We start from the raw sequence: 57,671 nt of genomic DNA, 5'->3' as shown, positions 1-57,671 counted from the left end.
AATAACCTCGTTGTCCTACTGGTGCATGCTCAGCCACATAAGTCGCGGCACCGCCGTATTCACCACCAAGAGCAAGACCTTGAAGTAAACGAAGAATTAATACTAATAAAGGAGCCATAAATCCAATAGTTTCATAACTCGGGATACAGCCAATCAGGAATGTTGCGCCACCCATTAATAGCAAAGTGACCATGAACGTATATTTACGACCAATTAAATCACCTAATCTTCCGAAGAAAAGTGCTCCAAACGGACGAACTACAAATCCTGCGGCAAATGTTGCCAATGTAGATAAAAAGGCTGCTGTAGGGTTGTCAGAGGGGAAAAATTTTGTTGAAATTACAACGGCTAAACTTCCAAAAATGTAGAAATCATACCATTCGATCATTGTGCCCATTGAAGATGCGGAAATCACTTTCCAAATTCCTTTTGTTGATTTATTACTCATATTTCTTTTTTCTTTTTAAATTAGTTTATAGATAGATTTGTAGTTGTACTATGAATTCCCCTTTTGATCCAGATATATTGGATGGAATAGTATAAACAGGTCTTGTTGAATATTGTGCTGTGATTTTGGCGTGTTGTCCATCTAAGAAAAAGTTGGTTCCAAGATCAAATTGTGTACTGGACTTATCTAAAGCGTCAAAGTTTTTATAGGTAAAAGCTCCAAATGGTTGAACGCGTACTTTAGGTTTATCTACTTTACTTGGCAATAAAATTCCGGCTTGTGTGTACCAAATATTTCCTGATCCAATTGTAGCTTGTGCATTTCCAGGTCCAGCCAATGCTCTGTTTCCTGTGAAGTTTGGGTCAGCAGAACCAATATTCATAATGGCGACATTACGTAAATAGTTTGGACCAAAATCATAATCATAGAAAACACTGTATCCAGTTACGGCCATTTTGTTTTCTTTTTTTCCAACAGGTAAATCAAGGAAAACATCCGCTGCAAAAAGATTGATGTTGTGTTTGTTAATAGTGCTGTTAACCGAAGTTCTGGTAGCATCAGGCGCAGTATAAAAACCAGCACCAATATTGAATACTTTTTTTGTTCCTAAATAGCTTCCTACTTTATATGGGAGTAAATTAGCTTCCTGATCTAAAAATTGATATTCAAAATAACCTGCTTTTGACCATTTTGTATTTCCGCTGTTGTCAACTGCTGCTGCGTTATCAGCTGTAGTTACATCAACAGGTGCTAAGTTTGTAGCGTATGGTTTGTTGTAACTCAAACGGTATTCTAATTTACCATATTTACCTTTAGCAAATAAACCCATTTGTCTGGCAAACTGATCTGAATTTTCAATTAATGGCCAGTTAAATATAGGTGCGTCAATTGTTAAAAAGTTCAATGTAGAGACCATTGTTGCTCTTGATAATCCCATGTAATAATGCAATCCGCCACCAAGAGATAAACTGAACTTTTTGTCTTTTTCAGGTAAAACTAATGCGTATTCATTCCACGCATCGTGAAAAAACAGACCTGGTTTTTTTCCGGCACCGTAACCGCCAGTTCCATAAGTTCCTGCTGCGCCACCATTAATAAATGTTTGATTGTTGATACCAAAGTGCGTCACAATCATGTATCTTTTGGATAATTGAGAGTACGCAAGAAAACGCAAACGTCTGTTTCCAATGTCGGTTCCAGTTGTGGCCGCTTCATTTCCAATCATTGTTCCGGGATTCATTTGGCTGGAACGAAACCATATTTGGTTCCATGCTATAAATCGCATGTATTTTGAACCATCCTCGTTCAAATTGAATTTCATTCCGCTACCATAATCGATGGAGCCTTGTGAAAAAACTTTTTGTGACAATAAGAGTATTGCGGCTATAAAAAATATTTTTTTCATAAATAAAATTTTGGTTATTAAATGGTTGGTTAATAAAGTGCCAAATTCTATTATTTTATTGTGAAAAAAAATTAAGATATATATATGTGTAAAGTAGTATAGTTAATCTTTAAACCGTTCCCATTTTATAAGCATAAATTTGTCTCCGAGTTCCGTTATTATCATGCCTGCTCCCGAAAGTAATTCTTTGTTTTTCACATATTCTACTAGCTCTAAATGATTAAAAATCTTATAGGTAGGGTGGTAATTGGCATGAGAAGCTTTTTTAATGTTAAATGTCTTTACCCAATTGCTGACAGTGACATGAGAAACCCCGAGAATACGCTCAATTTCTCGATAACTCAATCCTTCCAAATATAATTGCAATGCTTTGGTAACATAGTAATCATCTATTTTTTTTCCAATTTTATTGACGGTAAAAAAGTAGTTGCATTTTTTGCATAAATACCTTTGTTTGTTGTTTATTACGCCGCTTTTGGTAATATGATTCCCTTGGCATTTTGGGCAGGTTAAAATCTCCATGTATATAAATTTTGCATAAATATAGTAAATTAGCAATTATTATTATTTGGATTTCGTAAAAAAATATAAAAAAAATTGCGAACCCTTCATTTTTGTTGAAGAATAGGTAAGGGTTTAACAAAATAAAGGCGTTTTGTAAAAATGAGGTTGATGTCTTGAAATAGGACTTCGTCAGATAAAAGAGGTGGGTAACTTATCTTTTGAAGGAGTAAATCTGATTTGGATTAATCCAAAAGTGGTGTGGATTTGAGAAACGTATAAAAACAAAAAACCCGAATATTTTTATTCGGGTTTTGTGGTACCTCCAGGGATCGAACCAGGGACACATGGATTTTCAGTCCATTGCTCTACCATCTGAGCTAAGGTACCTCGCTATTGCGGGTGCAAATATAGGATGATTTTTAGTTTATCCAAAACAATTTTAAAAAAAAATCAATTCGTATCTTCGCAGCATCAAAAAATAAAATATGATTCTAGCTGTTGATGTCGGAAATACAAGAATTAAAGCCGCTGTCTTTGAGGGTAATATGCTCGTGGAAAATTTTGTGTTTGTTAAAAATGAACTGCAAAAAAATATTCAAAATATTTTAAAAAATTTTAAAAAAGTAACTGATTTGGTCGTTTCGTCGGTTGGAGATGTCGAAAAACAATCGTTTTTGGAGTTTGAAAATGATTTAAAAGTTCATTTTATATCCCATGAAGATCCTTTTCCTTTTATTAATTACTATGCTACTCCTAAAACTTTAGGAATCGACAGAATGGTTCTTGCTGCAGGAGCAACGCTTCAGTTTCCTAATCAGAACCGATTGGTTATTGATGCAGGAACTTGTGTTACCTTTGATTTTATAGATGAAAACAATAATTATCTTGGAGGCGCCATAACACCGGGACTGCGACTGCGTTATGAGTCATTGCATAATTATACCGCAAAATTGCCTTTATTAACATTAGAAAATCCGAAAGATTTAATTGGTAAATCAACTTCGGAGTCGATTCATTCCGGTGTAGTCAATGGATTAGTCTATGAGATTGACGGTTTCATCGATGAATATAGCGCACGGTATTCAAATTTTATAATAATTTTAACGGGCGGAGACACAGATTTTTTGGCTAAACGATTAAAAAATACCATATTTGCCAATTCAAATTTTCTTTTAGAAAGTTTGAGTCAAACATTTCAATATAAAAATCAAAAATGATTAAAAAACTTATAGTAAGCGCCTGTTTGCTTTTGTCACTTGTATCCTTTGCACAGGAAGGAACTTCATCACCATACTCTTTCTATGGAATTGGTGATATAAGATTCAAAGGGGCGCTTGAGAATCGTTCTATGGCAGGTGTAGCAGTCGAACAAGACAGTATTCATATTAATTTAGAAAATCCAGCCAGTTATGCAAATCTAAAATTAACTACTTTTTCTTTGGGTGGGACTTATGGAACAAAAAACTTGAAAAGTAATACTGGATCAGCGAGTACGCGCAGAACAACTTTAGATTATTTGGCTGTTGGTTTGCCTTTAGGGAAATTTGGAGTAGGTTTTGGATTGATTCCTTATTCTTCCGTAGGGTATAAAATTGAGTCGTTGTCTGATCAAGATGGTGAAACAAGCAAACGTTTAGCCGGTACCGGTGGTTTGAATAAAGTTTTTTTCGGAGTTGGTTATAAAATAGCCCCTAATTTTAGCATTGGTGCAGATGCGCATTATAATTTTGGTAAAATTGAAACGAATAGTTTAGAGTTTATTACCAATGTTCCAATAGGTACTCGTGAATTGAATTCGGCAGATTTATCTGGTGTGAATTTTAATATTGGAGCAATGTATCAAACTAAAATAAGCAAAAAATTATCGTTATATTCTAGTTTAAATTATACTTTAGAAGGGACTTTGACATCTCAGAATATTAGAAATATAGCGACTGTAATTTATAGTTCAGGATTTGATGTGGTTACTGTAGATGCACTTCCTGATCAAAAAATAGAAAAGGACATAAAATTACCAAGTAGAATATCGTTTGGTGCTGGAATTGGAGAATCGAAAAAATGGCTTGTTGGTGGAAAGATTTCTTATCAAAAAAATTCAGGTCAGGGAAATACTTATAATCAGGCAAGTAACGTAGGTTATGGAAGATATGGCAGCGTTAGTTTAGGGGGATATTACATTCCTAATTATAATTCTTTTTCAAATTATGCTAAAAGAATTGTTTACAGAGGGGGTATTAAATATGAAAAAACAGGGTTGATGATTAATTCTGAATCTATAAATGATATGGGATTAACACTTGGTGTAGGACTTCCTATAACTGGTACTTTTTCAAATGTGAATTTCGGTTTCGAATTAGGAAAAAAAGGAACCACAAATGCAAATCTTATTCAAGAGAATTATGCTAATTTTAGTGTAAGTTTTTCTCTTAATGACAAATGGTTTGAAAAACGAAAATTCAACTAAAACTCGAAAAGAGTAAATATAATCAAATTGCTTTTGCAAGTACAGCGTATGCCTTTACTAAAAAAACATATAATTTTCCCAGTAGTCACAGCTTTTGCTGTGACTCTGTTTTTTGGGTGTGAAAGTAATTTTAAAGAGGTGCAAAAAATAAACTTTTCAGAGTTTGTTCCCAGTGGTGATGCTGATAATGTGAATTTGAAATATACGGATTCGGGATTGATTAAAGCTATTTTAGTGAGCCCTAAAATGTTGGATTTTTCTAGTGTAGATTTTTCGTTTACCGAATTTCCAAAAGGAATTGATGTTACGTTGTATGATAATAAAGCGAAAAAAACATTTATAACCTCAAATTATGCGGTTTCATACACAAAGACAAGTATTATTGATTTACAGGGGAAGGTGAAAATTAAATCGGAAAACGGTCAAACGCTGGAAACGGAACAATTGTATTACGACCAAAAAAACGAATGGTTTTTTACTGAAAAAAAGTTTAAATTTACGGATCTTAAAGGAGCATCAAACGGACAAGGAATCGATTTTAGTAAAGATTTCAAAGTGATTAATTCACAAAGAATAACTGGCGAAATTCAAACAGCCGACTAATTTTATAAAACTATAGCATGAATTACTTAAAATACACACCTTACATTTATCTTGTTTTTGGAGCTTACTTTATATATGATGGAGTTACAAAATTAAATGCAACTGAAGCAACACCTTGGTTGAGTTTTATAATAGCAGGATTAGCAATTTTTATGTTTTTCTTCAGATTGAAATTTGCTAAAAAATTTGAAGATCGAAATAAAAAATCCTAGCATATGGAAATTAGTATTATCATATTGTGTCTAATACTATGTGCCTTTTTTTCAGGAATGGAGATTGCTTTCATTTCCTCCAATAAAATTTATCTTGAAATAGAAAAAAAACAGGATAATTTCATTTCTAAAATACTTACAAAACTTACCGAAAAACCGTCTAAATTTATTGCTGCCATGCTTATTGGGAACAATATAGCATTAGTTGTTTATGGTTTTTTTATGGGTGAATTATTGATGGGCTGGATTGATGTCTTAGGATATCATTTTTCAAGTTTATTGAACTTTTTTATCCAAATACTTATTGCTACACTGGTAGTTTTGATTACTGCAGAGTTTTTGCCTAAAGTATTCTTTCAAATCTATGCCAATACGTTAATAAAGGTTTTTGCCATTCCGGCATATGGTTTTTATATATTGTTTTATTTTGTCTCTACTTTTTTTATCTGGGTTTCAGATTTTGTTTTAAAAAAATTCTTCAAAACAGAAGGAGATCAAGTGCCGCTTTATTTCAGTAAAGTAGAACTTGGAAATTATATTACAGAACAGATGAGTACCGTTGAAGATAATGAAGAAGTCGATTCTGAAATATTAATGTTTCAAAATGCATTGGAATTTTCAGGGGTAAAGGCAAGAGATGTTATGAGTCCAAGGACTGAAATCGCGGCAATTGATTTATATGATTCGATAGAAGAGCTGAATAAATTGTTTATCGAAACGGGTTATTCTAAAATTGTAGTGTATCAAAATTCACTGGATGATATTGTAGGTTATGTGCATTCATTCGATTTGTTTAAAAAACCGAATAGCATCAAAGAAATTGTAATTTCTGTCGAATTTGTTCCTGAAACAATTTACATTAAAGATGCAATGAATTTGCTTACTAAAAAGCGAAAAAGCGTGGCGGTTGTTCTGGATGAATATGGTGGAACTTCCGGAATTATTACGATTGAAGATATTGTAGAAGAGCTTTTTGGTGAAATAGAGGATGAGCATGATTCCGAAGAAGAACTAATCGAAAATGAACTGGGAGACGATACCTATATTTTTTCCACTCGACTTGATGTGGAGTATTTAAACCAAACGTATAAGCTTGATATTCCTGAAAGTGATTCTTACGGTACACTTGGGGGTTTTATTGTTGATTATACCAAAGACATTCCTCAAAAAGGGGACGTAATCACCATAGGAAACTTTCATTTTATAATTGAAGAAGCCACAAATAAGAAAATAGAATTAGTCAAAATGTCCCTAGGAGAGTGATTTTTTTTAGAAAATTAAAATTTCTTGCAAAATAAAACGCTACTACTATAATTATTAATTAGATAATTGTATTTTCGCAAACTGAATATAAAATTAACAACAATAAAAATGGCAGTTTTAGCAAAAATTAGACAACGTTCCGCCTTATTAATAGCAGCTATTGCAATCGCATTATTTGCTTTTATTATCCAAGATCTTATAGGTAAAGGTGGCCTTGGTCAAAATACAAAAGATGTAGGAAGCATCAACGGAAAAGATATCTCATTTGAAGATTTTAGAATAAAAGTGAGCAATGTTGAAAAAAGCGGTGAAGGAATTACTTCAACAGCTGCGGCTAACAGAGTTTGGGACCAAGAAGTTTCTATCGCTTTACTGACATCTGAATTTGATAAATTAGGATTGAGAGTAGGTGAAAAACATATTTTAGAAGTTTTAAAAGCAGATCAAAACATTGGTAAAAACCCATTGTTTTTGAATGCAGCAGGTATGTTTGACATTGCAAAATTCAAAGAATATTTCAAATCAAATCCAGCTCAAGCACAATACTTGAAAGACAGAGAGAAAGACGCTGAGTTGAATGCTAAATTTCAAATTTATAATACTTTGATCAAATCAGGTGTATATACAACTGAAAGCGAAGGGAAGTTTAAATATGAAATGGAAGCAAACAAAGTAAATTTTGCTTACGTAGCGGGTTTATATTCTACTATTAAAGACAGTGATGTAAAAGTTACTGATGCTGAGATTGTAGATTTCATGAAGAAAAATGAAAAAAAATACAAAGCAGACGAATCTCGTGAAGTAGAATATGTTTTAATCGAAGATAAAGCTTCAACAGAAGATGAAAATGAAGTTAAATCTAAAATTAACGGATTGTTAAACGGAAGTGTGGTTTACAATCAGGCTACTGGTAAAAACGATACTTTGCCAGGATTTAGAACAACTGCAAATACAATTGAATTTGTAAATTCAAATTCAGATGTTCCTTATGATTCAACTTACATTGCTAAAAAAGATTTGCCAGCTGTAGATGCAGATAAATTGTTTAATCTTGCTCCAGGTGAAGTTTATGGGCCGTATAAATTTGGACAATACTATTGTCTTTCAAGATCTATGGGCATGAAATCTGGTGTGAATGCTAAAGCAAGTCACATATTGATTAGTTATGAAGGAACACAAGTTCCTAATCAAAAAGAAAGAAGAACAAAAGAGGAAGCTAAAGCAAAAGCAGAAGCTGTATTAGCTCAGGTTAATGCAAATCCAGACAGTTTCTTAATGTTGGCTTTCACCAGTTCTGATGACTCATCAGCACAACAAGGTGGTGATTTAGGTTATTTTGGTCCAAACCAAATGGTAAAACCTTTTAACGATTTCGTTTTCAATAATGGAATTGGTACAGTTGGATTGGTAGAAACACCTTTTGGATTTCATATTATCAAAATTACAGATAAACAAGACGGAATTCGTTTGGCTACCGTAGCTCAAAAAATTGAAGCTTCAGAAGCTACTTCAGATAAAGTTTTCACCCAAGCGACTAAATTTGAAATGGACGCTGCTGATAAAGATTTTGCAAAAGTGGCAAAAGACATGAAGCTTACAATAGCTGCTCCAGTTACTGTAAAAGCGATGGATGAAACTGTCGGCCCTTTAGGAAACCAAAGAACAATAGTGAGATGGGCATTTGAAGATGATACTAAAGTAGGTGCTGTAAAAAGATTTGAACTGGCTAATATAGGACACGTAATTGCAAAAGTTAAAATCATTGATGAATCTGGATTAATGTCAATTACTTTAGCAAGACCTTATGTGGAGCCAATTCTTAAAAACAAGAAAAAAGCGGAATTGATAAAAGCTAAAATGACAGGAACTTCATTAGAAGCAATTGCAAAAGCTACTGGTTCAGCGGTACAACAAGCAACTGCCGTTACAATGGAAAACCCAATGTTAGTTGGTGCAGGTCAAGAGCCTAAAGTTGTTGGAAATGCATTTGCATTGGCATCGAACAAATTGTCAGCTCCAATTGAAGGAAACACAGGTGTGTATGTTGTGAAAAACCTAAGCAGAGTAAAAGCTCCAGCTTTGAAAAGTCATGAGGCTTACGTAGCTAAATTAAAAGAACAAAGCGCTTCAGATGTAAATAGAGTTATTCCTGCATTGAAAGGGAATGCTAAAATTGAAGACAACAGAAAACAATTCAATTACTAATCTTCTCGAAGTAATTAATTTTTCAAAATAAAAAATCCCGATACATTCAGAATGTATCGGGATTTTATTTTTAGTACAGTTTTTGTTTGAAGCTTTAGCAGAATTTAAGATAAAAATCTAATTGTAGAATTAAGATAAAATCATTTCGCCATAAGGAATAATTGTTCCAAATCCTTTTGAAGCAAAATATTCGTTTGGATTTTCGGTTGTTATGGCCATAACAAAATCGCCTCCCCAAGCGCCAAGGCTTTTGACAACACCATTAAAATCTGGAAATAAAGATTCTTTAACGGTTTGCATTTCCAGAATAATACTCATTTCAGCTTCGTGTTTTTCAATCGCTAAAGCAAATGATTTAAGGGTAGTTGCTTTTAAAACTTCAAAAGTTGTTTTGTCATTTAAAACAATGGTTCTGGCCAGATTATTTTTTTTATTGATGTTGTACGAAGCGATTGCATTCTTGCTGCTTTGCTTTTTATTGAGATATACAAAATAGATGTTTTCTGTAAATATTGGGTTGAAGATTACTTTTTCAACAATAGGTTTTCCTTGTTCTAAATGATATAAAATAGGAGTATCATTTTGAGCACAGGCAATATCATAACCGCTTCCTCCAAAACTGTTTTTAAGCAGCGTAAAGGCGTCGATTTGTAACCACTGTGCAATGTTGTTTATCAAAGTCGACGAGGTGCCTAAACCCCAGCTTTTAGGAAATCCAAGTTCAGTGGTGATTGCGTATCCTTCGGAAAGAGTAATGAAATCAGGATTTAATATAAAAGCTTCGTGTAAAATAGCTATAAGTGTAGATTTAACTGATTCGCTCTCTGAATTTCTTTCATTTAAAATATCCGAAAATGAAATGCTATCTTCAAACCAAATGCTTTTGTCGGCATCGTAGCTTTTCCAAATGATTTCTTTTTTGGGTCCTTTTTCTATGATCAGGTTTTGTCCCAATTTTGTTGGTAATGCAAAAGCTTTTGCACCATCTAAAACAAGATATTCTCCTGTAATTAAAAGTTTTCCGTTACTGTAAAATGTTTGTTTCATGTATTTTTTTTAGCCCCGATTACTTCACTTAATTTCTATTTTAATCGGAGTTCAGTGAACTTCGTTTGAAGTGGAAATCCCTTTTTAAGGTTTTTACCGAAAAAATGATTACTTCACTATACTTTTATTTTAATTTGAGTTCAGTGAATTTCATTTGCAACGTATAGCGGGAATAGTTTCTCCCTTCGACTACGTTCCGGGTTACACTATATTATTTTCTTAAATTTTCAATAAAGTCAACAACTGCACTATGTGAAATAGTATTTTTCTTGAAATATTTATGTACCAAAATCCGTTCATCATCATTGGCTTCAAACTGATTGATGATATTGTTTAAATGCATTTTCATATGTCCTTCCTGAATTCCAGTAGTTGTCAAGGAGCGCAAAGCGGCAAAATTTTGTGCTAAACCTGCTACGGCAACGACTTGCATTAATTCTTTTGCGGATGGATTTTCAAGCATTTCTAATGATAATTTTACTAATGGATGCAAAGAAGTCAATCCGCCAACGGTGCCTAATGCCAAAGGAATTTCTAACCAAAAAGTAAAAATACCGTTCTCTATTTTGGCATGTGATAAGCTGGAATAGTGACCATTCCTTGAAGCATAGGCGTGAATGCCAGCTTCTACCGCACGAAAATCATTGCCTGTAGCCAGTACAACGGCATCGATTCCGTTCATAATTCCTTTGTTGTGTGTTACGGCGCGATACGGTTCCACTTCGGCAATCTGAACTGCTTGAACGAACCGTTCTGCAAATTCTTGCGGATTTGGAATGTGTTTTTCTTTTAATTCTTCAACAGGGCATGAAACCTCAGCTCTTACGAGACAATTAGGAACATAATTCGAGAGAATGCTCATTACTATTTGGATGTTTTTCTCTGTTACAGAGAATAATTCGTATACCAATGCTTCTTCTCTTAATGTTTTGGCAAATTGCTCTAAACACGAATTGATGAAATTTGCGCCCATGCTGTCTTTGGTTTCAAATGTTGCATGGAGCTGAAAGTAATTGGGCAATAAATTAGTTTTGTCTTTCAGGACAATATCGAGAATTCCACCGCCCCGTTTTTGCATGTTTTTTGTAATGGATTCTGTTTCTGAAAAAAACTTTGCTTTGGTTTGAATAAAGAATAATTCCAGTTTTGAAATGTCGCCCTTGTAAATAAAATGAACCTGGCCAATTTTTTCTGTATTGATAACAGTGGCTTTAAACCCACCTCGAGTGGACCAAAATTTAGCTGTTTTTGAGGCAGCGGCAACCACGGAACTTTCTTCAATAGCCATTGGAATGGCACTGTATTTGTCATTAATTAGAAAATTTGGAGCAACTCCAAGCGGAATGTAGAAGTTGGTTATCGTATTTTCTATGAATTCATCGTGTAATTTCTGTATTTTTTCATCTGTATTCCAATAGTTTTTAAGTAATGCTATTGCTTCAGAGGGATTTGAAAAGTATTCTTTGGCAATCCAATTTATTTTTTCTTCTTTGGATAATTTAGAAAATCCGGCTACGGCGTTATTCATTCTCAATAGATTATAGTATGTATACTGGCAAAGATACGCTTTTAGCCGTTTTGTTTACTATCATATTATCCTCAATAAATGGGTGTGTTTAATATTGTTTTTAACATTTAACACATCAAATGTGAAATTATTGTAAATTTTTCACTAAAATTGACGGTTTTTATATTTAAATCAATATCATGAAATAGCCATGATTAAAAATAACAATATCGAATGAAAATAACGCCTCATGGCGTATAACATATTTCCAAAATTTAATAGTATCTATATATGAATTCGAACAAAATTACAGCCTTACTTTTATTCTTGTGTTTTACTGTTTTTGGTCAACAAAAAATCACAATTGATGAAATCTTTAATGGTGCTTTTACTGCTAAAGGAATGGATGAATTACAGTCCATGGAAAATACCAATCAATACACTGTATTGAATTCTGACCAGACTTCAAGAAGTGCACAAATTGATTTGTATGATTTTGCAACGTTGAAAAAAATTGCGGTTTTAATCGATACAAAAGATCATAAGGAATTACCTGTGATTGATAGCTATACGTTTGACGCTTCTGAAAAAATGATTTTGTTAGCTTGTAATACCAATAAGATTTTCCGTCATTCTTTTACTGCAGATTATTATTTGTACAATATTGGAACGAAACAATTAACTAAGTTGTTCGATTTTCAGGTTCAGGAGCCTACCTTTTCTCCAGATGGGAAAAAGATAGTATACGCCAGAGAGAATAATCTTTATATATATGATTTGGCTTCAAACAAATCGACTCCTATTACTACTGACGGTAAGAAAAATAACATCATCAATGGAATTACAGATTGGGTTTATGAAGAAGAATTTGCTTTTGTAAGAGCATTCGACTGGAGTGCCGACAGTAAAAAAGTGGCCTATATTCGTTTTGACGAAAGTCAGGTTCCAGAATTTTCCATGTCTATGTTTGGAAAGGATTTATATCCTACAATTCAAACCTTCAAATATCCAAAAGCAGGTGAAAAGAATGCTGCAGTTTCTCTACATATTTATGATGCCAATACCAATGCAACTAAAAACATAAATCTGGGGAACTACAATGATTTTTACATTGCCCGAATGAAATGGACGAACGATGTCAATGTTTTATCTGCGCAGGTATTGAATCGTCATCAAGATAATTTAGATTTATTATTTATCGATGGAAATTCAGGGGCAACAAAAGTGGTGTTGAATGAAAAAGACAAAGCCTATGTAGATGTGACTGATAATTTGACTTTTTTGAAAGACAATAGTTTTATTTGGACTAGCGAGAAAGACGGTTTTAACCATATTTATGTGTATAACAAAATGGGGAAATTGAAAAATCAAGTGACCAAGGGCAAATGGGAAGTAACCAATTACAATGGTTTTGATGAGAAAACGAATACTGTTTTTTACCAATCAGTAGAGAATGGATCGATTAATAGAGATGTTTATAGAATAGGTCTTGACGGAAAAAACAAAGTGCGATTGTCTAAAAATGTAGGGACAAGTGCAGCTACTTTTAGTCCAAATTTTCAATACTATATTAACACGTTTTCAAGCGCATTGCAACCTACTACTTATACATTGAATGATGCTAAAACAGGAAAACAGGTAAAGGTTATCGAGAATAACGAAGCGTTAGCTTCAAAATTAAAAGCATATAACTTACCCGCTAAAGAATTCTTTGTTTTAAAAACGGAAAAAGGGAATGAACTAAATGCTTGGATCATGAAACCAAAAGATTTTGATGCTTCAAAAAAATATCCTGTTTTTATGGTTCAATATTCAGGACCTGGATCACAACAGGCAGTAAATCAATGGGGTAGTTCTAATGAGTATTGGTTTATGATGTTAGCGCAACAAGGATACATCGTAGCTTGTGTTGACGGACGTGGAACCGGTTATAAAGGTGCAGATTTTAAAAAATGCACTCAAAAAGAATTAGGAAAATATGAAGTGGAAGATCAAATTGATGCAGCTAAGGTCATTGGGAATTATGCATTTGTAGATAAAGCAAGAATTGGAATTTGGGGATGGAGTTTTGGAGGATTTATGGCTTCAAATTGTATTTTGAAAGGAAACGATGTTTTCAAAATGGCCATTGCTGTTGCTCCGGTAACGAATTGGAGATTTTACGATAGCATTTATACGGAAAGATACATGCAAACACCTCAGGAAAATCCAAGGGGTTATGATGAGAATTCACCAATAAACCACGTGGATAAACTGAAAGGAAAATTTCTTTTGATTCACGGTTCCGGAGATGATAATGTGCATGTGCAGAATTCGATGCAAATGATGGAAGCCTTGATTCAAGCCAATAAACAATTTGATTCGCAGATTTATCCCGATAAAGATCACAGTATTAGAGGTGGAAATACAAGAATTCAATTGTATACTAAAATGACGAATTTTATTAAAGAAAATTTAGGGGATAGCAATTCTCCAAGCAAAGAAACAATTTGATTCTCAAATCTATCAGAATAAAAACCAGAATTCAATTGTATGCTAAAATGACTAACTTTATCAAAGAAAATTTATAACACCACTTTATGACAAACGACTCATCGAATAAAAAAGATTTTTTCGGACATCCAAGGGCACTTTTTATATTATTTTTTACGGAAATGTGGGAACGCTTTTCGTTTTATGGAATGAAAGCGCTATTGATTTTCTATCTGACAAGATACCATCTTTTTTCTGATACCAGTGGGAATTTATTAATAGGAAGTTATGCAGCCCTGGTATATGCTGTGCCAGTTATAGGTGGTTTTATTGCAGACCGATATTTAGGTTTTAGAAAAGCGATAGTCTTTGGTGGAATAATGCTTGTTCTTGGTCATTTAGGAATGGCTTATGAAGGAAATGCCGCGACACAATCGGTTACAGGAGAGATTACAAGAGACGATGTAGCATTACAAATATTTTATTTTTCTTTATCATTAATAATTGTAGGAGTCGGTTTTCTTAAAGCTAATATTTCTTCATTAGTTGGTGAATTGTATCAAGTAGGGGATAAAAGAAGAGATTCTGGGTTCACATTATTTTATATGGGGATCAACTTAGGATCTTTTTTAGCTACTATAATTTGTGTTTGGCTTGGAGAAACTTACGGTTGGAGTTACGGATTTGGAGCAGCTGGTGTAGGAATGTTTTTTGGATTATTGACTTTTATCTCTGGAAGAAAATTGTTGATGGGAAAAGGAGAATCAAAAGTGCCGGAACTCTTGGAAAAAAAATCTTTTGGTTTTAAAAACGAATGGTTAATATACATAATTAGTGTTTCATCTGCTTTGATTTTTTGGCAAATGGTACAACGTCATGAAGTGGTTTCCTATTCTTTGATGATTGCTGGTGCTGTTTCGTTTGTTTATATCATCTATTACAGTATCACTCAATTAGATAAAAAAGCAAGAGAGCAATTAATAGCTTTAACGATTTTAATTGTTTTTACAGTTATTTTTTGGGCATTATTTGAACAAGCTTATACATCATTAAATTTATTCGCTGACAGAATTTTAGATAGAACTATCTTTGGATACACAATATCTGCGGGACAATTTCTAAGCTTCAACGCCTTATTTATTATCTTATTAGCCCCAGTTTTTGCTTGGCTATGGGTGCAGCTAGGCAAATTTAATCCAAATACAGCCGTAAAATTTTCAATGGCATTGTTGCTTGTAGGTTTAGGTTTTGGTTCTTTAGTTTTAGGGATTAATTTATCAGGATTAGGAAAAGTAGCTATGATTTGGTTAATCCTTACCTACTTTTTACATACTTGTGGGGAATTATGCCTGTCACCTGTTGGGCTTTCTGCCGTTACAAAGTTGTCTCCGGTAAAAATCGTTGGGTTCATGATGGGAGTTTGGTTTTTGGCAACAGCCAGTTCAGAATTTATTGCTTCAATTTTAGCTAATATCGCTTCTGTTGATACTTCAAATGGTACAGCACCTGATTTGAATTTAGCAAAACAGAGTTACTTAACACTTTTTGAATATCTATTTTATACTGGACTTGGTTTTGGAATTGTTCTTTTAGCACTTTCGCCAGTAATCAAAAAATTAATGCACGGAGTAGACAAAGAATTAAATAACTAATATATGAGTCAAAATACTACAGATCAATTTTTTAAAAGTACCGTTTTAGGACATCCAGCGGGATTATTCGTTTTATTTTTCACAGAGATGTGGGAGCGTTTCTCATTCTACGGAATGCGTTCCTTGTTGATATTGTTTTTAACAGCTTCTTTTACGGATGGAGGATGGGAATGGACTCGTGAAAATGCATCTGCTCTGTTTGGATCCTATGTAGGGCTTGTTTATTTGTCAACGATGTTGGGGGGCTATTTTGCCGATAAGGTAATTGGCTTTAGATGGGCTGTTGTTTTAGGAGCGTCATTAATGACATTAGGACATGCTTCGATGGCATTGGAAACTGAATTTTCTATTTATTCAGGGCTGATATTGTTGGTTTTTGGAAACGGATTTTTCAAACCCAACATGACTTCTATTGTATCTGAAATGTACAAAGACCGTCCTGAGAAGAAAGATGGTGCGTATACTTTATTTTATATGGGTGTAAACGCCGGTGCTTTTTTTGGAATTTTACTTTGTGGCTATTTAGGTGAAAAAGTAGGATGGAGTTATGGATTTGGTCTGGCCGGAATTTTTATGTTCTTTGGAATGCTACAGTTTTGGTTGTCCCAAAATATCTTTGGAGACATTGGTTTAAAACCAAGTGCAGCAAGTAAAGCTAAAGCAGAGGCTTTGGATACTGATAAAAGAAATCCATTTACGCCTTGGCAACTTGGAATTATTGCGCTATCATCAATTTTAGGATTGCTGTGGATTTTAAATGATCCTGCGTCAAAAATTTCGGGAGGTAAAATAAACATTTTTTCTTTTCTTGGTGAAAATGGAAACGCTATTGCTATAGTTTCAGCTTTGCTTTTATTCATTATTCTGTTAATTTACAGATTTACACAATATTCAAAAATCACTAAAGAAAAATTAATCGCGGTAACATTTTTCGCTTTTTTAACTATTTTCTTTTGGGCGATTTTTGAACAATCACCAAACAGTTTGACCATTTTTGCAAATGATTATACGGATCGGGTTCTGGTAGGTAATTGGAGCGTAGTGTTTTTAGTGGTTAATTCATTGATTACTATTTTGCCTTTAGCAATTATCACGTGGGTATTGTATTTGTTATTTAAACAAACTTTCAAATATTATGCAGTGGCAAATGTTATTTTGAGTGTAAGTTTTGTCATCATTTGGACAATTGCAATTTGGATGTTGGTTAAAGATTATTATACCGCTGGATATTTATCATTGTCAGATTCAACATTGGAGTCACTTAAAATTGACAAGGTGACAACTGCACTGACAGAGGTTCCTGCCACTTGGTTTTCTACATTAAACTCATTGTTTATTATTTCACTTGCACCTTTATTTTCAAAATGGTGGGAAAGTAAATACAATCCGTCTGCCAATTTAAAGTATGGTATCGGAATGGGATTATTAGCACTTGGGATGGCTTGTGTTGCTTTTGGCGCCAGTGGTATCGAGGCAGGTGCAAAAACAGCTTCAGTTAGTATGATTTGGCTTATTTTAGTGTATCTTTTTCATACTATGGCAGAATTGTGTATTTCACCAGTTGGGTTGTCTTATGTAAGCAAATTAGTTCCTGCAAGAATGATTGCATTTATGTTTGGAGTTTGGTATCTTGCAGTCGCAATTGGGATGAAAGGGGCAGGTATGTTTGGTGAAAATATTGATAAAATCGCAAACGAACACGGATTGAGTTATTTCTTTTGGATGTTAACAATAATTTCAATCGCGGTTGCTTTATTTTCTGTTTTGATGACTCCTGTCATTAAGAAATTAATGCATGGTGTTCGATAGGTTTAGGCACTTTTTTGATTAGATAAACACAAAAATATAAAAAAATGAAGAAGATAATCTTAACAGTATTTCTGTTTGTTGCTTCATATGCTGTTGAAGCGCAAGAATTAGTTTGGGAGACCAATGTCAATAAGGCAATGGAGATTTCTAAAAAAACTAAAAAGCCATTATTGCTGTTTTTTACCGGAAGTGATTGGTGTGGCTGGTGTATTAGATTGCAAAAAGAAGTGCTAAAAACACCAGAGTTTGCAAAATGGGCAAAAGAGAATGTAGTTCTGGTAGAATTAGATTATCCAAGAAGAACACCACAAACTCCTGAAATCAAAAAGCAAAACAACGAATTACAACAAGCTTTCGGAATTCAGGGATTTCCAACAATTTATTTTGCCAATGGTACTAATAAAGACGGAAAGGTGAATTTTGAAGGTTTAGGAAGTACGGGTTATGTTGCTGGTGGTCCAGCGGCTTGGCTAGCTGTGGCAGATGGATTTCTGAAAAAGAAATAATTCTCAGTTTAATTTATAGAATCCCTTTTCACCTGTTGCGTGAAAAGGGATTTTTTGTTTTTTACAAGTTGCTTTCCAATATTTCTGGATTGTTTTATAGTTCGACGCATCAGCGACAACCATTTTAGGGTGTACGGTTTGAAATAAACGGTCTAAATTTATTTTTGGAGATTGTGTGAGTAACAAAATATCGGGGTTCATATTCTTTGAATAAATTCCTGAGCTATCCAAAATAATAATTTTTTTTCCGTTGAAAAAAGCGGTATTTTCAATTCTTTTTTTAGTCTCCAAAGTGCTAAAATTACCAATTAAATAGGTCGTCAGGATATTGTTTTTTTGGGATGTTTTTAAAATACTGTCATTGGCAAATAAGGTAACTTTTCCGCCGTTTCGTTCCGTAATCATGGTGCTTTTTTTGGAATTGAAAACAACCCATTCTTTTTGGGTTTCAACATCTGAGCGGTTTTTTATGAATGAAATTTGTAAAATGATTATCGAAATTAAAACCAGTGCCAATTTGTTATAACTTGGTTTTTTAAACCAAATTATAGCTGTTGTGATTAATAAATAGAAACTAATTAAAAAATATAAATTGAATGGTATGTTTTGAATTATAAATTGTTCCAGTGAGGCAATTGAATTGATAATTTTATTTAAATAAAAAATACTCCACTCAAATGGTTTGGAAAGAAATAAAGGCACGTAACCAAATGCTGCTAATAGCATAACCACAACGCCTAATAGCATTACAATACTCAGTAATGGAATAATGATTAAATTAGTCACGAAGAATAAACCTGGAAATTGATGAAAATAATAAATGCTTAATGGCAAAGTGCCTATTTGTGCGACAAAGGAAACCGTGAGAATATCCCAAATGTATTTTGAAACTTTATTTTTTGGCAACCAGAGAGATGCCAAAAGTGGTTGTAACCAAATAATAAAAAACAGCGCCATATAGCTCAACTGAAATCCAACATCAAACAAAAAGGAAGGTTGGAAAAGTAAAATTAGTAAGATGGATACCAATAAGGTGTGATAAACATTTACACTTCTTCGTAAATGACTGCCAATAGCAACAAACGAAAACATAGCGACAGAGCGAACAACCGACGGCGCTAAACCAGCGATTAATCCAAATAATGACAATGATGCCAAAATGATTATCAGCTTGATAAAGGAACCTCGTTTGGTGTTGGGTAAAGGTTTGAGAAGGAAAGTTACAAAAAGCAATATGAATCCAATATGCAATCCCGAAACCGATAAAATATGCACTGCGCCGGCATATTGATAATCCCGAATAATCTCCGGAGAAATATCTTGTTGTTGCCCCATAATCAAAGCGACTGCTACATTTAATTCGGTTTTATTAAAGTCGCTTTTTTCTAAGTTATGAATAATTTTAGTCCTTAATTTGGAGGTGTAATACCAAATATTCTTTTCCATTTCAGAACTTACACTAATCTCGCTAGCATCTGCATACAGTTGTGCATAGATCTGTTTGTTCTCCAGATATTTGCTGTAGTCAAATTGGCTGGGGTTATTTGGTGGACTATTTTTATACAAAGTCCCTTTGATGCGTAGGAGAGTTCCAATTTCGAACTGACGATTCAAACTGTCTTTTCGGATATTAAGGATTATTCTTCCCGAACTTTCAGTTTGGTCAATGCGGTTTACAATAGCAACGTAACGATCATTAAAAGTAGAATTTTTTAGTTTTTCCCGCAGCGTGACTGATACCAAATGAGGCTTCTCGAAAATAGAACCATAATGGATATAATTGCTTTTTTGAAAATAATCAGTATGAACAATTAGAGTTGTAGCTCCAATAAAAAAAGAGAGGATGTAAGTAGAAATACCAAAATAAACTTTGTCATTGAGCTTTTTTTTAGATAAAAAATAACTAATACTAAAAAAGAGGATAGAAATAAAAAGTAGGGCAAATACTAATTTAGGATTTGGTTTTAGGGAATAAGGGAGTAGAATTCCTAGAACAAATCCAAATGTTATTCTCGCTAAAGGAAATTGCAGCACTTTCATATATCTAAAGTACAATTTTTTTAGTAAGAAATGGTGTTGTGTTTTCTATAAAGGAATTATTGCATTTTAATTTTATTTAAATCAGGAAACATTACGATTATCTAAGAATTCTATTTATCTGTACAAAGGAATTTTGATAATAAGACTCTTTTGTAGAGGAAATTATTACACCTTTAGACGTAGAAGAATGTATGAATTTCACATCGTCATCAGAAACTTCTATTACCATTCCTACGTGATTAATCTGTGATTTTCGATTGGTTTTAAAAAATATTAAATCTCCTTTTTTGATGTTGTCTCGTTCTCGATCAATGATTAACCCCAATTTTGATTGTTCGAAAGAGGATCGTGGGAGTTGAATGTTAGAAGAATTAAAAACAGAATAGATTAATCCTGAACAGTCAAAACCTGCTTTTGTAGTGCCTCCAGTTCTATATTTTACACCAATATTATCAGAAGCCGAATGAATTAATTGGTTTATCAAATGCTTTGTTCTGTCAGTATCTACTTCTGTTTTTTTTGAAGGAATAATTACTGAAGTTGATTTACAGGCCGTAAAAAAAGTAAGAATCAATAAAAGGTAAAGCAGGTGTTTCAAAAGATTTATTTTTTATGGATTTTACAGATTTTAAAAGAATTGGAATCATTGTAAATCAGCCACAATCAATTTTGCCGTTTTTTCGCTGGCACCAATTCCGCCAAGTTTTGCTTCTAGAACGTTATATTTCCCTAAAAGTTGTTTGCGATGATTGGATTCCAGAATTTTTTTCAATTCTTCCCGAATACGTTTCGTTGTGCAATCTTCCTGAATTAATTCGGTTACCACTTCTTCATCCATAATCAAATTCACTAACGAAATATATTTTAACGTAATAATTCGTTTTGCAATTTGGTAAGAAGCCCAGCTGCCTTTATAACATACGACTTCCGGAACTTTAAAAAGGGCTGTTTCCAGCGTTGCCGTTCCTGAAGTAACTAATGCGGCAGTCGCATTTCGCAATAAATCATACGTTTTATTGGATATGAATTTTATATTTTCATTCGATATAAAATTCTCATAAAATGAATATTCCTGACTTGGAGCACCTGCAATGACAAATTGATATTCCGGAAAATCATCAACAACACTCAACATCACCGATAGCATTTTTGTGATTTCTTGTTTACGACTACCAGGCAGAACGGCAATAATGGGTTTTTCGTCTAATTTATTTTCTTTTTTAAAAACGGACGGGTCAATTGGTGTTTGGTTTTGAATCGCGTCAATCAATGGATGACCTACAAATTCAACAGGAAAATGATGTTTATCTTCGTAAAATTTTTTCTCGAAAGGTAAAATCACATACATTTTGTCTATATCCCGTTTGATTTCTGTAATTCGGCTTTCTTTCCACGCCCAAATTTGGGGTGAAATATAGTAATGAGTTTTGAAACCCAATTCTTTTGCCCATTTTGCAATTCGTAAATTAAAACCAGGATAATCGATGAATATTAGTACATCTGGTCGAAATTTTATAATATCCTTTTTACATATTTTGATGTTGTTCAAAATCGTTTTCAAATTGAAAATTACTTCAATAAATCCCATGAAAGCCAGCTCGCGATAATGTTTTACCAAAGTCCCGCCAGCATTTTGCATCAAATCACCACCCCAAAACCGAATATCAGCATTAGGATCTTCCTTATAAAGCGCTTTCATCAAATTCGAGCCATGTAAATCGCCCGAAGCTTCTCCAGCTATAATGTAGTATTTCATGTTTTTATGTTTAGAGATTTTCTATTATTCGTGCCAAATCCAGAACTTTTATTGTCAATTTTTTATGTTTAACAAAGGTATGAATATTGTGTTTTTAAATAAATATAGAGACAAGAGTCATGACAATTACCGCTAAAATCACGCCACGCGCCATGAGTTCCTTATTTAGTTTGAGTAAAATGCCAAAAGCTACCAAGTCAAGAATGCATCCAAGTGTGATTATTTTACCAAGTTTACCCTCTGATTTCATGGCATACATCCCATTGATAAAGTCAAAATCAGTAAAAAAAGTTATAAAAAGGTAGCTACCCAGTATTGAAGCCAAAATTCCGATTATGAATCCAGTTAACAAATCTATTTTATTCATTCCAATTCCATGTGTTAAGTTGTTGTGTCGCATGATGGGCAGTCAAATCAAATTGTACTGGAACTACTGAAATATATCCGTTTTTCAATGCCCATTCATCAGTGTCTTCACCATTGTCTTGGTTCACAAATTCTCCGGTAAGCCAATAATAATCTCTGCCTTGCGGGGTTTTACGTTTGTCAAATTTTTCCACCCAAATCGCTTTAGCCTGACGGCAAATTTTGATTCCTTGGATGTCTTTTTCTTTCAATTTTGGAAAATTTACATTCAAAACGACTCCTTCGGGCAGTTTATTTTCAAGTACTTCCAATGTTATTTTTCGAATAAATGACTTTATGTCTTCAAAATTTGCATTCCAATCATAATCTAATAAGGAGAATCCAATCGCTTGAATTCCTTCTATACCAGCTTCAACGGCAGCACTCATGGTACCGGAGTAGATTACATTTATAGAAGAATTTGAACCATGATTGACGCCAGAGACACACAAATCGGGTTTTCTTTTCAAAATTTCGCTTACTGCAAATTTTACACAATCCACAGGAGTTCCAGAACAACTGTATTCTGTAATAGTATCGTTTTCTTTTGAAATTTTATTTAGATATAGCGTGTCGTTTATAGTAATGCCATGTCCCGTTGCACTTTGCGGTGCGTCGGGAGCTACAACAATGACTTCTCCTATTTCAGCCATAACACTTATTAATGCCCTTAGTCCTGGAGCTGAAATTCCATCGTCATTTGTAACTAATATTAAAGGTTTGGAGTGTTTTGTCATTTTGTGTTTTCAAGAAAGGATTTCTAATTAAATATAAATAGCAAATGTAGTTACACAAAACCGTATTTTATAAACAAAGAAAATAAAATTTATCAACTTGGAATATTTAACTCATTTCAAAAAAAACAATTTTATATCTTTAACAAAAAATTATGCAGCCCTTGTTATAGTTGGCATAGTTTTTACCGTAATTTAGATTAAAAATTGATGAATACTATTATTGACTTTATGAAAAGAAATTATAAAATACTTCTTGTTGTTGTATGTCTTTCGGCAACACTATTTGCGTTTAAGATTAATGCAACAAAAGAAACCGACCCCGAAAAAGATAAGTTACTGTTAGAACTATTAACGTTTGTGATTCAGAAAGGACATTATAATCCTGCAAATATAGACGATGCATTTTCAAAAGGAATTTATAAAGATTATATTCAAGCTTTAGATCCTTCTAAACGTTTTTTTCTGCAGTCAGATATCGATGAATTTTCAAAATTTGAAACTCAATTAGACGATCAATTGTTGAACAAAGATTTGACATTTTTTAATCTTACCTATGATCGTTTGATGAAGAGAATGGAGGAGAGCAAAAATATTTATAAAGCTGTTTTGAGTCAGCCTTTTGATTATAATGCGGATGAAAATTTTAATACGGACTATGAAAAAGCACCTTATCCAAAAGATGTTAAAGAACTTACTGATAAATGGCGCAAACAAATCAAATTGTCAACGCTTTCGTCTTTAACCGATCGTTTAAAACTTCAAGAAAATAAGAACAAAGTTGTGGATAAGACTAAAGATGTTCAATCTCAGTCGAGTGAAGGGGGAAAGTTGTATGAAGATCCATTGGCAAAACCTGATACGGATAAATCGGTTGACAATGGTAAGCTTAAAACTTTCGAAGAATTAGAAAAAGAAACTAGAGAAAGTGCTTTAAAATCATTAGATGAATATTTTGGGTTTATGCAAGATTTAGACAGGAATGATTGGTTTTCCGTATACATCAATTCTATTACAGCACGTTTTGATCCACATACTAATTATTTTGCACCGGAAGAAAAAGAACGTTTTGATGTAAGTATCAGCGGAAAACTAGAAGGAATTGGAGCTCGTCTTCAAAAGAAAAATGATTTTACTGAAATTTCTGAACTTATTTCCGGTGGGCCGGCTTGGAGAGGAAAACAACTTGAAGCAGGAGATTTGATAATGAAAGTTGCTCAAGGAAATGGAGAATCTGTAGATGTTGTAGGGATGCGTCTTGATGATGTTGTTAAGAAAATTAAAGGACCAAAAGGGACTGAAGTTCGTCTTACAGTAAAAAAAATGGATGGAACAATTAAAATTATTTCTATAATCAGAGACATTGTAGAGATTGAAGAAACGTATGCTAAGTCAAGTATCGTTAACAAAAATGGATTGAAATATGGTGTTATTTACTTGCCAAAATTCTACATTGATTTTGAAAATAAAGATGGTAGAGATGCAGGAAAAGATATTGCTAAGGAAGTAGAGCGTTTGAAAAATGCAGGAGTAAATGGGATTGTATTAGATGTTCGTGATGATGGTGGAGGTTCATTGTCAACAGTTGTGGACATTGCAGGGCTGTTTATTGAGCAAGGACCAATTGTACAAATCAAGTCAGCCGGCAGAAAGAAAGAAGTGTTATTTGACAGAGATAAAAAAATTGAATGGGACGGTCCATTAGTAATCATGGTTAATAGTTTTTCAGCTTCCGCTTCAGAAATTTTGGCAGCTGCAATCCAAGATTATAAAAGAGGAATTATCATTGGCAGCAAACAAACGTATGGTAAAGGAACGGTACAAAATGTGATTGATTTGAATCAGTTTGTACGTAATAGTGCTGTAGGAGATTTAGGAGCCATAAAAACAACTACACAAAAATTCTACAGAATCAACGGTGGTTCTACACAACTTGAAGGGGTTAGTAGTGATATTGTTATGCCAGATAGATATGCCTATTTAAAAATGGGTGAACGTGATGTAGACAATGCAATGCCTTGGGATAAAATTGATCCGGCTGAATATACTGTTTGGAATAAAAATGCAAATTTTAATCAGGCTATTGTAAACAGTAAAAAAAGAATTTTGCAAAGCACGCAATTTCAATTGATTGAAGAAAATGCAAAATGGATTGATAGCAGAAGTGAAGATAATACCTATAGCTTGAATATTGATAAATTCAAGACAACCCAAAATGAAATTGAAGAAAAAGCTAAAAAATATAAGCCGCTTTCAGATTATAAAAATACACTTAAATTTATTTCACTGCCATATGAAGTTGATGAGGCTAATAAAGATGTAGCTTTAAAAGAAAAAAGAGACAGATGGCATGAAGCTTTGTCAAAAGATATTTATGTGGAAGAAGCATTAAATGTATTAGATGATTTACAATCAAAAACTGTTTTGAAAAAGAGTATTCCTGCTAAATTGAAAAAAGAAAAATTAGCTAAATCGTAAATGTTTTCTTAATGAATGACATATGTGAAATTGACTACTATTGCGCTCCAGAAATTCTTTTTTGAATTCCTGGAGCGTTTTTAGTTTATTGTGTTTTTGATGTAAATGAATAATAATAATCTAAAAATTAATTAGAAATGAAAAACAGTCAGTTGTTGAATTCAGTTGTTATTCTATTTTGTTTATTGCTTTTTTCTTCCTGTAAAAAGAATACGGATGCCATTAATTCTATAGGTGACAGGATTAATCAATATAGTTTAGAAGGAAATCAAATCTATTCCGATAATGTAAAAAGTTATTCCGAAGACATAACAACAACATTTAATTTTTTACCGTCTTCTACAACCAATCAAATCGTAAAACACGAGTATTACACATTGTCGTATAATGAAAAATATGAACAAGCAGAATGGGTTGCATACGAACTGAAGAAAAATTATTTGAAAAATAATAGTTTTAAGAGGCCTTTTTTTATTGAAGATCCAAAAGTGAAAACGGGTTCTGCTGATTGGAGGAATTATAAAAATTCAGGATATGACAAAGGACATCTTTGTCCTGCAGGCGATATGGAGTTTGCTGTCGATGCTTATAATGATACTTTTTTTACTTCCAATATTTCTCCTCAATTGCATGACTTTAATAGTGGCGTTTGGAATAGATTAGAACAAAAAATTCGCTATTGGGCAACTAAGTATGATGGGATTTATGTAGTTACCGGAGGTGTTTTAGAATCCTCACTCAAAACAATAGGGAAAGAAAAGGTTTCAGTCCCTGAATTTTTTTATAAAGTTTTATTGGATAACTCCGGAGGAAATTTTAAAATGATAGCTTTTCTGGTTCCCAATTCGGAAAGTAATAGACCATTGTACAGTTTTGTGGTTTCAGTTGATCGTATCGAAAAGATGACAGGAATCGATTTCTTTCCTAAATTGAATGACAAAACAGAAAATCAATTGGAAAAAAGTAGTGATTATAAAAACTGGAGTTTTAATTAGCCCTGATAGCAATGGAAAGCTTTTGAAGGCTCGTTTATTAGTTTTTCTATTTTGTCAAAGCGACCAACGGAAGCTCTTGACAAAATAATTAAAACTTTAACGAGGCGAAAAACTTGAAATGAATAGCAGGATTAAGCTCCAAATTCTCGAATGAATTTCACTTCATTTACCATTCGTTAACTTTATTGGCATCCATTTTTATAAATATAAAAAGTAAGATTGTAAAACCCCAAAGACCAGATCCTCCATAAGAAAAGAAAGGCAACGGTACTCCAATCGTTGGAAATATACCTGCTACCATTGCGATATTCACAAAGAAATGAATGAATAAAATTCCCGCAACACAATAACCATATACTCGGCTAAATTTTGTTTTTTGTCTTTCGGCGAGGTATATTATTCTTAAAAATAAGCCCACAAAAAGAGTAATAACAACCAATGAGCCTACGAAGCCCCATTCTTCGCCTACTGTAGTAAATATATAATCGGTATGTTGTTCTGGTACAAAACCTCCTTTGGTTTGTGTGCCTTCGAGAAATCCTTTTCCGAGCCAGCCTCCTGAACCAATCGCTATTTCGGATTGGTTTGTATTATAGCCAATCCCTTTCAAGTCTACGGTTTTCCCTAATAAAATATTAAAACGGTCTCGATGGTGCTGTTTGAAAATATTTTCAAAAACATAATTTACTGACAAAACAAATCCTGACATTAAAGCGAAGAGAATACCACTTAATAGAATATTTCTATCCGATAATCTTGATTTGAAATGGACAATAATTAGTGTCGTTAATGCGATTAATATTACATATTGGGGCTCTAATATTAAAGTTAATACAAATAATAGAATTGTTATGAAGCCTGTCCAAACATACCATGAAGGAAGGCCTTCGCGATATAGAACGATAATAAATACACTATAAATTAAAGCGCTTCCCGGATCGGGTTGAGGCAATATAAGGAGCACAGGTAAAAAGACAATAGCTAAAGCCTGTATTTGACGATTAACTTCCTTTAAATTAATTTGTGTGTCGCTTAAATATTTGGCTAATGCCAATGCGGTAGCAGCTTTTGCAAATTCGGAAGGTTGAATTGTAAAACTTCCAAAACCATACCAACAACGTTGCCCCGCTATTGTTTTTCCAAAGACAAATAAACCAGCGAGTGTTAATAATGAAATACCAAAAATGATACTCGCATATTTTTCGTAAAATTTCCCATCGACAGAAAGTACAATGAATATTAATGGGATGGTTAATGCAATAAATATAAGCTGCTTTTCTGAAGTACCGTCCATAGAGGCTAAGGAGGAGGAGTAAATGTTTAACCAACCCATTAGTACTAATGCACTATAGATAATGATGCATATCCAGTCTATATTGTTTGTTACGCTTTGGTTTTTCATTTGGAATGAATCGCTTATTAATTTTCTTTAGTGGAATCTATTTTTATTTTTGGAATCACTGTTTTGCTTTTCAGAATAGAATCATTCTTTCTTAATTCTAATTTTATGTCTTCAGAAAGACCGCCTAATTTGGCATACTGAGCTTGTAAACTGGTATTAAGTATTCGGGTTTCTAAATCCGTTCTTGTAATTTTTTTTCTAAGGTATTTTTCAATCATTAAACTGGCAATGGGACCTGCTATAGTCGCTCCAAATCCTCCATTTTCAACTAAAATGGCTATTGCGATTTTTGGGTTATCTTTTGGTGCAAATGCTACAAAGATAGAATGGTCTTTTAGCTGGACTCTTTTACCATCTATTTTTGCAAAATTTTCTGCCGTTCCTGTTTTACCACAAATATCGATCCCTTCAACTCTTAAACCTGCAGCTGTTCCTAAATTATACACGTCAAACAAACCACTTATCATAGGTTTAAAATATTTTTTATCTATGGTCGTAACGTGTTTAGTTGTGAATTTAGTGTCTATTTTTTTACCTTCAATCTTCTTGATGATATGAGGTGTGTAGTAATAACCTTCATTGGCTACAGCCGCCATCATATTAGCCAGCTGAATAGGTGTCATCAATACTTCCCCTTGTCCTATTGCATTTGATATAATTGTTTTCCCACTCCAACCCCAATCAGGATACATTTTTTTATAGGTTTTTGAAGTAGGTGCTTTTCCTTTTTTTCCTGTTGGCAAATCATAACCCATAAATTGTCCGAGTCCAAAACTTTTTATATGATTACTCCATACATCCACGGCATAAGGTGAACTTTTATATTTTCCAATGGTGCGTAAATAAACATTCGAAAAATAAGCATTACAAGATTTATAAATCCCAACATGAAGATCTCTTGACCCACCTCCACAGTGACATCGTTGAAATCGACCAGGAGCATAAGCAAAACCGTGGTTACACATAAAAGTGGTCTGCTCATTTACGACTCCTTCTTGAAGTGCAACAAGTCCAGTCAGGATTTTAAATGGAGATCCTGGAGGATACTCGGCTAATAAACCTCTGTCATAAAGTGGTTTAGCAATGGAGTCGTGGTATAATTTTGTGTAGTTTTTAGATCTTTGTCTCCCTACCAATATTGATGGGTCATAAGACGGTGCAGTAACAAGAGCGAGTATTTCTCCGGTTTTTGGCTCAATTGCAACAATTCCACCTCTTTTATTAATCATTAATTCTTCGCCATATTTCTGAAGTTCAGCGTCAATAGTCAGGTTTATGTCTTCACCTTGTACGGCTATAGTATCATATCTTCCTTCTTTAAAGGAACCAATTTCTCTGTTGTATTTGTCTTTTTGAATGTATTTTACGCCTTTTATTCCTCGTAAGATATCTTCATAACTCTCCTCAACTCCTTGTCTTCCAATTAAATCTCCACTGTTGTAATAAGGATTTTTAGCAACTAATTTTTCGTTGACTTGAGTGATAAACCCAAAAATATTGGCGCCACTATCTACTTCATAATCACGAAGAGAACGTTTTTGGAAATAAAATCCTTCAAATTTTCTAATTTTTTCCTGAAATGCGGCAAATTCACTTTTGTTTAATTGAGGTAAAAAAACCGATGGTAATCTTGGGCTATAGATTTTAGCCTTTTCTATTTTTTTAATAAAATCCTCTTTTGTAATATTCAATAATTGACAAAATTCTAAAGTGTCCGTGTTCTTTAGTTCTCTGGGAATAACCATGATGTCATAAGAAGCCTGATTGGCCACTAATAATTTGCCATTTCGATCATAAATATAACCTCTTTCAGGATAATCATATTTTATTTTTATTGCATTATTGTCTGATTTTAGTTTGAACGAATCATCTATGACTTGCAAATAGAATATCCGTATCACTAGCAAAGATGCTGCAACAATGATTAAGGAAGGCAGCAATAATTTTCTCATCTTTTGTTTGGCTTAATAAGATATATTATTATGATGCAAATTAGTATTGTAAATACGGAACTCAATAACGTTCGCAGTAAAATGTCAAAGAAAAAGCTCAATTGAAATGCTTCTAACAGGAACAAAGTAAAAAGATGAATTACAACCGAAAGCAAAATAAAAGAGAATCGCTCCGGAGTTAACACATCATTTAGTTTAATAGTTTGATACTCGTAGCTCAAGCCAAATGAAAATTTAAAAATATAGGGCCTGAAATAAGCGAGTACTAAACAAGCTGTAGCATGTATACCCCCTGAATTAGAAAACATATCCATTATAAGACCAAGTAAGAAACTGGCTATTAATAACCCGGATTTATTACCGTTTACGGGATATAGTATTATAAAAAGCAAATATGGGAATGGACTTATATAGCCCAAAAAATTCATATTATTGAAAATAATAATTTGGACTGCCAATAACAGAACGAAACGAAAAATATTGACTAACAAAGTGCTATTCATCTTTTTCTTTTTTTTCTAAATTAATAAGTTCTTCTCGATCTTTACTTTTTATAATATAAACATGTCCTAGGTTTGTCATATCATTGAAAAGTTTTATGTCCAATGTATAGTAATTGGTTTGATTGTCAGTATAAATTTTACTTATAGTTCCGATGTTGATATTCTCAGGAAATATTACTGATTGACCCCCTGTTACAATGGTATCCCCTTTTCTAATAGCTGCTAATCTTGGAACATCTATCAATTGAACAAAACCTGTGCTTTTTCCATTCCAAATCAAAGATCCAAAGTGATTTGATTTTTTAATCTTTGCGTTAATTTGAGATTTTTTATTTAAAATACTAATCACAGTTGAATAGTGCGGAGAAGTATTGTCTATAATCCCTACAATTCCCAAACTATTGATGACACCCATGTCTGTTTTTACGCCCTGCAATTCTCCAGAATTTAATGTTAAATAATTTTCGTGAACATTATACGAATTATGGATCACTTTTGAAACGATGATGTCTTTAGCTTTTACACCTTTCAGACTATCCAATTTTGGTACCGCAGTTGTGTCTTTACGATTAAAGAGTTGGCTTTTTAATGCTGCATTTTCAAGTGCCAGTGCATCGTTTTGAGTCTTTAAATTCAAATACTCATTTACAGAATTAATTTTTTCATAAACTCCGCCAGTTAAAAAGTTAGCGGAACTAATTATTTTACTTCTATGAAAAGAATGAGATTGAATAGTGAGCAGGAGTGAAATGCCCAAAAGCAGCAAAAACAGTAATCTATTACTGTTTTTAAATATAAAATTGAATATTTGCTGCATGTACTATTGGTTATTTTGTTTCAGGTTTTATCTTAAATTTCTACTTGCAAAACTATAACAGGGTATAGTTTGTAAAGCGTTATTTAAATTGTCAATAAGACCTTATTTTATCAAGATACTTTTAAATTTTGTAATGTTTTTTAGTGCCATACCAGTTCCTCGAACTACTGCTCTTAACGGATCTTCAGCAATATAAACAGGTAAATCTGTTTTTTGTGAAATTCTTTTATCAAGACCTCTTAACATAGATCCGCCACCTGCAAGATAAATACCTGTATTGTAAATATCAGCTGCTAATTCTGGAGGTGTTTGAGATAGGGTTTCCATTACAGCATCTTCAATTCTTTGAATTGATTTGTCTAATGCTTTTGCTATTTCACGGTAGGAAACTTCTACTTGTTTTGGTTTTCCGGTAAGTAAATCTCTTCCTTGGACTGACATGTCTTCTGGAGGAGTTTCTAAATCTTCAATGGCTGCTCCAATTTGGATTTTTATTTTCTCAGCCGTACTTTCTCCAACAAAAAGATTGTGTTGGGTACGCATGTAATATACGATGTCATTTGTAAATACATCCCCGGCAATTTTTACCGATTTGTCACATACAATTCCGCCTAATGCGATTACAGCAATTTCAGTTGTTCCACCACCGATATCTACTATCATGTTTCCTTTAGGTTGCATAATGTCGATTCCAATACCAATAGCTGCTGCCATAGGCTCGTGTATCAAATAGACTTCCTTGCCGTTTACTCTTTCGCAAGATTCTTTAACTGCTCTCATTTCAACTTCAGTAATACCTGAAGGAATACAAACAACCATTCTTAATGCGGGAGTAAACATTCTTTTCTTCAATGCCGGGATGCTTTTTATGAATAAGCTTATCATTTTTTCGGAAGCATCAAAATCAGCAATTACGCCATCTTTCAAAGGCCTTATTGTCTTAATGTTTTCATGTGTTTTACCCTGCATCATACTTGCTTCTTTTCCTACAGCAATGATTTTGCCTGATACTCTATCACGGGCAACTATTGAAGGGCTGTCAATTACTACTTTATCATTATGTATGATTAAAGTGTTAGCGGTACCAAGATCTATCGCGATATCCTCGGTCATGAAATCAAAAAATCCCATAAGTTTTTTAGGGGTTAAAAAGTTATAAATTTGAGACCCGCAAAGTTAAACAAATTAATGTTTAAAATGGCGCGTTCCTGTAAATACCATTGCAACTTTATTTTCATTACAATAATTGATGCTTAATTCGTCTTTTATTGATCCTCCAGGCTGAATTACAGCTGTTATCCCTGCTTCTTTTGCAATAGCCACACAATCTGGGAAAGGAAAAAAAGCATCACTTGCCATCACGGCTCCATGTAAGTCAAAATGAAAATTAGTTGCTTTTTCTATGGCTTGTAATAAGGCATCAACTCTTGATGTTTGTCCTGTACCTGAAGCAATAAGTGTACCATTTTTTGCAAAAACAATCGTATTTGATTTTGTGTTTTTGCAAATTTTAGAAGCAAATAATAAATCTTGGACTTCTTGTTCTGTAGGAGCTGTTATTGTAACGGTTCTTAAGTCCTCTTTATTGTCTGTGATGTTGTTTCTTTCTTGAACTAAAATTCCGTTCAAGCAAGTACGTACTTGCTTTTGTGGTAAAGCTACTTCATTTTGAACTAATAGAATTCTATTTTTTTTCTCTTGTAAAATGGCGGTAGCTTCTGTATCATATTCTGGTGCAATGACCACTTCGCAAAATAATTTGTTTATTTCTGTGGCAGTTGCTACATCAATTTTTGTATTGGAAATCAAAACACCTCCAAAAGCCGAAGTTGGATCGCAAGCTAATGCAGCTAAATATGCTTCGCTAATGTTTTTTCTTGTAGCAAGACCACAAGCATTATTGTGTTTTAATATGGCAAAAGTAGGGCCGTCATTTTTAAATTCATTAATTAAATTTACAGCAGCATCTACATCTAATAAATTGTTGTACGATAATTCTTTTCCGTGAACTTTTTTGAACATTGCATCAAAATCACCAAAGAAAAATCCTTTTTGATGCGGGTTTTCACCGTATCTCAAGACTTGACCGTTAGCGATACTTTGTTTGTAAATTGTTTCATCGGTATTGAAATAATTGAAAATTGCCGTATCGTAATGTGATGAAACATGAAATGCTTTTGTAGCCAATAATTTTCTGTCTGAAAGAGTAGTAGCTCCATTTTGATCAGTAATCAAATCTAAAAGTAAACTGTATTCATCAACAGAAGCCACTATCACGGTGTCTTTAAAGTTTTTCGCGGCAGCACGAATCAAAGAAATTCCACCAATATCTATCTTTTCAATAATATCTGATTCAATTGCTCCTGAAGCAACAGTTTTTTCGAACGGGTACAAATCAACAATCACTAAATCAATTTGCGGGATATTGAACTCTTGCATCTGTTGTACATCGCTATCATTGTCCTGACGGTTTAAGATTCCTCCAAAAACTTTTGGATGTAATGTTTTAACTCTACCACCAAGAATTGAAGGATAAGAAGTTACATCTTCAACAGGAACAACAGGGATTCCTAAGTTTTTAATAAAATCCTCGGTTCCTCCGGTAGAATAAAGTGTAACATTTTGCTCATGTAGTTTTCTTACAATTGGTTCAAGACCTTCTTTTGAAAATACCGAAATTAATGCAGATTGAATTGTTTTTGTTGTGTTCATTGTGTAGTTATAATTATAAAGTGCAAAAATAGTTTTTTTTTGATTATAAAATTCAATGAATTTGTGTAACATTATCTTAAAAAAATATACCAATTGATAGGTGGGGTTTTATTAGGTTTATGAAAAATATATTTAGAATTTTACCTTAACGCAAAAAAGATTTTATGTTAGTCTATCTTCGATTATTAAAAGAAAGTTTCGGTTTCGCAATGAATGCTTTGCGGAACAATAAATTAAGAACTTTGCTTTCTTTATTAGGTGTAACTATTGGTATATTTTCAATAATAGCGGTGCTTGCAGCCGTAGATTCTTTAGATAGAAAAATTACCAAAGATTTAAGTAGTCTTGATAAAAACACTATTTATTTAATGAAATTTTCTTTTGGTCCTTCGGATATTCCGCAATGGAAAAGAGAACAGTTCCCAAATGTAAAGTATGATGAGTACGCCTATATGAAAGGGGTAATGACTAATACTGCCCAAATGGGATATCAAATATTTACTCGAAGGGAATCTATTAAATATGATTCAAAAACGGTAAGCGATGTTAATATTGTTCCGGTTTCCCATGAGTTTATAGATATTCAAGGCCTGGAATTTGATAAAGGAAGGTTTTATAATGAGTCTGAAGCCAATTCTGGTTCTACAGTTGTTGTTTTAGGAAATGAAATTGCAAAATCATTATTTGATGCATCTGAACCATTGGGAAAAAATGTTCGTTTATACGGTAAGCGTTTCACTGTAATTGGTGTTTTGAAGAAACAAGGAGCGGGATTGTTTGGGGATAGTGATGATACTTCCGCTTTTATTCCGGTAAATTTTGTTCGTCAACTATATGGTGATAATAATACTTCATTGACAAACGTAATCGTTTTTAAGCCAGAGAGCGGCATTGATATGGAAGCTTATAAAAGCGAAATATCTCAAAAATTGAGAAGTTATAGAGGTTTGAAAGCAGGAGAAATCGACAATTTTTTTATAAATGTATTTTCAGGTTTTACAGATTTTATTGATGGTATTTTAGGACAAATGAATGTTGTAGGTTGGATTATCAGTGGGTTTTCTCTACTTGTAGGAGGGTTTGGGATTGCCAACATCATGTTTGTTTCAGTAAAAGAGCGCACAAATTTAATAGGAATTCAGAAATCATTGGGTGCGAAAAATAGATTTATATTGTTTCAGTTTTTATTTGAAGCAATTATATTATCTGTAATTGGGGGAATAATTGGACTTTTATTAGTTTGGATAATTTCGGTGGTTTTAACAAAAGTATTAGATTTTGAATTTGTTTTGGGTATGGGGAATATTCTCTTGGGAACTGGACTGGCTGCTTTGATTGGTTTGATTTCAGGTATCTTGCCTGCAATTGCGGCTTCAAAACTAGATCCTGTAGAAGCGATTAGAACTGGGATGTAAGGTTTTAAATTCATTTAATCATTTCGAAAAAGAATCCAAATTTATATGAAAACGGCTTTCAAAAATTATTTGAAAGCCGTTTTTGACTTGTTTTTTTCTTAAAAATAAAAATTTAGATTGCATAAAAAATCCCGATTAATCGGGATTTTCATTTATCTAATATTGTTGTTTTGAATCAAATCGATGTACAAGTTAATCTTGTCCTTCAATTCTTTTCTTGGTGTTATAAAGTCTAAGAAACCATGTTCAAGAACAAATTCAGCAGTTTGAAAACCTTCTGGTAAATCTTTACCGGTCGTGTCTTTTACTACTCTTGGCCCTGCAAATCCAATCAATGCACCTGGTTCAGAAATGTTAATATCACCCAGCATCGCATAGGAAGCAGTTGTTCCACCGGTTGTTGGATCCGTACATAACGAAATATAAGGCAATTTTGCTTCGGCTAGTTGAGCTAGTTTTACAGATGTTTTAGCTAATTGCATCAAAGAATAAGCTGCTTCCATCATTCTTGCTCCACCTGATTTAGAAATCATTACAAATGGTAATTTGTTTTGAATAGCGTGATCGATTCCTCTTGCGATTTTCTCTCCCACTACAGCTCCCATAGAACCACCAATAAAGGCGAAATCCATACAGCAAATCACTACATCTTTTCCTTTGGATTTTCCAACTCCGGTACGCACTGCATCTTTAAGTTTGGTTTTTTCCATAACATCTTTCAATCGATCTGCATATTTTTTTGTGTCAACAAAATGCAAAGGATCTTTAGAAGTCATATTTTTATCTAATTCAACAAATTCATTGTTGTCAAATAAAATTTGGAAATATTCTGCACTTCCAATTCTAACATGAAAACCATCTTCGGGACTTACAAATAAGTTACGAGCTAGTTCATCGGCATCAATAATTTTTCCAGTTGGAGATTTGTACCAAAGCCCTTTTGGGATGTCCATTTTGTCTTCGGTAGCAGTAGTAATCCCTTTTTCTTTTCTTTTAAACCAAGCCATTTTTCTAGTATTCAGTGTTCAGTAATCAGTAATCAGTATTCAGTGTTCAGTTTTTTAGTGTTCAGTTCTCAAGACACTGAACACTAAAAAACTGAACACTGAATACTTTTTTTATAAAGTATTCACGTTGTTCAAGTCAGCAAATGCTTGCTCAAGTCTTGTGTTGAAAGTAACTTCGCTTTCACGTAACCATTTTCTTGGGTCGTAATATTTTTTGTTTGGAGCATCAGAACCTTCTGGATTTCCAATTTGAGTTTTCAAATAATCAATATTTTTAACCATGTAATCACGAATACCTTCAGTAAATGCAAATTGCAAATCAGTATCGATATTCATTTTTATTACACCGTAGCTGATACCTTCTCTGATTTCTTCCAATGTAGAACCTGAACCACCATGGAAAACAAAATCTACCGGATTAGATCCTGTATTGAATTTGTTTTGTACAAAATCTTGAGAATTTTTTAAGATTTTTGGAGTCAATTTTACATTTCCTGGTTTGTATACACCGTGAACGTTACCAAAAGCTGCTGCAATTGTAAATCTAGGGCTTACTTTTGAAAGTTCTTCGTAAGCGTAAGCTACTTCTTCAGGTTGAGTATATAGTTTTGAGCTATCAACATCAGAGTTGTCAACACCATCTTCTTCACCACCTGTGATTCCAAGTTCAATTTCCAATGTCATTCCCATTTTGCTCATTCTTTCTAAATAGCCTTTGCAAATTTCGATGTTTTCTTCGATAGGCTCTTCAGATAAATCAATCATGTGAGAAGAGAACAATGGTTTTCCTGTTTCAGCAAAATGTTTTTCTGAAGCATCTAATAGTCCATCAATCCAAGGCAATAATTTTTTTGCACAATGGTCAGTATGTAAAATTACAGTTGCTCCGTAAGCTTCCGCCAAAGTGTGAATGTGTAATGCTCCTGCAATTCCACCAGCGATAGCCGCTTTTTCACCTGCATTTGAAAGTCCTTTACCCGCATTAAATTGTGCTCCTCCATTAGAAAATTGGATGATAACTGGCGCATTTAATTTTGCTGCAGTTTCGAGAACACCATTGATGGTATTTGATCCCGTAACATTTACTGCAGGAAGTGCAAATCCTTTTTCTTTTGCATAATTAAAAATTTCCTGAACCTGATCTCCCGTAGCTACGCCTGGTTTTATGTTGTGTGCCATTGTAATTCTTTTTAGTTGTTTTTTAGTTTTTAGTTTGCAAAAATAAGAATTAATTAGCATTAGAACGGATAATTTATTCCAAAATTTAAAACAGAGTGTCCAAAATTGTATTCATTAAACCATCGTTTGCTTGTTTCATTGGCCGGATTGTAGGTTTTAAACCCTAAATCAAACCGGATTACAAAAAAACTTAAATCGTATCGCAACCCAAATCCAGAGCCTATTGCAATGTCTTTTAAATCGTTTAGATTTTTAAATGTTGCCTTTTCATCTTCCACATTATCAAGTACATTCCATATATTTCCGGCATCTACAAAAAGTGCTCCTTTTAGACTGCCTAATACTTTAAATCTAAATTCTCCGCTAAGAGCAATTTTCATATTAGCTTCATTAAAATCATTTGAAGCACCACTGCTTCCAGGACCTAAACTATAAGGTTGCCACGCTCTGTTATCATTGGAACCACCAGAAAAATAACTTCTCGAAAACGGAACGTTGTCCGAATTGCCAAAAGGAATGGCTATTCCAAAGAAGGTTCTAACAGCAAAAACTTTCTCTTTTGTCAGATCCCAGTGTTTGATATAGTCGAACTCCGTTTTTATATATTCTGAATATTCTAAATTGAATATTTCGTAATTGTTATCTGAATTTTTAGGTAAACTTGCTGTTTTCGAAACTAATGATAATAAAGTCCCGGCAGATTCAATTTTTGTTCGGAAGAGGTAAAAATTATTGTCTAGCAAATCTATTTTGGTAGTTTTAGTAAAACTATAACTTGTGGCCAGAATAAAATCATTCTCGGAAAGTCTAATTCTTCGTTCTTCTATACTTTTTATTGATGCGAAATCGCTAGCGTTTGGAAAGATACTTGGGTTTGAGCCTAAAACGCCATTGATAAAGCTATTAGTTCCGTTTTCAATAATTAAATCATTATTGTCGTTAAAATATGTTGGATTGACTCCATAACTAGGCTTTTGGGCTAATTCATTCAAAGCGTTGTAAGAAGACCGATAAACATTGAAATAATTTTGTGGATTTAGATTGCGCACAAATTGCGCATTGAAAAGGTCAAAACGAGCGGTATTGTTTCTTTTTGGCGTCCAATTATAAGATAATGCTCCGGTAAAATTTTCTTTATCCAGACCAATATTTCTTTGCTTGGCAAAACCCATAGTAATAAGAGTGGAAGGAATCATACTCTTAGGAATGATTTTTTCAGTTGCAAAAGGTATAAAAATTCTTGGGAAGCTAAGTTTTAAATCCAGTCCGTATTCTGAAACATTAAAAAAGTTATTATTTGGATTTGCTAAATCTTTTGATGACCCTATATTTCCACGAGCAGCAATTTCTAATGTTTCGGCGCCGTTAAATACGTTTCTGATGGTTTCTGAAGCACTCAGTCCAATACCAATATCTTGTATGTTTGAATGTGTAACATCCAGAGTAGTGCCAAAACTATATTTTTTTCTTGGGGTTAAATATACTTTTGCAATCAATGAGTGAGCGGTTGTATCTCTTTTGTCGACTTCGTATTGTATGGTTGGATAATTGAAAATCTTCAGATTATTCAAATATCGGGTTGTCAGCACCGTTTTATAATCCGCAAACAAAGTTCCTTTCGTAATAAAAATGGCATTCGTTATGGCACGAGGTTTGTATTTTATTTTTTTGCGACCATACAAATTAAAATTGTTGTAGGAAATACTATCCGTAATTTTTTGATTGCCACCATTAGGTAAATAATCGGTATAAATGTTTACATCGCTTATTTTATATAACTTGAAAGGTTCTGTTTTACTTGAGTCTTGTTGTTGATAAGAATAATTATTGATGATTAAATTTACATATGCTTTATTTACTTTATTAATGGTATCTAAATCAAAAGTGATGTAATTAGGTTGGAAATTATATGCGCCATTGTTTCTGAAGTGAGTGGTAATTCGGTTTTTTTCATCCTCAAAATTGGCTGTTTTATATTGATCTCCGGATTTAATTAAAGTTTTAGATTTGGTTACTTCGTACAACGAATCAAGTACAGGAGTCAAAATAGTTGTTTTTAGTGTGTCTAAAGTATAGGGTTCAAGCGTAGTTATTGCATATTTAATTTTGGCTCTTTTGGTTTTTAATGTGTCTATGGTGTAGTTCGCTTTAACATTAAAAAAACCAATATTAAAATAATAATATTTCAATCGTAATATCGATTTGTCAATTTTTGATTTGTCAATAATTACAGGTGCTTCACCAGTTTTTTTTAGAAAATCATGAATTCCATGATACAAAAAAGATTTTCCAAGTCGGTTAACTTGTTTTGCAGATAGCCATTTGGATTGTCTTTTGTATTTTTCAGGATTATTTGTAAACTTAGCCTGATAAGTGGAGTCAGGATTCAGATTAGCCAAATTATACAAATTCAATCGCAAACGAAAGCCCAATAATAAGGTGCTGTTTGGATTTTGATATAATTGATTGAAAATAATTTCTTCTTTTGTGGCTTTGTTATTTACTAAAACTTCATTTTTAGTAAGTAGGTGTTTGCCCTCTGGAACTCTTTTTACAGCGTTACATGCACAGATTAATGTTGCAATTAGAATAAATGCTGTTATTTTTGTGGAAATCTTTTTCAAGTGTTATAAAATATTTAATTCAAAAGTACATTATTTTATGGTTAGTAAAAACCAAATAAAACTTATAACGAGTTTACAGCAAAAAAAATATAGGTTCACTAATAAATTATTTTTTGCCGAAGGCGTAAAAGTAATTCAGGAATTATTGCAGTCAAATTTTGAATTGGAACATTTGTACACGACTCAAAACGATTTTGAGGAAGTTTTAAGTGCAAAAAAAACGGTTATTGACGATAATGATTTAAAAAAAATAAGTGCTCTTTCATCGCCAAATTCCTGCTTGGCAGTTTTTAAGGTGCCAGTTGAGAAAAAAATGATTGAATCTGGATTGATTCTCGCTCTTGATAGCATTCGCGATCCGGGAAATTTAGGAACGATTTTGCGATTGTGTGACTGGTTTGGAATTCATCAGTTAGTGTGTTCTAAGGAAACAGTTGATATTTATAATCCAAAAGTAGTCCAGGCTACAATGGGTTCAATTGCGCGGGTAAATGTGAGTTACACAGATTTGAATGCTTTTATTTCTAAAACCAAATTACCTGTTTTTGGCACTTTTATGGATGGCGTGAATATTTATAAAACCAGTTTGTCTCAGGAGGGAATCATCATCATGGGGAATGAAGCCAATGGAATTTCTGCAGAAATTGAAAAACTGGTTCAAAACAGACTGACAATCCCTCGTTTCGGAGAAATTCAAAAGACGGAAAGCTTGAATGTGGCAACCGCAACTGCTATTATTCTTAGTGAATTTAGAAGAAATTCTTAAAAAAAATTAAGAATAGTAATTGTTTTAATGAAAAGTAAAATTGATAAAAACAGCTCTGGATTTTATTGATTCTATGTCGCCTGTCCAGGGACTGTTTGGATCGTTGTCTCTAATTAGTTCATCTTTAAGACCAAAGACACCTCTTATGGAAGGGGAAAATATAAAATATGGAGAAAAGAAATCGATTCCCAAACCCATTTCGTAATTTGTAGTCCAGGGTTTTACCCTAAAACGTTGTTCTGAATTATCGTCTACTGATTTTGAATTGCTCGATAAATTTAAAGTCGTCGAAAGCCCTCCTACAATATACGGACGAATATTTCCAGTTCGAAGAGACAAAAACTTTAATAATAAGGGAAAATGAATGTAAGTGCTGTTTACTTCTCTCAGAGCATCGGCTTTTGTTGTAAAACCAGGAAAGTTTAAATCTCTTTTAGTGTAATACAACCCCGGTTCAAATCGTAAACTGATATATTCATGAAGTTTTAAATCACCAACAATTCCCACATTAAAACCCGTTGTTTTTTTTACTTGGATATCAGGCCCGACGGTTTTATAGTCAATTTTAAAATCATAAGAATTGAATCCCAAAAAATATCCAAAATAAAGTCTTTTATTCTGAAAATTTTCAAGGTTAATGATTGGATCCTTACTAAACATGTTTTTAGTAAACTGTGCAAATCCATTCAGAGTGAAAGTTAATAAAACTAAAACAACTATTTTTTTCATCTTATTTTTTAGAAGCAGAATAAATGGTAGCCACGCCAAATGTTTGTGGCATTGCTACAACATCTATAAACCCAATTTTTCTCAAAATATTGTTCAATGCTTCACCGTATGGAAATGCTGCGGAAGATTCAGATAAATAACCATAAGCTACATTGTCTTTAGAGAATAATTTTCCTATAAGTGGAAGTATGTTTTTACTGTAAAAAGTATATCCTTGTTTATAAGGAGTTTTATCCGGAACTGAGGTTTCTAAAATTACAAACACACCGTTTGGTTTTAAAACTCTTAAAATTTCTGCTAAGCCTTTTTCGAGAGTTTCAAAATTTCTAACACCAAAAGCAACTGTTATGGCATCAAAATAATTATCATCAAAGGGCATGTTTTCAGAGTCGCCTAAAAGCATTTCAATGGTATCAGTCATGTTCTTGGCGGCAATTTTTTTCTTGCCAACTTCAAGCATACCTGCAGAAATGTCTAATCCAATAATTTTTTCAGCATTAGTTTGTGCCATCAAAATAGCCAAGTCACCAGTTCCGGTTGCAATATCCAGAATTATTTTTGGATTGGATTTGGCAACAATTTTGAGAACTTTCTTGCGCCATTTGATGTCAATGCCAAAAGAAATGACACGATTAAGATTGTCATAATTTCCAGATATGGTGTCAAACATTTTCGCAACTTGTTCTTTTTTGCCTAAAGTTGAATTTTTATAGGGTGTTATGTTTTTTGACATTTTTTTTAATTTCCACAAATATAATACAAACTGTACAAACTAAAAATCAGTTTTGGAATTAGGTGCAGACTTTCTTTTAATCAGAAAAAATAGTAAAATAGTTAGTTTTTGTTCTTCGAAGAGTAATTATGAAATAATTACAACAAACCTTAAATATCACTAAAAGTGGGTATTGCAACAAATGTTTTTATTGTTCAATTTTACACTATAATATTTTAAAATATTTATCAATGATTAATAGGGATTCAATGACCCAAATCAAATGGTTGTTTCTTGCGTTAACAATATCATTTGTTCTTGTGAGCAGTTTTGAAAGTGCTATTTTACAAAATAGTACTGTATTTAAAGCGCAACACACGTTCTTAGGATTAAATTTGTTTTTGGAAATTTTGATTTTCTTTGTTTTTAGTACCTTCGTGGTATTTGGTATTAAAGGCTTTTTTGAAATGTACTCCCAAAAATCATCAAATGCTATTATCTTCATATCTGGAGTGTTACTAGTATTTGTGATTTTTATTTTGAGTTATCAAATACTGTTTCAAGAATAGGTCATTTCCCTTATCATTGTTGAAAAAAACATCCCATTTTGGGATGTTTTTTTATTTTCTGGAAAAAGTTTGATACGTATAATCGTAAAGGTGTTTTTCGTCTTTCGTGTTAAACACAGATTCTATAATTTCCCATTCTTCAAGATCGATTTCAGGAAAGAAAGCATCTGCTTCAAAACTATTATGAACTCTTGTGATTTCAATCTTGTCAGTAAAAGGAAGTCCCAGATTGTAAATTTCTCCGCCTCCAATAATATAGGTGGTTTCATTTCTAGGACAAATATCTAATGCTTTTTCTATGCTGTCTACAATGATACAGCCTTCAGGTTGGTATTCTTCCTGTCGAGATATCACAATATGAGTTCGATTGGGTAATGGTTTTGGGAAGCTTTCAAAAGTTTTCCGTCCCATTATGATATAATGTCCGGAAGTAAGTGTTTTAAATCTTTTAAAATCATTTGGAAGATGCCATACTAATTCATTGTTTTTTCCAAGCGCATTATTTTCGGCAACAGCCGCAATCATTACTATCATAGTTCTCTTAATTTTTATTTTATATAGAGGATTCTTCGTTAATCTTTGTTTCTAATTGAGTGATTTTTTTTTGCTGAAGCGCAACAAGTCGATCTATTTGTTCTCTTTCCCAGTTTTTATTCATAAAACGATCTGTAATGTAAACTTTTATAAAATGTAATATGAATATGAAAAACCATATTGTAATTCCCCAAATATACCAATCTGAATTTATACCGATTCCGAAAAAATTATTGGATATAAATAAAAATAGACTTCCTAAAAGAAACAAAACAAAATGGAAATAAAGTCTTTTTTTTTGCTTTATTCTTCTTCTAGCATATTCATATTGTTCATGTTGTTCTTTTTCCATAGGTTAAATTTTGTTTATAAAGATAAATTTTATTTTGTAAAGGCACTATTTTGATTGGTGATTATTTAGTAAGAAAACGTTTTCTTATTTAGGATATAAAAATTAAAACTCATATAATTAAGGATTTATTTAAAAATTAACATTGTTTATGTCATTCTACTAAAACTTCATGTGCTTTGTTGAAAGTTCATTTGAATTTATTTTCTTTGCTACATAATTCTAAAAATGAAATAGTTATGTCAATTAAGAAACAATTTGTAAAAACAAAACCGGTTTGTAAAGTTACATTTTCAGTAGAAGCAAAGCAAGCTACATCGGCATCAGTGGTTGGTGATTTCAATAATTGGAATTTAGCCGAAGGTGCTTTAAGTAAATTGAAAAATGGAACTTTCAAAGCAACTTACGACTTAAACAAAGATGCGTCTTATGAGTTTAAATATGTAATAGATGGAGAGTTCGTTAATGAGCCAGAAGCTGATTCATTTGTATGGAATGATTTCGCCGGTGCTGAAAATAGTGTTTTATCTATCTAATCAAATGTAAAAAAATCCGCTGAGAAGCGGATTTTTTATTTTCTTTTATCGGGAATTTGAGTTTTAAGCTTTTGTTGATTTTAGTTTTTAACTAAAACAATAAATCATGAAATTTATGATGTTTTACACCGCAACGCTTCCTTTTATAAGGGCGTGTGGTTCATAACCTTCAAGTGTGAAATCTTCAAAATCAAAATCGAAAATATTTTTTATTTCAGGATTCAAAATCATTTTTGGTAATGGTTTTGGCTCACGTGACAATTGTAATTCCAGTTGCTTAAAATGATTGTTGTAAATATGTGCATCACCAAAAGTGTGAATAAATTCGCCTGTCTCTAATTCGCAAACTTGTGCAATCATCATGGTTAACAATGCGTAGGAAGCGATATTAAACGGAACGCCCAAGAAAATATCGGCGCTTCTTTGGTATAATTGACAAGATAATTTTCCTTTCTCCTCTCCTTTGGAGAGATCGGGTGAGGTGACATAAAACTGAAAAAATGCATGACAAGGAGGTAAAGCCGCTTTATTGTTAGCTACATTTTCTTCGAATGATTTTTTCGTGTCTGGAAGTACAGAAGGATTCCAAGCCGAAACAAGCATTCTACGGCTATTTGGGTTGGTTTTTAGTTCTGTGATAAGTTCTGTAATTTGGTCTATTTCTTCGCTATTCCAGTTGCGCCATTGATGTCCGTAAACAGGGCCTAAATCTCCATTGGCATCTGCCCAAGCATCCCAAATTTTCACTCCATTTTCTTGAAGGTACTTAATATTTGTGTCGCCTTTCAGGAACCAAAGCAATTCATAAATAATAGATTTTAGATGTAATTTTTTAGTGGTAACCATTGGGAAACCTTCATTCAAATCAAAACGCATTTGATAACCAAACACACTTTTAGTTCCCGTTCCGGTTCGATCTCCTTTTTGACAACCGTTTTCCATAACGTGTTGCACTAAATCTAAATATTGCTTCATTCTTAAGGTATTAGGTGTGGGGTATTAGGTTTTGGGACTGTTAAAATTCTTATTCTATGGTTAAGTACACTTAATTTATTTTTGATTGTAATCGCTCTGGACAACACCTAAAACCTAGAGCCTAAAACCAATTTATGATTCTCTTTTTGAAATTTCGTCTCTAATCTTAGCTGCTTTTTCGTAATCTTCATGTTCTACAGCTTGATCTAGTAACTCGTTCAATTCCTGTAAACTGTGTTTGGAATAAGTATGTCCGGATTGATTGGTTTCTTCTTCGCGACCAAAAGTATCAGGATTAGACAGCACATCATCTATTTCTTGTGAATCTTTATTGGCTTCCAAGGGATTTGCTTTCAAATAGATTCCAGCTTTATCCAGGATGTTTTTATAAGTGTAAATCGGGGCATTGAATCGCAATGCTAAAGCAATAGCATCGGATGTTCTGGCGTCTATTATTTCTTCAATTTTATCTCTTTCGCAAATGATACTTGAATAAAAAACACCATCTACCAGTTTATGAATAATGACTTGTTTTACCACAATATCAAAACGCTCAGCAAAATTTTTGAATAAATCATGTGTCAAAGGTCGAGGCGGTTTGATTTCTTTTTCTAAAGCAATGGCAATAGATTGGGCTTCAAAAGCACCTATGACAATAGGTAATTTTCGTTCACCGTCAACTTCATTCAAAATCAAAGCATACGCTCCGTTTTGGGTTTGACTGTATGAAATCCCCTTTATGGATAATTTAACTAAGCTCATAGTTGTTAAAATGGGAAAGTACGATGTACTTATTTTTTAATAAAAATTAGGTGCGATTTTTTATTCAAAAAAAATGCTGCCCAAAAGCAAAGATACAAATATCTTGTTTTTTAGGCAGCAATTTGAAGAGATTTATTGAATTATGACTGTTGTGCTTTAAAAGCTTTAAATTTCTCAATTAATTTTGGAACAATTTCAAAAGCATCACCCACAATTCCATAGTCAGCTACTTTGAAGAATGGTGCTTCCGGATCGCTATTGATAACCACTTTTACTTTAGAAGAGTTGATTCCTGCAATGTGTTGAATTGCTCCCGAAATTCCTATAGCAATATAGAGGTTTGTAGCAACAGGTTTTCCGGTTTGTCCTACGTGTTCTCCGTGAGGTCTCCAGCCTAAATCAGAAACGGGTTTAGAACAAGCAGTTGCAGCACCAAGTACCGAAGCTAATTCTTCTACCATTCCCCAGTTTTCAGGACCTTTTAATCCACGTCCTGCAGAAACCACAATATCGGCATCGGCAATAGAAACTTTTCCGGAACCTTTTTCCACTGATTCTACTTGTACTCCAAAATCGTTGTCTCCAATTGTTGGATTGAAATCTTCTTCAGTTAAAGTGGAAGTATTTTCGAAAACACCATAGGAGTTTTTAGCAAGACCAAGTACTTTTACATCGGTATTAATTTCAGTAATATTGAAAGCTTTATTTGAAAAAGCATTTCTTTTAACTTGAAAAGGAGATGTACTTACCGGTAATCCCACAACATTTGAAGCAAATCCAGCTTCTAACGCCACAGCTACAAGAGACGAAAGGTAAATGCTGTCCGTAGTGGATGAAAGCAAAATTAATTTAACACTTTCTTTTTGTGCAGCTTGCTTGATTACATCAGCATATGCTTTTGCAGTAAATCCTGATAATTTATCATTGTTTACTTTTAATACTTTGTCTACTCCGTATTTTGATAATTCCGAAACATCTCCAGCGTTTACGGTTACAGCTGTAACGGTTGTCCCTAAAGATTCGGCTACTTTTTTTGCATAAGAAGCTAATTCGAAAGCTACTTTCTTAAATTTTCCTTCTGCGTATTCTGCATATATTAATATTGACATAATGATTTTAGATTTAAAGATTAAATAATTGAAAAATTTAAAGATTTCAAAAATCCGTAATTATATTACTTTCGCTTCGTTGTGTAATAAATTGATTAATTCATCTAAATTGTCAGGAGAAATTAATTTCACCGCTGATTTTGGAGCTGGTTTCTCAAATTTCACTGCTTTAGTGTTTACTGGAGCTTCAACTGGTTCCAGTATGGTCAATACTTTAGTTCTTGCAGTCATAATTCCTCTCATGTTAGGAATACGCAAGTCTTTTTCTTCAACCAGTCCCTTTTGTCCACCAATGATTAAAGGCAAAGTAGTGCTTACTGTTTCTTTTCCACCATCAATCTCACGAACTGCTTTTACATTAGCTCCATCAACAGTAAGGCTTGTGCAAGAATTTAGGAAGTTATAACCTAAAATACCTGCAATCATTCCAGGAACCATTCCTCCATTATAATCAAGAGATTCTTTTCCTGCGATGATAACATCGTATGCGCCGTTTTTAATTACTTCGGCAAGTTGTTTAGCAACAAAAAATCCGTCAGTAGGAGTAGCGTTAACACGAATGGCTTCGTTTGCGCCTATTGCTAATGCTTTTCTTAAAGTAGGTTCCGTTTCCGGTCCTCCGACATTTACAACAGTAACGGTTGCACCTTGTTGTTCTTGAAACCAAATGGCACGTGTTAAACCAAATTCATCATTTGGATTGATTACGTATTGTACGCCGTTAGTGTCAAATTCAGAATCACCATTGACGAAGTTAATCTTTGAAGTAGTATCAGGAACGTGACTGATGCAAACTAATATTTTCATAAGTATTGATTTTATTATTCAAAATTTGTTTCACAAAATTAGAATAATAATTTGAATAATTTACTATGCACGCATAATATTTTCAAATACTATTACGATTTCGCAATTTTGTAATAAAAGCGGATATTTTTTTGATAAGAGATTGATTGGTTATTAATTTGAATGAATTAATGAAAAAAATCCAACAAAAAGAAACCAAATTGTTGCTTTCGACTTCTCATTTAATGTGCAGATTGAGGTGAGAAGTTGCTTAAGATGTACAAATCTTTAATGCTACATCGATTTCGTAGCCCGGATAGCAGCGGTATCCTTCCTGTGGTTCCTTTAACCATAGGAAGATATAGCGTATAGCCGGAAATAGCTCCTGATTATTTTAAAGTAATTTATGCTTTTAAGTGGTTTAAAATATTTATTTTTGCTTTTCGAAAATTATACATATACAATATACAACTATGAGAACTATACAATTTAGAGAGGCCATTTGCGAAGCAATGAGTGAAGAAATGCGTCGCGATGAGTCCATATATTTAATGGGTGAAGAAGTTGCAGAATACAATGGTGCGTACAAAGCATCTAAAGGAATGCTTGCTGAATTTGGCGAAAAAAGAGTGATTGACACTCCAATTGCTGAACTTGGTTTTACCGGTATTGCAGTAGGTTCAGCAATGAACGGTTGTAGACCAATTGTAGAATATATGACTTTCAATTTCTGTTTAGTAGGGATTGACCAAATTATAAATAACGCTGCTAAAATGCGTCAAATGACTGGTGGACAATTCAATGTGCCTATCGTTTTTCGTGGTCCAACCGCTTCGGCAGGACAATTAGGAGCGACACACTCGCAAGCACTTGAAAACTGGTTTGCGAACACCCCTGGTCTTAAAGTAGTAGTTCCATCGAATGTTTATGATGCAAAAGGATTGTTGAAATCAGCTATTCGTGATAATGATCCTGTTATTTTCATGGAGTCAGAACAAATGTATGGTGATAAAGGAGAAGTCCCAGATGGTGAGTATACTATTCCGATTGGAGTTGCTGATATCAAACGGGAAGGAACAGATGTAACTATCGTATCTTTTGGAAAAATCATCAAAGAAGCTTATGTTGCTGCTGATGAACTAGCTAAAGAAGGAGTTTCATGTGAGATTATCGATTTAAGAACGGTTCGTCCTTTGGATTTTGAAACGATTTTGACTTCAGTAAGAAAAACAAACAGATTGGTAATTCTTGAAGAGGCTTGGCCATTTGCAAGTGTTTCTTCTGAGATTACTTATTTAGTTCAAGAGCGTGCTTTTGATTTTCTTGATGCGCCTATCCAACGTATTACAACAGCTGATACTCCTGCGCCTTACTCTCCGGTATTGCTTAAAGAATGGTTGCCAAACGCTGGTGATGTTGTAAAAGCAGTTAAAAAAGTAATGTACAAAAAATAGATTTTTTTTAAGGATTTGATTTTTAGATAAAATTTAACAGTCAACAATCTTAATTTAGAATAATCTAGATTTCTAAATACCTATATTTGAAACTTCATCAATTATTTATTTGATGGAGTTTTTTTTTGAATGATTATGAAAAAGCCTCTCTTATTTATCTTGTTTTTTTTGCTGATTAGCGCAAACGTCCTTTTTGCGCAAACTAAAGTTAGCGGTATAGTTTTAGACAAAACAAATCAGCCCATTCCATTTGCCAATGTTGTTTTTAAAGATTCCAATGAAGGTGTCGTTTCTAATGAAGATGGACGTTTTTACATTGAATCAGCTAAAACCTATACAGCCATAATAATATCATCGGTGGGATTTTCTGAAAAAGAAATTACTTTAAATAAACTGGTGAATTATAATTTTAAAATTCAATTAAACGAAGCCGAGAGCCTCAAGGAAGTAGTTATTTTTACTGGTAAAACTTCTAAAAAGAACAATCCGGCACTTGATATTCTGAGGAAAATATGGGAGCACAAGCGTAAAAACGGATTGTACTTATTTGATCAGTACCAGATGGAAAAGTATGAGAAAATAGAATTTGACATGAATTCTATTGATAGCACTTTCATGAAAAGCAAGCTTTTCAAAGGGATGGAGTTTATATTCAATCAAATGGATACTTCAAAAATTACGGGTAAAACGTATTTACCCATTTTTGTAAACGAATCACTTAATGATGTTTATGGAGATAATAAATTAAAGAAAGTAAAAGAGAAAATAAAAGCCAATAAGACTTCTGGTTTTAATGGAAACCAACAGATTTTGACGTTTGTAAAAGATTTGTATTCCAATTACGACATCTATAATAATTATTTAACTTTTTTTGATAAAAGTTTTACCAGTCCATTATCTAAAACAGGGATTGATGTTTACAATTATGTTTTAAAGGATAGTGCATTCATTGATAAAAAATGGTGTTATAATATTATTTTTTATCCCAGACGAAAAAACGAATTGACTTTCAAAGGTGATTTTTGGGTGAATGATTCCACATTTGCCATCAAGAAAATTAACATGGCAGTTACCAAAAGCGCCAATATCAACTGGGTAAAAGATATTTATTTAGAGCAGGAATTTGAAGTGGTCAGCGATTCTGTTTTCCTATTAACCCGAGATTATTTAATGTCCGACTTTGCTTTAAACAAAAAAGAAAAATCAAAAGGTGTTTACGGAAAGCGAACCACTTTCTATAGAAATCATCAGTTCAATAAAGAAAAATCAGTCGCTTTTTATAAAGATGAGGTCAATTATATGGATACGGATGTCTACAATAAATCGGATGAGTATTGGAACGAGAATCGATTCGAGAACTTAACCAAGGACGAATTGGGTGTTTATAAAATGCTGGATACACTGCAAACGGTTAGGAAATTCAAGCAAATATACAGTACCGTTCAGGTTCTGGCCAGCGGATTTTTGCAATTTGGAAATTTTGATTATGGTCCCATTTTTTCCACATTTGGATACAATGAAGTCGAGGGTGCTCGATTGCGAGCAGGTGGAAGAACCTATTTTGGAACGAACGACACTTGGCGTTTGCAAGGCTATACAGCCTATGGTTTTAAGGATGAAAAATTCAAATATGGATTTTCCGGTAAATGGATGGTCGATAAGAAAAAAAGAATCATTTTGTCTGGAGGCAACAGGCGTGATATTGAACAAATTGGTGCCAGCTTGACTACCACCTACGATATTTTGGGTAGAAGTTTCGCTTCGTCTTCTGTTTTTTCATCAGGAAGTAATGGGAAATTGACCAACATCAATTTGAGTAATATTGCGGTAGAAATAGAGCCGGTTAAAAATTTAATATTTCAAACTGGGATTTCGTATCGTATACTGGAGTCCGCTTCCCCAACATTTAGTCTGGATTATTACACGGATATAGCGAATGCTGTGACAAAAAGTGAAGTTAAACAATCGGAAGTTAACTTTCAGGTTGAATACACACCAAAGAGAAAAACCATTGGATTTGCAGTAGAAAGAGAGAATGTTGACAGTCCGTACAGCCGCTTTTTTGTCAATTACAGTCATGGTTTTAAAGGATTATTGAATAGTGATTTCAAATACGATAAAATACAATTGTATTATAAACAACCGGTAATTATTGGACCATTGGGACGCACGAATATAATTATGGAAGTGGGGAAAACTTTTGGAACCGTTCCTTTGGGATTGATGAGCGTTATTCCGGGAAATCAAACTTTTTTTACTCTTGAGAACACCTTTAGCAACCTTAATTTTTATGAATTTGTGTCGGATCAATATGCTACTTTGCAGTGGAACCACAATTTCAATGGCCGACTTTTTTCCAGAATTCCATTCATGCGAAAACTCAATTGGAGAGAAATCGTATCGGTAAAAGGCGTTTATGGCAGTATTTCAGATGAAAACAGAGCTATAAATGCTTCTGGTTTGGTCTACAACGCACCCGAAAAAGGGTATTGGGAATACAGTGCCGGAATTGGGAATATTTTCAAAGTATTCCGCATCGATTTCGCTTGGCGAGGCAGTTATCTCAATACGCCAGATACGAATCGTTTTTCGGTAAAAGGGTCGTTTGGGTTTAATTTTTAATAAGCGATCAACTAAATTGTCATTCCGACGATAGGAGGAATCAGGAGCTATTTACTTCGTCAGTTCGCTTCGCTCGTGTCCAGCTGTTCACTATATCTTTTTATCTCGTTTAAAAAAACGAGATAAAAGGATGCCGTTTTCTCCCGAAATTTCGGGATGGGCTAAAAACATCAGATTATGCAACAAGCCATTGAATATCTTTTAGAAAAAGATACCATTTTCAAAGTGATCATTGAACAATATGGAATGCCAACCATTCCTATAAGGCCTCAAGGATTTGAGACTTTAGTTTTATTGATTTTAGAGCAACAAGTATCTATAGATTCCGCGAAAGCAACTTTTTTAAAGTTAAAATCCAAAGAAAAAAACGTTGAACCTAATGCACTTCTTAATTTATCAGATGAAGAATTTAGGAATCTTGGCGTAAGCCGTCAAAAAACGTCTTATATCAAAGCGTTGTCAACTGCAATACTAAATAAGGATATTGATTTGGAAAGTTTGCCAACCAAAACGGCTCAGCAAGTACGGGAAGAACTCATCAAGATTAAAGGAATAGGGAACTGGACCATCGATATCTATTTAATGTTTTGTCTTCAAGCACCAGATTTGTTACCGCTGGGTGATATTGCCGTAGTAAATACCATAAAAGAATTGTTGGATATTCACAATAAAGAAGAAATGGAAGTCCATACTATAAAATGGAGTCCGTATCGTTCCGTGGCCACCTATCTTTTGTGGCATCATTATTTGAATAAAAGAAATAGAACGGTGGTTTACTAAAGTGCTGTTTATTAAAATTTAATCGACAGATAACCTGAATTTTTCATTGTTGAAAGGGATTCTTTACTTATTTTTGCACCCATAAATATAGAAACGAAAAACTAAGATGACTGCAGACAAATTAACAACTTTCGATGTCTTAATCGAAATACCAAGAGGAAGTAGAAATAAATACGAATATGATTTCGAAATAAAAAGAATGCGTTTTGACAGAATGTTATTCTCGTCTATGATGTATCCAGCTGACTACGGATTCATTCCTGAAACATTAGCATTAGATGGAGATCCATTAGATGTTTTAGTTTTAGTAAACGAACCAACTTTTCCTGGATGTGTAATGGAAGTAAAACCTATCGGTGTTTTCCATATGGCAGATGATAAAGGACCGGATGAAAAAGTAATCTGTGTACCGGTTTCAGATCCAATTTGGAATTCATTAGAGAACTTATCTGATATTAATCCACACTTGCTAAAAGAAATTGAACATTTTTTCCAAGTTTACAAAGATCTTGAAAACAAGCAAGTTGATGTAGAAGGTTGGGGAGATGTAAATGAAGCGTTTGCCATTATCAAAGAATGTACCGAGCGTTTTAATCAAATTGAGAACAAACCAGAGGGATTATTTAGTATTAAATAATTTTTACCTATAATTTTTACAAAAAAAGCAATATTCCGTTAGGAGTATTGCTTTTTTGTTTAAATTCGTTTTGTTACATTAATAATACTAACCAAAAACCAAAAGAAATTTATGAATACAATAATGATTTACTTGCCAATAGTTATGGCAATTGTAGGACTTCTGTTCATGTGGGTTAAAAGAGCTTGGGTATTAAAACAAGACGCCGGAGATGGTAAGATGGCAGCCATTTCAGATTATATTTACGAAGGTGCATTAGCTTTTCTTAAAGCAGAATATAGGTTATTAGCTTTCTTCGTAGTGGGAGCAAGTATTGTTTTAGCCGGAGTTTCATTTGTGGTTCCTACAACACATATATTAATAGTAGTTGCTTTTATTTTTGGAGCATTTTTCTCCGCTTTGGCTGGAAATATGGGAATGAAAATAGCAACAAAAACAAATGTTAGAACAACGCAAGCCGCACGTACCAGTTTACCGCAAGCCTTAAAAGTTTCCTTTGGCGGTGGAACAGTAATGGGATTAGGAGTTGCGGGTTTAGCAGTTTTAGGTTTAACAACATTCTTTATTTTCTTTTTCCACTTTTTCATGAATGGAACTTGGACTTCAACAGAAGATATGACCATTGTGCTTGAAACATTAGCCGGTTTTTCTCTTGGAGCGGAGTCTATCGCTTTGTTCGCACGTGTTGGTGGCGGGATTTATACAAAAGCTGCTGATGTTGGGGCAGATTTAGTGGGTAAAGTAGAAGCTGGAATTCCAGAAGACGATCCTCGTAATCCTGCTACAATCGCGGATAATGTAGGAGATAATGTGGGTGACGTTGCCGGAATGGGTGCCGATTTATTTGGGTCTTATGTAGCAACAGTTTTGGCGGCTATGGTTCTTGGTAATTATGTTATCAAAGATATGGGTGGGAATATTCAAGATGCTTTTGGCGGAATTGGACCAATCTTATTACCAATGGCAATAGCCGGTTTCGGAATTTTATTTTCTATCATTGGAACAATGTTGGTAAAAATTACAGATGATAATGCCAAAGAGGCGCAGGTTCAAAATGCGTTAAATATAGGAAATTGGGTTTCCATCTTATTGACAGCCGTGGCGTGTTTCTTTTTGGTACAATACATGTTGCCAGAAACCATGAAAATGGATTTCTTCGGAGAAGGGACAAAAGAAGTTTCGTCTATGAGAGTTTTCTATGCCACCATCGTAGGATTAGTGGTAGGTGCCGTTATTTCATCTGTTACAGAATATTATACCGGATTAGGAACAAAACCAGTAATGGCGATTGTGCAAAAATCAAGTACTGGAGCAGGAACAAATGTAATTGCAGGATTAGCGACTGGAATGATTTCTACATTTCCAACGGTTTTATTATTTGCTGCTGCCATTTGGACTTCTTATGCTTTTGCAGGATTTTATGGTGTGGCTTTAGCGGCTTCAGCCATGATGGCAACAACGGCTATGCAATTAGCAATCGATGCTTTTGGACCAATATCGGATAACGCAGGTGGAATTGCTGAAATGAGTGAGTTGCCAAAAGAAGTTCGTACAAGAACGGATATTTTAGATTCTGTTGGAAATACCACTGCTGCAACCGGAAAAGGTTTTGCAATTGCTTCGGCTGCATTAACTTCATTAGCATTATTTGCGGCATATGTAACTTTTACAGGAATAGACGGAATTAATATTTTCAAAGCGCCCGTTTTAGCGATGTTATTTGTAGGTGGAATGATACCCGTAGTTTTCTCTGCTTTAGCGATGAATTCTGTTGGAAAAGCTGCGATGGATATGGTGTATGAAGTACGTCGTCAGTTCAGGGAGATTCCAGGAATTATGGAAGGAACCGGAAAACCGGAATATGCTAAATGTGTTGATATTTCAACCAAAGCCGCTTTACGTGAAATGATGTTGCCTGGAATTTTGACTATCGGTTTTCCAATAGCAATTGTATTACTGGGTAAATTAGTTTATGGAGACAATAACCAGTTAATTGCTGAAATGTTAGGAGGGTATATGGCTGGAGTTACTGTGTCTGGAGTGCTTTGGGCAGTTTTTCAAAACAATGCAGGTGGTGCCTGGGATAATGCCAAGAAATCTTTCGAAGCGGGAGTGTTGATTAACGGTGAAATGACATACAAAGGTTCAGATGCGCATAAAGCAGCAGTTACTGGAGATACAGTTGGGGATCCGTTTAAAGATACTTCGGGGCCTTCTATGAATATTTTGATTAAATTAACTTGTTTGATTGGTCTTGTAATTGCGCCAATTTTAGGCAGCGGAAATCATACGATTTCGGATAGCGCCCCTTGTTGTGCCAATACTGAAATGTGTGCCTCAATGTCTAAAGAAGAGTGTATCGCAAAAGGATGTACAAACAAAACCTGTGAGTATATGAATGCTGCTGCGACAGCAACTAGTGCAGTTTCTAAAGAAGTCTCCATTGAAAAAACTAATGTTGATGGAAAAGTAAAAGCTACGATTAAAACAACGGTAAATGGTAAAGTAGATATTCAGAATTTTGAAGGAACTGATGCAGAAGTTCAGGCAAAAATCGATGCTTTGAAATAATAGATTTTGTTGCTAAAATAGTAAATGCCCTGCAATTGCAAGGCATTTTATTTTTAATACTCATAATGCATTTGTTTTTGGTAAACACCTCATTTAATGTGTGTTACGAATGTGTTTCCGAAATATTCAATAGCCCCAATTACCCCAATTATCACCCAAATCAGAAAGTTCTATAGCTGCAACAACTAAGAGAACAGTCCCTATAGAACCAACGACAATCGCAACATTTCCCATTGTTGTTGCTGTTTTGTCCAGAACACGTATTGTTTTTAAATCACTTTCGGTTAAAGGTATTTTTTCAATTCCACCTCTAGTTTTTATGCGGCCGTAATATATACCGTCAATTTGTTCAATCCTGATAAATTTGAGTTTTATATTGTCAACTTTAACAACTAAAACTTTTCTATCCGCAGTTACAGCCTCGTCTAAAGTTACAGGCGTTTTTTTATAAACGCTACAGCTTTGCAGAATAAGCGCAATAACTAGTAAAAAACAAACAGTTTTGCTTTTTAAATTTTTGAGTCTCATGATTTTTAGATTTTAATTAATAATCAGAAAAACCAATTGATTAGTGTTTTTATGTATGATAAATTAAGGGGAATCAAAATAAATCAATTTCAAGATATATTTTGATGTGAATGCATTGATTTGTAAAGGTATAAAAATTAAAAATATCTCACAGTTGTGAGGCATTTTTAATTTTATGTCTTGTTATTTTATTCTAAAATAATCCATTCAGTTCTGCATTAATCCTATTTAAAATAGTCCCTAAATCTTCAGGATTGTCAACAAAATTAATGTTATCTACATCGATAATTAATAGTTTTCCTTTGTTGTATGTATGAACCCATGCTTCATAACGCTCATTCAAACGACTTAAATAGTCAATAGAAATGGAGTTTTCATATTCGCGACCGCGTTTGTGAATCTGTCCTACTAAATTTGGGATGGAACTTCTTAGGTAAATCAACAAATCAGGTGGTTTTACCAATGATTCCATTAATTCGAAAAGGGTAGAATAATTCTGAAAATCACGATTCGTCATTAAACCCATTGAATAAAGGTTGGGTGCGAAAATATGGGCATCTTCATAAATCGTTCTGTCTTGAATAATTTTTTTACCACTCTCCCGAATTTGCATTACTTGACGAAAACGACTGTTCAAGAAATAAATTTGTAAATTAAAAGACCAACGCTCCATTTGATGATAGAAATCATCTAAATAAGGATTATCGACTACATCTTCAAAATGGGGTTCCCATTTAAAGTGTTTTGCCAATAAGTGTGTCAAAGTTGTTTTTCCTGATCCAATGTTTCCTGCTACTGCTATGTGCATTACGGTATTGTGATTTTATAATTTGTAATTCCTCCTGATGTAAAAATAGATAAAATTTGGTCTTTGTAACCGAATTTTTTAAACGTTTTTTCTAAAATTTCAATTTCGAATTTTTGATTCTTTTCAATGTCTTCAATTGTTAGAATGGAGTTCTTGGAAAAGATAAATTGATTGTCGTTGATGATTTCTATCGAATCAAAATCGGGTGTTTTTCCCTTCTTTGTTATTTTTCCAAAAATGTCACAGGAGAACCAATTGTTTTTATCATCTATCCAATAAAAAGCATTAAAATTTGATTGATAGTATTTTATGCTTTCCGGGAATGAAG

50 protein-coding genes and 1 tRNA gene (2 of these 51 cut by a window edge) are annotated in these 57,671 nt (G+C 33.5%); 20 read left to right on the top strand and 31 right to left on the bottom strand.

Features of this window, described 5'->3' with window-relative positions:
- From ACNO7W_RS08370 to ACNO7W_RS08355, 4 genes are all read right to left on the bottom strand, one after another.
- Positions 1–448 carry the start of an MFS transporter gene (locus ACNO7W_RS08370; protein WP_417937762.1) on the bottom strand. The gene continues 1,088 nt to the left of window position 1, outside the view, so only the first 448 of its 1,536 coding nucleotides appear in the window; the start codon lies at positions 446–448; its stop codon lies beyond the left edge, outside the window.
- Positions 449–473: 25 nt separating this feature from the next.
- Positions 474–1,853: a porin gene (locus tag ACNO7W_RS08365; RefSeq protein ID WP_417937761.1), complete on the bottom strand. Its 1,380-nt coding sequence runs from the start codon at positions 1,851–1,853 to the stop codon at positions 474–476.
- A 102-nt stretch (positions 1,854–1,955) separates the two neighbouring features.
- A complete protein-coding gene (locus ACNO7W_RS08360) occupies positions 1,956–2,375 on the bottom strand; it encodes a transposase (RefSeq protein WP_417937759.1) in 420 nt (139 codons plus the stop codon).
- A 296-nt stretch (positions 2,376–2,671) separates the two neighbouring features.
- Positions 2,672–2,744 (bottom strand) — tRNA-Phe (locus ACNO7W_RS08355).
- 98 nt (positions 2,745–2,842) lie between these two features.
- Between ACNO7W_RS08355 and ACNO7W_RS08350 the strand changes: the two genes are divergently transcribed.
- From ACNO7W_RS08350 to ACNO7W_RS08325, 6 genes are all read left to right on the top strand, one after another.
- Positions 2,843–3,574 (top strand): type III pantothenate kinase, encoded by a 732-nt coding sequence (locus ACNO7W_RS08350; RefSeq protein ID WP_417937758.1) that lies wholly within the window; start codon positions 2,843–2,845, stop codon positions 3,572–3,574.
- On the top strand, positions 3,571–4,821 hold the full coding sequence (locus ACNO7W_RS08345; RefSeq protein ID WP_417937757.1) for a hypothetical protein: 1,251 nt from the start codon (positions 3,571–3,573) through the stop codon (positions 4,819–4,821). Before ACNO7W_RS08350 ends, ACNO7W_RS08345 begins: the two co-directional genes overlap by 4 nt.
- Before the next feature lie 48 nt (positions 4,822–4,869).
- On the top strand, positions 4,870–5,424 hold the full coding sequence (lptC, locus tag ACNO7W_RS08340; RefSeq protein ID WP_314897370.1) for an LPS export ABC transporter periplasmic protein LptC: 555 nt from the start codon (positions 4,870–4,872) through the stop codon (positions 5,422–5,424).
- A 17-nt stretch (positions 5,425–5,441) separates the two neighbouring features.
- Positions 5,442–5,636 carry a hypothetical protein gene (locus ACNO7W_RS08335; RefSeq protein ID WP_143386892.1) on the top strand — a complete coding sequence of 65 codons (195 nt, stop codon included), beginning with the start codon at positions 5,442–5,444 and terminating at the stop codon, positions 5,634–5,636.
- A 3-nt stretch (positions 5,637–5,639) separates the two neighbouring features.
- Entirely contained in the window at positions 5,640–6,899 is a 1,260-nt protein-coding gene (locus ACNO7W_RS08330) for a hemolysin family protein (protein WP_417937756.1), read from the top strand.
- A gap of 108 nt (positions 6,900–7,007) precedes the next feature.
- On the top strand, positions 7,008–9,104 hold the full coding sequence (locus ACNO7W_RS08325) for a peptidylprolyl isomerase (RefSeq protein WP_417937754.1): 2,097 nt from the start codon (positions 7,008–7,010) through the stop codon (positions 9,102–9,104).
- Positions 9,105–9,233: 129 nt separating this feature from the next.
- On the opposite strand, the gene ACNO7W_RS08320 is transcribed toward ACNO7W_RS08325, so the two are convergent.
- Together ACNO7W_RS08320 and ACNO7W_RS08315 are read right to left on the bottom strand one after the other, a co-directional pair.
- A complete protein-coding gene (locus ACNO7W_RS08320; protein WP_417937753.1) occupies positions 9,234–10,151 on the bottom strand; it encodes a GYDIA family GHMP kinase in 918 nt (305 codons plus the stop codon).
- A gap of 211 nt (positions 10,152–10,362) precedes the next feature.
- Positions 10,363–11,679: a hydroxymethylglutaryl-CoA reductase, degradative gene (locus ACNO7W_RS08315; protein WP_417937752.1), complete on the bottom strand. Its 1,317-nt coding sequence runs from the start codon at positions 11,677–11,679 to the stop codon at positions 10,363–10,365.
- 270 nt (positions 11,680–11,949) lie between these two features.
- Here ACNO7W_RS08315 and ACNO7W_RS08310 point away from each other — a divergent pair, with 270 nt between their 5' ends.
- The 4 genes from ACNO7W_RS08310 to ACNO7W_RS08295 all read left to right on the top strand — a co-directional run bounded on the left by ACNO7W_RS08310 (position 11,950) and on the right by ACNO7W_RS08295 (position 18,097).
- The gene (locus tag ACNO7W_RS08310; protein ID WP_417937751.1) at positions 11,950–14,151 is read left to right on the top strand and encodes a S9 family peptidase; all 2,202 of its coding nucleotides are present in this window, start codon (positions 11,950–11,952) and stop codon (positions 14,149–14,151) included.
- Positions 14,152–14,237: 86 nt separating this feature from the next.
- Positions 14,238–15,782, top strand: a complete 1,545-nt coding sequence (locus ACNO7W_RS08305; protein ID WP_143386874.1) for a peptide MFS transporter — start codon at positions 14,238–14,240, stop codon at positions 15,780–15,782.
- A gap of 3 nt (positions 15,783–15,785) precedes the next feature.
- Entirely contained in the window at positions 15,786–17,591 is a 1,806-nt protein-coding gene (locus tag ACNO7W_RS08300) for a peptide MFS transporter (protein WP_417937750.1), read from the top strand.
- A gap of 44 nt (positions 17,592–17,635) precedes the next feature.
- A complete protein-coding gene (locus tag ACNO7W_RS08295; RefSeq protein WP_143386872.1) occupies positions 17,636–18,097 on the top strand; it encodes a thioredoxin family protein in 462 nt (153 codons plus the stop codon).
- A gap of 3 nt (positions 18,098–18,100) precedes the next feature.
- Here ACNO7W_RS08295 and ACNO7W_RS08290 read toward each other — a convergent pair whose 3' ends face one another.
- The 5 genes from ACNO7W_RS08290 to surE form a co-directional block, all read right to left on the bottom strand.
- A complete protein-coding gene (locus ACNO7W_RS08290) occupies positions 18,101–20,152 on the bottom strand; it encodes a ComEC/Rec2 family competence protein (RefSeq protein ID WP_417937749.1) in 2,052 nt (683 codons plus the stop codon).
- Between the two features lie 82 nt (positions 20,153–20,234).
- Positions 20,235–20,735, bottom strand: coding sequence for a C40 family peptidase (locus tag ACNO7W_RS08285; RefSeq protein ID WP_417937748.1), 501 nt, complete (start codon positions 20,733–20,735; stop codon positions 20,235–20,237).
- Positions 20,736–20,780: 45 nt separating this feature from the next.
- The gene (lpxB, locus tag ACNO7W_RS08280; protein ID WP_417937747.1) at positions 20,781–21,893 is read right to left on the bottom strand and encodes a lipid-A-disaccharide synthase; all 1,113 of its coding nucleotides are present in this window, start codon (positions 21,891–21,893) and stop codon (positions 20,781–20,783) included.
- A gap of 94 nt (positions 21,894–21,987) precedes the next feature.
- The gene (locus tag ACNO7W_RS08275; protein ID WP_144064593.1) at positions 21,988–22,260 is read right to left on the bottom strand and encodes a hypothetical protein; all 273 of its coding nucleotides are present in this window, start codon (positions 22,258–22,260) and stop codon (positions 21,988–21,990) included.
- The gene (surE, locus tag ACNO7W_RS08270) at positions 22,253–23,035 is read right to left on the bottom strand and encodes a 5'/3'-nucleotidase SurE (RefSeq protein ID WP_143386867.1); all 783 of its coding nucleotides are present in this window, start codon (positions 23,033–23,035) and stop codon (positions 22,253–22,255) included. Before surE ends, ACNO7W_RS08275 begins: the two co-directional genes overlap by 8 nt.
- Before the next feature lie 207 nt (positions 23,036–23,242).
- Between surE and ACNO7W_RS08265 the strand changes: the two genes are divergently transcribed.
- Positions 23,243–25,510 (top strand): carboxy terminal-processing peptidase, encoded by a 2,268-nt coding sequence (locus ACNO7W_RS08265; protein WP_144064576.1) that lies wholly within the window; start codon positions 23,243–23,245, stop codon positions 25,508–25,510.
- Between the two features lie 137 nt (positions 25,511–25,647).
- Positions 25,648–26,505, top strand: a complete 858-nt coding sequence (locus ACNO7W_RS08260) for a DNA/RNA non-specific endonuclease (protein ID WP_417937746.1) — start codon at positions 25,648–25,650, stop codon at positions 26,503–26,505.
- A gap of 166 nt (positions 26,506–26,671) precedes the next feature.
- Here the strand turns inward: ACNO7W_RS08260 and rodA are convergent, their stop codons facing one another.
- From rodA to purH, 6 genes are all read right to left on the bottom strand, one after another.
- A complete protein-coding gene (gene rodA / locus ACNO7W_RS08255) occupies positions 26,672–27,907 on the bottom strand; it encodes a rod shape-determining protein RodA (RefSeq protein WP_143386864.1) in 1,236 nt (411 codons plus the stop codon).
- A 17-nt stretch (positions 27,908–27,924) separates the two neighbouring features.
- A complete protein-coding gene (gene mrdA / locus ACNO7W_RS08250; protein ID WP_417937745.1) occupies positions 27,925–29,859 on the bottom strand; it encodes a penicillin-binding protein 2 in 1,935 nt (644 codons plus the stop codon).
- A complete protein-coding gene (gene mreD, locus ACNO7W_RS08245) occupies positions 29,856–30,362 on the bottom strand; it encodes a rod shape-determining protein MreD (RefSeq protein WP_143386862.1) in 507 nt (168 codons plus the stop codon). Before mreD ends, mrdA begins: the two co-directional genes overlap by 4 nt.
- Complete coding sequence (gene mreC, locus ACNO7W_RS08240; RefSeq protein ID WP_143386861.1) at positions 30,355–31,179, bottom strand: rod shape-determining protein MreC; 825 nt, start codon at positions 31,177–31,179, stop codon at positions 30,355–30,357. The genes mreD and mreC overlap by 8 nt, the downstream gene beginning before the upstream one ends.
- Positions 31,180–31,281: 102 nt before the next feature.
- Positions 31,282–32,310, bottom strand: coding sequence for a rod shape-determining protein (locus ACNO7W_RS08235; protein WP_143386860.1), 1,029 nt, complete (start codon positions 32,308–32,310; stop codon positions 31,282–31,284).
- A 54-nt stretch (positions 32,311–32,364) separates the two neighbouring features.
- Complete coding sequence (gene purH / locus ACNO7W_RS08230; protein WP_417937744.1) at positions 32,365–33,891, bottom strand: bifunctional phosphoribosylaminoimidazolecarboxamide formyltransferase/IMP cyclohydrolase; 1,527 nt, start codon at positions 33,889–33,891, stop codon at positions 32,365–32,367.
- 164 nt (positions 33,892–34,055) lie between these two features.
- Between purH and ACNO7W_RS08225 the strand changes: the two genes are divergently transcribed.
- Complete coding sequence (locus ACNO7W_RS08225; RefSeq protein WP_417937743.1) at positions 34,056–35,306, top strand: ABC transporter permease; 1,251 nt, start codon at positions 34,056–34,058, stop codon at positions 35,304–35,306.
- Between the two features lie 152 nt (positions 35,307–35,458).
- Here the strand turns inward: ACNO7W_RS08225 and accD are convergent, their stop codons facing one another.
- The 3 genes from accD to ACNO7W_RS08210 form a co-directional block, all read right to left on the bottom strand.
- A complete protein-coding gene (gene accD / locus ACNO7W_RS08220) occupies positions 35,459–36,313 on the bottom strand; it encodes an acetyl-CoA carboxylase, carboxyltransferase subunit beta (protein WP_143386857.1) in 855 nt (284 codons plus the stop codon).
- A gap of 111 nt (positions 36,314–36,424) precedes the next feature.
- The gene (gene fbaA, locus ACNO7W_RS08215; protein WP_417937742.1) at positions 36,425–37,492 is read right to left on the bottom strand and encodes a class II fructose-bisphosphate aldolase; all 1,068 of its coding nucleotides are present in this window, start codon (positions 37,490–37,492) and stop codon (positions 36,425–36,427) included.
- Between the two features lie 59 nt (positions 37,493–37,551).
- The gene (locus ACNO7W_RS08210) at positions 37,552–40,116 is read right to left on the bottom strand and encodes a BamA/TamA family outer membrane protein (protein WP_417937741.1); all 2,565 of its coding nucleotides are present in this window, start codon (positions 40,114–40,116) and stop codon (positions 37,552–37,554) included.
- A gap of 37 nt (positions 40,117–40,153) precedes the next feature.
- Here ACNO7W_RS08210 and ACNO7W_RS08205 point away from each other — a divergent pair, with 37 nt between their 5' ends.
- Entirely contained in the window at positions 40,154–40,882 is a 729-nt protein-coding gene (locus ACNO7W_RS08205) for a TrmH family RNA methyltransferase (protein WP_143386854.1), read from the top strand.
- A gap of 24 nt (positions 40,883–40,906) precedes the next feature.
- Here the strand turns inward: ACNO7W_RS08205 and ACNO7W_RS08200 are convergent, their stop codons facing one another.
- From ACNO7W_RS08200 to ACNO7W_RS08185, 4 genes are all read right to left on the bottom strand, one after another.
- Entirely contained in the window at positions 40,907–41,611 is a 705-nt protein-coding gene (locus tag ACNO7W_RS08200) for a porin family protein (RefSeq protein WP_143386853.1), read from the bottom strand.
- A gap of 1 nt (position 41,612) precedes the next feature.
- The gene (gene ubiE, locus ACNO7W_RS08195) at positions 41,613–42,344 is read right to left on the bottom strand and encodes a bifunctional demethylmenaquinone methyltransferase/2-methoxy-6-polyprenyl-1,4-benzoquinol methylase UbiE (protein ID WP_314897397.1); all 732 of its coding nucleotides are present in this window, start codon (positions 42,342–42,344) and stop codon (positions 41,613–41,615) included.
- A gap of 599 nt (positions 42,345–42,943) precedes the next feature.
- Complete coding sequence (locus ACNO7W_RS08190; protein ID WP_143386850.1) at positions 42,944–43,426, bottom strand: dihydrofolate reductase; 483 nt, start codon at positions 43,424–43,426, stop codon at positions 42,944–42,946.
- Between the two features lie 19 nt (positions 43,427–43,445).
- Positions 43,446–43,778: a 2TM domain-containing protein gene (locus ACNO7W_RS08185; RefSeq protein WP_143386849.1), complete on the bottom strand. Its 333-nt coding sequence runs from the start codon at positions 43,776–43,778 to the stop codon at positions 43,446–43,448.
- A gap of 236 nt (positions 43,779–44,014) precedes the next feature.
- Here ACNO7W_RS08185 and ACNO7W_RS08180 point away from each other — a divergent pair, with 236 nt between their 5' ends.
- A complete protein-coding gene (locus tag ACNO7W_RS08180; RefSeq protein WP_143386848.1) occupies positions 44,015–44,311 on the top strand; it encodes an isoamylase early set domain-containing protein in 297 nt (98 codons plus the stop codon).
- Between the two features lie 123 nt (positions 44,312–44,434).
- Here the strand turns inward: ACNO7W_RS08180 and ACNO7W_RS08175 are convergent, their stop codons facing one another.
- From ACNO7W_RS08175 to ACNO7W_RS08160, 4 genes are all read right to left on the bottom strand, one after another.
- Positions 44,435–45,286 (bottom strand): thymidylate synthase, encoded by an 852-nt coding sequence (locus tag ACNO7W_RS08175; RefSeq protein WP_314897399.1) that lies wholly within the window; start codon positions 45,284–45,286, stop codon positions 44,435–44,437.
- Between the two features lie 132 nt (positions 45,287–45,418).
- On the bottom strand, positions 45,419–46,048 hold the full coding sequence (locus ACNO7W_RS08170) for a bifunctional nuclease domain-containing protein (RefSeq protein ID WP_417937739.1): 630 nt from the start codon (positions 46,046–46,048) through the stop codon (positions 45,419–45,421).
- A gap of 140 nt (positions 46,049–46,188) precedes the next feature.
- Positions 46,189–47,157, bottom strand: coding sequence for an electron transfer flavoprotein subunit alpha/FixB family protein (locus ACNO7W_RS08165; protein ID WP_143386845.1), 969 nt, complete (start codon positions 47,155–47,157; stop codon positions 46,189–46,191).
- Positions 47,158–47,217: 60 nt separating this feature from the next.
- Positions 47,218–47,964 (bottom strand): electron transfer flavoprotein subunit beta/FixA family protein, encoded by a 747-nt coding sequence (locus ACNO7W_RS08160; RefSeq protein ID WP_143386844.1) that lies wholly within the window; start codon positions 47,962–47,964, stop codon positions 47,218–47,220.
- Between the two features lie 452 nt (positions 47,965–48,416).
- Between ACNO7W_RS08160 and ACNO7W_RS08155 the strand changes: the two genes are divergently transcribed.
- The 5 genes from ACNO7W_RS08155 to ACNO7W_RS08135 all read left to right on the top strand — a co-directional run bounded on the left by ACNO7W_RS08155 (position 48,417) and on the right by ACNO7W_RS08135 (position 56,007).
- A complete protein-coding gene (locus tag ACNO7W_RS08155; protein WP_143386841.1) occupies positions 48,417–49,397 on the top strand; it encodes a pyruvate dehydrogenase complex E1 component subunit beta in 981 nt (326 codons plus the stop codon).
- 135 nt (positions 49,398–49,532) lie between these two features.
- Positions 49,533–52,019 (top strand): DUF5686 family protein, encoded by a 2,487-nt coding sequence (locus tag ACNO7W_RS08150; RefSeq protein WP_417937738.1) that lies wholly within the window; start codon positions 49,533–49,535, stop codon positions 52,017–52,019.
- Positions 52,020–52,196: 177 nt separating this feature from the next.
- On the top strand, positions 52,197–52,799 hold the full coding sequence (locus tag ACNO7W_RS08145) for a DNA-3-methyladenine glycosylase 2 family protein (RefSeq protein WP_314897403.1): 603 nt from the start codon (positions 52,197–52,199) through the stop codon (positions 52,797–52,799).
- A gap of 106 nt (positions 52,800–52,905) precedes the next feature.
- A complete protein-coding gene (locus ACNO7W_RS08140; protein WP_039110802.1) occupies positions 52,906–53,436 on the top strand; it encodes an inorganic diphosphatase in 531 nt (176 codons plus the stop codon).
- 111 nt (positions 53,437–53,547) lie between these two features.
- Positions 53,548–56,007: a sodium-translocating pyrophosphatase gene (locus ACNO7W_RS08135; protein WP_417937737.1), complete on the top strand. Its 2,460-nt coding sequence runs from the start codon at positions 53,548–53,550 to the stop codon at positions 56,005–56,007.
- 126 nt (positions 56,008–56,133) lie between these two features.
- Here ACNO7W_RS08135 and ACNO7W_RS08130 read toward each other — a convergent pair whose 3' ends face one another.
- The 3 genes from ACNO7W_RS08130 to ACNO7W_RS08120 form a co-directional block, all read right to left on the bottom strand.
- Entirely contained in the window at positions 56,134–56,535 is a 402-nt protein-coding gene (locus tag ACNO7W_RS08130; RefSeq protein WP_417937736.1) for a hypothetical protein, read from the bottom strand.
- Positions 56,536–56,728: 193 nt separating this feature from the next.
- Complete coding sequence (locus ACNO7W_RS08125; RefSeq protein WP_143386837.1) at positions 56,729–57,343, bottom strand: deoxynucleoside kinase; 615 nt, start codon at positions 57,341–57,343, stop codon at positions 56,729–56,731.
- A protein-coding gene (locus ACNO7W_RS08120) for a hypothetical protein (protein ID WP_417937735.1) crosses the window boundary here: on the bottom strand, positions 57,343–57,671 show its 3' portion. It continues 463 nt past the right edge of the window; 329 of the gene's 792 nt are visible here — the last part of the coding sequence; its start codon lies beyond the right edge, outside the window — the gene reads right to left on this strand; its stop codon occupies positions 57,343–57,345. The genes ACNO7W_RS08125 and ACNO7W_RS08120 overlap by 1 nt, the downstream gene beginning before the upstream one ends.

Source organism: Flavobacterium sp. ZB4R12 (assembly GCF_048276375.1).
Taxonomy (GTDB): Bacteria; Bacteroidota; Bacteroidia; order Flavobacteriales; family Flavobacteriaceae; genus Flavobacterium; species Flavobacterium gawalongense.
Note: the sequence above shows the minus strand (reverse complement) of the source record. Positions and strands in the feature narration are given on the sequence as shown.

Bases quoted from the DNA above. Each gene is read 5' to 3' on its own strand.
- ACNO7W_RS08365 (WP_417937761.1), bottom strand. From the start codon at position 1,853: ATGAAAAAAATATTTTTTATAGCCGCAATACTCTTATTGTCACAAAAA.
- ACNO7W_RS08360 (WP_417937759.1), bottom strand. From the start codon at position 2,375: ATGGAGATTTTAACCTGCCCAAAATGCCAAGGGAATCATATTACCAAA.
- ACNO7W_RS08350 (WP_417937758.1), top strand. From the start codon at position 2,843: ATGATTCTAGCTGTTGATGTCGGAAATACAAGAATTAAAGCCGCTGTC.
- ACNO7W_RS08345 (WP_417937757.1), top strand. From the start codon at position 3,571: ATGATTAAAAAACTTATAGTAAGCGCCTGTTTGCTTTTGTCACTTGTA.
- lptC (WP_314897370.1), top strand. From the start codon at position 4,870: ATGCCTTTACTAAAAAAACATATAATTTTCCCAGTAGTCACAGCTTTT.
- ACNO7W_RS08335 (WP_143386892.1), top strand. From the start codon at position 5,442: ATGAATTACTTAAAATACACACCTTACATTTATCTTGTTTTTGGAGCT.
- ACNO7W_RS08330 (WP_417937756.1), top strand. From the start codon at position 5,640: ATGGAAATTAGTATTATCATATTGTGTCTAATACTATGTGCCTTTTTT.
- ACNO7W_RS08325 (WP_417937754.1), top strand. From the start codon at position 7,008: ATGGCAGTTTTAGCAAAAATTAGACAACGTTCCGCCTTATTAATAGCA.
- ACNO7W_RS08320 (WP_417937753.1), bottom strand. From the start codon at position 10,151: ATGAAACAAACATTTTACAGTAACGGAAAACTTTTAATTACAGGAGAA.
- ACNO7W_RS08315 (WP_417937752.1), bottom strand. From the start codon at position 11,679: ATGAATAACGCCGTAGCCGGATTTTCTAAATTATCCAAAGAAGAAAAA.
- ACNO7W_RS08310 (WP_417937751.1), top strand. From the start codon at position 11,950: ATGAATTCGAACAAAATTACAGCCTTACTTTTATTCTTGTGTTTTACT.
- ACNO7W_RS08305 (WP_143386874.1), top strand. From the start codon at position 14,238: ATGACAAACGACTCATCGAATAAAAAAGATTTTTTCGGACATCCAAGG.
- ACNO7W_RS08300 (WP_417937750.1), top strand. From the start codon at position 15,786: ATGAGTCAAAATACTACAGATCAATTTTTTAAAAGTACCGTTTTAGGA.
- ACNO7W_RS08295 (WP_143386872.1), top strand. From the start codon at position 17,636: ATGAAGAAGATAATCTTAACAGTATTTCTGTTTGTTGCTTCATATGCT.
- lpxB (WP_417937747.1), bottom strand. From the start codon at position 21,893: ATGAAATACTACATTATAGCTGGAGAAGCTTCGGGCGATTTACATGGC.
- ACNO7W_RS08275 (WP_144064593.1), bottom strand. From the start codon at position 22,260: ATGAATAAAATAGATTTGTTAACTGGATTCATAATCGGAATTTTGGCT.
- surE (WP_143386867.1), bottom strand. From the start codon at position 23,035: ATGACAAAACACTCCAAACCTTTAATATTAGTTACAAATGACGATGGA.
- ACNO7W_RS08265 (WP_144064576.1), top strand. From the start codon at position 23,243: ATGAATACTATTATTGACTTTATGAAAAGAAATTATAAAATACTTCTT.
- ACNO7W_RS08260 (WP_417937746.1), top strand. From the start codon at position 25,648: ATGAAAAACAGTCAGTTGTTGAATTCAGTTGTTATTCTATTTTGTTTA.
- rodA (WP_143386864.1), bottom strand. From the start codon at position 27,907: ATGAAAAACCAAAGCGTAACAAACAATATAGACTGGATATGCATCATT.
- mrdA (WP_417937745.1), bottom strand. From the start codon at position 29,859: ATGAGAAAATTATTGCTGCCTTCCTTAATCATTGTTGCAGCATCTTTG.
- mreD (WP_143386862.1), bottom strand. From the start codon at position 30,362: ATGAATAGCACTTTGTTAGTCAATATTTTTCGTTTCGTTCTGTTATTG.
- mreC (WP_143386861.1), bottom strand. From the start codon at position 31,179: ATGCAGCAAATATTCAATTTTATATTTAAAAACAGTAATAGATTACTG.
- ACNO7W_RS08235 (WP_143386860.1), bottom strand. From the start codon at position 32,310: ATGGGATTTTTTGATTTCATGACCGAGGATATCGCGATAGATCTTGGT.
- purH (WP_417937744.1), bottom strand. From the start codon at position 33,891: ATGAACACAACAAAAACAATTCAATCTGCATTAATTTCGGTATTTTCA.
- ACNO7W_RS08225 (WP_417937743.1), top strand. From the start codon at position 34,056: ATGTTAGTCTATCTTCGATTATTAAAAGAAAGTTTCGGTTTCGCAATG.
- accD (WP_143386857.1), bottom strand. From the start codon at position 36,313: ATGGCTTGGTTTAAAAGAAAAGAAAAAGGGATTACTACTGCTACCGAA.
- fbaA (WP_417937742.1), bottom strand. From the start codon at position 37,492: ATGGCACACAACATAAAACCAGGCGTAGCTACGGGAGATCAGGTTCAG.
- ACNO7W_RS08205 (WP_143386854.1), top strand. From the start codon at position 40,154: ATGGTTAGTAAAAACCAAATAAAACTTATAACGAGTTTACAGCAAAAA.
- ACNO7W_RS08200 (WP_143386853.1), bottom strand. From the start codon at position 41,611: ATGAAAAAAATAGTTGTTTTAGTTTTATTAACTTTCACTCTGAATGGA.
- ubiE (WP_314897397.1), bottom strand. From the start codon at position 42,344: ATGTCAAAAAACATAACACCCTATAAAAATTCAACTTTAGGCAAAAAA.
- ACNO7W_RS08190 (WP_143386850.1), bottom strand. From the start codon at position 43,426: ATGATAGTAATGATTGCGGCTGTTGCCGAAAATAATGCGCTTGGAAAA.
- ACNO7W_RS08185 (WP_143386849.1), bottom strand. From the start codon at position 43,778: ATGGAAAAAGAACAACATGAACAATATGAATATGCTAGAAGAAGAATA.
- ACNO7W_RS08180 (WP_143386848.1), top strand. From the start codon at position 44,015: ATGTCAATTAAGAAACAATTTGTAAAAACAAAACCGGTTTGTAAAGTT.
- ACNO7W_RS08175 (WP_314897399.1), bottom strand. From the start codon at position 45,286: ATGAAGCAATATTTAGATTTAGTGCAACACGTTATGGAAAACGGTTGT.
- ACNO7W_RS08170 (WP_417937739.1), bottom strand. From the start codon at position 46,048: ATGAGCTTAGTTAAATTATCCATAAAGGGGATTTCATACAGTCAAACC.
- ACNO7W_RS08165 (WP_143386845.1), bottom strand. From the start codon at position 47,157: ATGTCAATATTAATATATGCAGAATACGCAGAAGGAAAATTTAAGAAA.
- ACNO7W_RS08160 (WP_143386844.1), bottom strand. From the start codon at position 47,964: ATGAAAATATTAGTTTGCATCAGTCACGTTCCTGATACTACTTCAAAG.
- ACNO7W_RS08155 (WP_143386841.1), top strand. From the start codon at position 48,417: ATGAGAACTATACAATTTAGAGAGGCCATTTGCGAAGCAATGAGTGAA.
- ACNO7W_RS08150 (WP_417937738.1), top strand. From the start codon at position 49,533: ATGAAAAAGCCTCTCTTATTTATCTTGTTTTTTTTGCTGATTAGCGCA.
- ACNO7W_RS08145 (WP_314897403.1), top strand. From the start codon at position 52,197: ATGCAACAAGCCATTGAATATCTTTTAGAAAAAGATACCATTTTCAAA.
- ACNO7W_RS08140 (WP_039110802.1), top strand. From the start codon at position 52,906: ATGACTGCAGACAAATTAACAACTTTCGATGTCTTAATCGAAATACCA.
- ACNO7W_RS08135 (WP_417937737.1), top strand. From the start codon at position 53,548: ATGAATACAATAATGATTTACTTGCCAATAGTTATGGCAATTGTAGGA.
- ACNO7W_RS08130 (WP_417937736.1), bottom strand. From the start codon at position 56,535: ATGAGACTCAAAAATTTAAAAAGCAAAACTGTTTGTTTTTTACTAGTT.
- ACNO7W_RS08125 (WP_143386837.1), bottom strand. From the start codon at position 57,343: ATGCACATAGCAGTAGCAGGAAACATTGGATCAGGAAAAACAACTTTG.